At 38.0% G+C, this 57,671-nt stretch carries 54 protein-coding genes (1 of these 54 running past the window's edge); 30 read left to right on the forward strand and 24 right to left on the reverse strand.

From position 1 onward, the window contains the following. The 4 genes from dnaA (at position 1) to FIT79_RS00020 (ending at position 6,078) form a co-directional block, all read left to right on the forward strand. Positions 1-1,392 (forward strand): chromosomal replication initiator protein DnaA, encoded by a 1,392-nt coding sequence (dnaA, locus tag FIT79_RS00005; RefSeq protein WP_139869875.1) that lies wholly within the window; start codon positions 1-3, stop codon positions 1,390-1,392. A gap of 229 nt (positions 1,393-1,621) precedes the next feature. Then, complete coding sequence (gene dnaN / locus FIT79_RS00010) at positions 1,622-2,722, forward strand: DNA polymerase III subunit beta (protein ID WP_139866542.1); 1,101 nt, start codon at positions 1,622-1,624, stop codon at positions 2,720-2,722. 25 nt (positions 2,723-2,747) lie between these two features. Next, complete coding sequence (gene gyrB, locus FIT79_RS00015; RefSeq protein WP_139874089.1) at positions 2,748-5,165, forward strand: DNA topoisomerase (ATP-hydrolyzing) subunit B; 2,418 nt, start codon at positions 2,748-2,750, stop codon at positions 5,163-5,165. Positions 5,166-5,178: 13 nt separating this feature from the next. Further along, a complete protein-coding gene (locus tag FIT79_RS00020) occupies positions 5,179-6,078 on the forward strand; it encodes a LysR substrate-binding domain-containing protein (protein ID WP_139869877.1) in 900 nt (299 codons plus the stop codon). 43 nt (positions 6,079-6,121) lie between these two features. Here FIT79_RS00020 and FIT79_RS00025 read toward each other — a convergent pair whose 3' ends face one another. From FIT79_RS00025 to dsbD, 7 genes are all read right to left on the reverse strand, one after another. Beyond that, positions 6,122-6,439, reverse strand: coding sequence for a YgaP family membrane protein (locus FIT79_RS00025; protein WP_139866549.1), 318 nt, complete (start codon positions 6,437-6,439; stop codon positions 6,122-6,124). Between the two features lie 51 nt (positions 6,440-6,490). After that, positions 6,491-7,390 carry a 50S ribosomal protein L11 methyltransferase gene (prmA, locus tag FIT79_RS00030; protein WP_139866551.1) on the reverse strand — a complete coding sequence of 300 codons (900 nt, stop codon included), beginning with the start codon at positions 7,388-7,390 and terminating at the stop codon, positions 6,491-6,493. Beyond that, positions 7,391-8,740 (reverse strand): acetyl-CoA carboxylase biotin carboxylase subunit, encoded by a 1,350-nt coding sequence (gene accC / locus FIT79_RS00035; protein WP_139866553.1) that lies wholly within the window; start codon positions 8,738-8,740, stop codon positions 7,391-7,393. Between the two features lie 8 nt (positions 8,741-8,748). Further along, on the reverse strand, positions 8,749-9,216 hold the full coding sequence (gene accB / locus FIT79_RS00040; RefSeq protein WP_139875256.1) for an acetyl-CoA carboxylase biotin carboxyl carrier protein: 468 nt from the start codon (positions 9,214-9,216) through the stop codon (positions 8,749-8,751). A 21-nt stretch (positions 9,217-9,237) separates the two neighbouring features. Further along, entirely contained in the window at positions 9,238-9,675 is a 438-nt protein-coding gene (aroQ, locus tag FIT79_RS00045) for a type II 3-dehydroquinate dehydratase (RefSeq protein WP_139866557.1), read from the reverse strand. An 85-nt stretch (positions 9,676-9,760) separates the two neighbouring features. Then, positions 9,761-10,309, reverse strand: coding sequence for a TlpA family protein disulfide reductase (locus tag FIT79_RS00050; protein ID WP_139875257.1), 549 nt, complete (start codon positions 10,307-10,309; stop codon positions 9,761-9,763). After that, positions 10,296-12,089: a protein-disulfide reductase DsbD gene (gene dsbD, locus FIT79_RS00055; RefSeq protein WP_139875258.1), complete on the reverse strand. Its 1,794-nt coding sequence runs from the start codon at positions 12,087-12,089 to the stop codon at positions 10,296-10,298. The genes FIT79_RS00050 and dsbD overlap by 14 nt, the downstream gene beginning before the upstream one ends. Before the next feature lie 144 nt (positions 12,090-12,233). On the opposite strand from dsbD, the gene FIT79_RS00060 reads away from it, so the two are divergent. Beyond that, the gene (locus tag FIT79_RS00060; protein ID WP_139875259.1) at positions 12,234-12,629 is read left to right on the forward strand and encodes an FxsA family protein; all 396 of its coding nucleotides are present in this window, start codon (positions 12,234-12,236) and stop codon (positions 12,627-12,629) included. Continuing rightward, the gene (locus FIT79_RS00065) at positions 12,629-13,651 is read left to right on the forward strand and encodes a CDP-6-deoxy-delta-3,4-glucoseen reductase (RefSeq protein WP_139875260.1); all 1,023 of its coding nucleotides are present in this window, start codon (positions 12,629-12,631) and stop codon (positions 13,649-13,651) included. Before FIT79_RS00060 ends, FIT79_RS00065 begins: the two co-directional genes overlap by 1 nt. Positions 13,652-13,706: 55 nt before the next feature. Here FIT79_RS00065 and FIT79_RS00070 read toward each other — a convergent pair whose 3' ends face one another. The 4 genes from FIT79_RS00070 to hemC form a co-directional block, all read right to left on the reverse strand. Next, on the reverse strand, positions 13,707-13,904 hold the full coding sequence (locus tag FIT79_RS00070; protein WP_139866567.1) for a hypothetical protein: 198 nt from the start codon (positions 13,902-13,904) through the stop codon (positions 13,707-13,709). A 208-nt stretch (positions 13,905-14,112) separates the two neighbouring features. Further along, a complete protein-coding gene (locus FIT79_RS00075) occupies positions 14,113-14,511 on the reverse strand; it encodes a hypothetical protein (protein ID WP_139866569.1) in 399 nt (132 codons plus the stop codon). A 91-nt stretch (positions 14,512-14,602) separates the two neighbouring features. Next, positions 14,603-15,376 carry a uroporphyrinogen-III synthase gene (locus tag FIT79_RS00080; RefSeq protein ID WP_139875261.1) on the reverse strand — a complete coding sequence of 258 codons (774 nt, stop codon included), beginning with the start codon at positions 15,374-15,376 and terminating at the stop codon, positions 14,603-14,605. Further along, positions 15,373-16,302, reverse strand: coding sequence for a hydroxymethylbilane synthase (gene hemC / locus FIT79_RS00085; protein ID WP_139875262.1), 930 nt, complete (start codon positions 16,300-16,302; stop codon positions 15,373-15,375). Before hemC ends, FIT79_RS00080 begins: the two co-directional genes overlap by 4 nt. Before the next feature lie 89 nt (positions 16,303-16,391). Between hemC and argH the strand changes: the two genes are divergently transcribed. Then, complete coding sequence (gene argH / locus FIT79_RS00090; RefSeq protein WP_139875263.1) at positions 16,392-17,786, forward strand: argininosuccinate lyase; 1,395 nt, start codon at positions 16,392-16,394, stop codon at positions 17,784-17,786. 5 nt (positions 17,787-17,791) lie between these two features. Here the strand turns inward: argH and FIT79_RS00095 are convergent, their stop codons facing one another. From FIT79_RS00095 to rph, 11 genes are all read right to left on the reverse strand, one after another. Further along, positions 17,792-19,156, reverse strand: a complete 1,365-nt coding sequence (locus FIT79_RS00095; RefSeq protein ID WP_262982043.1) for an efflux transporter outer membrane subunit — start codon at positions 19,154-19,156, stop codon at positions 17,792-17,794. A gap of 43 nt (positions 19,157-19,199) precedes the next feature. Continuing rightward, positions 19,200-22,310, reverse strand: a complete 3,111-nt coding sequence (locus tag FIT79_RS00100) for an efflux RND transporter permease subunit (RefSeq protein ID WP_139875264.1) — start codon at positions 22,308-22,310, stop codon at positions 19,200-19,202. After that, the gene (locus FIT79_RS00105) at positions 22,310-23,434 is read right to left on the reverse strand and encodes an efflux RND transporter periplasmic adaptor subunit (protein ID WP_223259637.1); all 1,125 of its coding nucleotides are present in this window, start codon (positions 23,432-23,434) and stop codon (positions 22,310-22,312) included. Before FIT79_RS00105 ends, FIT79_RS00100 begins: the two co-directional genes overlap by 1 nt. A gap of 105 nt (positions 23,435-23,539) precedes the next feature. Then, the gene (locus FIT79_RS00110) at positions 23,540-24,244 is read right to left on the reverse strand and encodes a VIT1/CCC1 transporter family protein (protein ID WP_139875265.1); all 705 of its coding nucleotides are present in this window, start codon (positions 24,242-24,244) and stop codon (positions 23,540-23,542) included. Between the two features lie 491 nt (positions 24,245-24,735). Beyond that, on the reverse strand, positions 24,736-25,350 hold the full coding sequence (locus FIT79_RS00115; RefSeq protein ID WP_139875266.1) for a MarC family protein: 615 nt from the start codon (positions 25,348-25,350) through the stop codon (positions 24,736-24,738). A gap of 69 nt (positions 25,351-25,419) precedes the next feature. Next, complete coding sequence (locus FIT79_RS00120; RefSeq protein ID WP_139874103.1) at positions 25,420-26,271, reverse strand: radical SAM protein; 852 nt, start codon at positions 26,269-26,271, stop codon at positions 25,420-25,422. 2 nt (positions 26,272-26,273) lie between these two features. Further along, the gene (locus FIT79_RS00125) at positions 26,274-26,693 is read right to left on the reverse strand and encodes a protein tyrosine phosphatase family protein (protein WP_139874104.1); all 420 of its coding nucleotides are present in this window, start codon (positions 26,691-26,693) and stop codon (positions 26,274-26,276) included. A 9-nt stretch (positions 26,694-26,702) separates the two neighbouring features. Beyond that, complete coding sequence (hemW, locus tag FIT79_RS00130) at positions 26,703-27,872, reverse strand: radical SAM family heme chaperone HemW (RefSeq protein ID WP_139875267.1); 1,170 nt, start codon at positions 27,870-27,872, stop codon at positions 26,703-26,705. 7 nt (positions 27,873-27,879) lie between these two features. Continuing rightward, positions 27,880-28,107 (reverse strand): hypothetical protein, encoded by a 228-nt coding sequence (locus FIT79_RS00135; protein WP_139866589.1) that lies wholly within the window; start codon positions 28,105-28,107, stop codon positions 27,880-27,882. Beyond that, positions 28,100-28,696 carry an RdgB/HAM1 family non-canonical purine NTP pyrophosphatase gene (gene rdgB / locus FIT79_RS00140; protein ID WP_139875268.1) on the reverse strand — a complete coding sequence of 199 codons (597 nt, stop codon included), beginning with the start codon at positions 28,694-28,696 and terminating at the stop codon, positions 28,100-28,102. Before rdgB ends, FIT79_RS00135 begins: the two co-directional genes overlap by 8 nt. 4 nt (positions 28,697-28,700) lie before the next feature. Further along, positions 28,701-29,414, reverse strand: a complete 714-nt coding sequence (rph, locus tag FIT79_RS00145) for a ribonuclease PH (protein WP_139869894.1) — start codon at positions 29,412-29,414, stop codon at positions 28,701-28,703. Between the two features lie 133 nt (positions 29,415-29,547). Between rph and FIT79_RS00150 the strand changes: the two genes are divergently transcribed. The 17 genes from FIT79_RS00150 to erpA all read left to right on the forward strand — a co-directional run bounded on the left by FIT79_RS00150 (position 29,548) and on the right by erpA (position 48,583). Then, positions 29,548-30,414, forward strand: a complete 867-nt coding sequence (locus FIT79_RS00150) for a YicC/YloC family endoribonuclease (protein ID WP_223260788.1) — start codon at positions 29,548-29,550, stop codon at positions 30,412-30,414. 19 nt (positions 30,415-30,433) lie between these two features. Beyond that, positions 30,434-31,045 carry a guanylate kinase gene (gmk, locus tag FIT79_RS00155; protein ID WP_139875270.1) on the forward strand — a complete coding sequence of 204 codons (612 nt, stop codon included), beginning with the start codon at positions 30,434-30,436 and terminating at the stop codon, positions 31,043-31,045. A gap of 16 nt (positions 31,046-31,061) precedes the next feature. Further along, positions 31,062-31,277 (forward strand): DNA-directed RNA polymerase subunit omega, encoded by a 216-nt coding sequence (rpoZ, locus tag FIT79_RS00160; RefSeq protein WP_046486627.1) that lies wholly within the window; start codon positions 31,062-31,064, stop codon positions 31,275-31,277. A gap of 43 nt (positions 31,278-31,320) precedes the next feature. Beyond that, on the forward strand, positions 31,321-33,522 hold the full coding sequence (locus FIT79_RS00165) for a RelA/SpoT family protein (RefSeq protein ID WP_139875271.1): 2,202 nt from the start codon (positions 31,321-31,323) through the stop codon (positions 33,520-33,522). A 30-nt stretch (positions 33,523-33,552) separates the two neighbouring features. Continuing rightward, positions 33,553-33,930, forward strand: coding sequence for a RidA family protein (locus tag FIT79_RS00170; RefSeq protein ID WP_139875272.1), 378 nt, complete (start codon positions 33,553-33,555; stop codon positions 33,928-33,930). A 27-nt stretch (positions 33,931-33,957) separates the two neighbouring features. Then, a complete protein-coding gene (recG, locus tag FIT79_RS00175; RefSeq protein ID WP_139875273.1) occupies positions 33,958-36,021 on the forward strand; it encodes an ATP-dependent DNA helicase RecG in 2,064 nt (687 codons plus the stop codon). 1 nt (position 36,022) lies between these two features. Next, positions 36,023-36,499: a chorismate--pyruvate lyase family protein gene (locus FIT79_RS00180; RefSeq protein ID WP_139875274.1), complete on the forward strand. Its 477-nt coding sequence runs from the start codon at positions 36,023-36,025 to the stop codon at positions 36,497-36,499. A gap of 187 nt (positions 36,500-36,686) precedes the next feature. Beyond that, positions 36,687-37,334 (forward strand): energy transducer TonB, encoded by a 648-nt coding sequence (locus FIT79_RS00185; RefSeq protein ID WP_139875275.1) that lies wholly within the window; start codon positions 36,687-36,689, stop codon positions 37,332-37,334. 138 nt (positions 37,335-37,472) lie between these two features. After that, positions 37,473-42,683, forward strand: coding sequence for a beta strand repeat-containing protein (locus FIT79_RS00190; RefSeq protein ID WP_139875276.1), 5,211 nt, complete (start codon positions 37,473-37,475; stop codon positions 42,681-42,683). Positions 42,684-42,713: 30 nt separating this feature from the next. Next, positions 42,714-44,444, forward strand: coding sequence for a ShlB/FhaC/HecB family hemolysin secretion/activation protein (locus FIT79_RS00195; RefSeq protein WP_139875277.1), 1,731 nt, complete (start codon positions 42,714-42,716; stop codon positions 44,442-44,444). A 46-nt stretch (positions 44,445-44,490) separates the two neighbouring features. Beyond that, complete coding sequence (gene ubiA, locus FIT79_RS00200; RefSeq protein WP_139875278.1) at positions 44,491-45,339, forward strand: 4-hydroxybenzoate octaprenyltransferase; 849 nt, start codon at positions 44,491-44,493, stop codon at positions 45,337-45,339. 86 nt (positions 45,340-45,425) lie between these two features. Beyond that, complete coding sequence (gene rplM, locus FIT79_RS00205; protein ID WP_139866609.1) at positions 45,426-45,854, forward strand: 50S ribosomal protein L13; 429 nt, start codon at positions 45,426-45,428, stop codon at positions 45,852-45,854. A gap of 13 nt (positions 45,855-45,867) precedes the next feature. Continuing rightward, positions 45,868-46,260 (forward strand): 30S ribosomal protein S9, encoded by a 393-nt coding sequence (rpsI, locus tag FIT79_RS00210; protein WP_046486649.1) that lies wholly within the window; start codon positions 45,868-45,870, stop codon positions 46,258-46,260. A 126-nt stretch (positions 46,261-46,386) separates the two neighbouring features. Continuing rightward, entirely contained in the window at positions 46,387-47,430 is a 1,044-nt protein-coding gene (gene argC, locus FIT79_RS00215) for an N-acetyl-gamma-glutamyl-phosphate reductase (RefSeq protein WP_139875279.1), read from the forward strand. A 12-nt stretch (positions 47,431-47,442) separates the two neighbouring features. Continuing rightward, entirely contained in the window at positions 47,443-47,808 is a 366-nt protein-coding gene (locus FIT79_RS00220) for a hypothetical protein (RefSeq protein ID WP_139866612.1), read from the forward strand. Between the two features lie 10 nt (positions 47,809-47,818). Next, a complete protein-coding gene (locus FIT79_RS00225; RefSeq protein ID WP_139866615.1) occupies positions 47,819-48,202 on the forward strand; it encodes a bactofilin family protein in 384 nt (127 codons plus the stop codon). Positions 48,203-48,217: 15 nt separating this feature from the next. Next, positions 48,218-48,583, forward strand: coding sequence for an iron-sulfur cluster insertion protein ErpA (gene erpA, locus FIT79_RS00230; protein ID WP_046486655.1), 366 nt, complete (start codon positions 48,218-48,220; stop codon positions 48,581-48,583). Between the two features lie 2 nt (positions 48,584-48,585). On the opposite strand, the gene gltA is transcribed toward erpA, so the two are convergent. Continuing rightward, positions 48,586-49,872 (reverse strand): citrate synthase, encoded by a 1,287-nt coding sequence (gltA, locus tag FIT79_RS00235; protein WP_139875280.1) that lies wholly within the window; start codon positions 49,870-49,872, stop codon positions 48,586-48,588. A 66-nt stretch (positions 49,873-49,938) separates the two neighbouring features. Then, on the reverse strand, positions 49,939-51,036 hold the full coding sequence (locus FIT79_RS00240; protein ID WP_139875281.1) for an anhydro-N-acetylmuramic acid kinase: 1,098 nt from the start codon (positions 51,034-51,036) through the stop codon (positions 49,939-49,941). A gap of 108 nt (positions 51,037-51,144) precedes the next feature. On the opposite strand from FIT79_RS00240, the gene tyrS reads away from it, so the two are divergent. The 6 genes from tyrS to truB form a co-directional block, all read left to right on the forward strand. Further along, positions 51,145-52,344, forward strand: a complete 1,200-nt coding sequence (gene tyrS / locus FIT79_RS00245; RefSeq protein ID WP_139875282.1) for a tyrosine--tRNA ligase — start codon at positions 51,145-51,147, stop codon at positions 52,342-52,344. Positions 52,345-52,490: 146 nt separating this feature from the next. Next, positions 52,491-52,931, forward strand: coding sequence for a ribosome maturation factor RimP (gene rimP / locus FIT79_RS00250; protein ID WP_139869909.1), 441 nt, complete (start codon positions 52,491-52,493; stop codon positions 52,929-52,931). 22 nt (positions 52,932-52,953) lie between these two features. Then, on the forward strand, positions 52,954-54,420 hold the full coding sequence (gene nusA, locus FIT79_RS00255; RefSeq protein WP_139866625.1) for a transcription termination factor NusA: 1,467 nt from the start codon (positions 52,954-52,956) through the stop codon (positions 54,418-54,420). A gap of 39 nt (positions 54,421-54,459) precedes the next feature. Continuing rightward, a complete protein-coding gene (infB, locus tag FIT79_RS00260; protein ID WP_139866627.1) occupies positions 54,460-56,961 on the forward strand; it encodes a translation initiation factor IF-2 in 2,502 nt (833 codons plus the stop codon). Between the two features lie 2 nt (positions 56,962-56,963). Further along, positions 56,964-57,311 (forward strand): 30S ribosome-binding factor RbfA, encoded by a 348-nt coding sequence (gene rbfA / locus FIT79_RS00265; RefSeq protein ID WP_317615392.1) that lies wholly within the window; start codon positions 56,964-56,966, stop codon positions 57,309-57,311. A gap of 9 nt (positions 57,312-57,320) precedes the next feature. Then, positions 57,321-57,671, forward strand: the 5' end (the start) of a protein-coding gene (gene truB / locus FIT79_RS00270; protein WP_139870920.1) for a tRNA pseudouridine(55) synthase TruB. Its footprint extends 552 nt past the window's final position; the window shows 351 of its 903 coding nt (coding positions 1-351); its start codon is at positions 57,321-57,323; its stop codon lies off the right edge, out of view.

Below are 57,671 nucleotides of genomic sequence, written 5' to 3' on the forward strand. Positions count from 1 at the left end.
ATGGAAAATTTTTGGACTCACTGTCTCGAACGCTTTAAAAAAGAGCTCTCCGCTCAGCAATTTAATACCTGGATTAAGCCACTTAGGTTCGAACACGACCAAGATAAAATTAAAATATTAGCCCCCAATAAGTTTGTGCAACAGTGGGTAAAAGATCGCTTTGCACAAAAAATTGAATTGCTAGCTAAAGAACTGCTACCCCAGGTCACTAAAGTAGAATTCGCTATACGCGCTATTAAAGAATCTATATTGCCTAAAAAAGAGGCAGTTTTATCAAAAGCTTTAGCCATATCTCCCCAAAACAATGTGGCCGATGCACCCCCTCATGAAACAACCAAAAAAAGTGCGGGTGGCACGCTTAAAGAAGTCAAAGCATCTGGCCTGAATACTCAATTTACATTTGAAAGCTTTGTGACAGGCAAAGCCAATCAATTAGCTTGCGCTGCAGCAATGCAAGTAGCTGAAAATCCAGGCAAAGCATATAACCCGCTTTTTATATATGGCGGCGTGGGCTTAGGTAAGACGCACTTAATTCAAGCGATTGGTAATCATCTAAAACATATCCAGCCTGACGCAAAAATTAAATATCTTCACGCCGAGCGCTACGTATCCGATGTAGTTAAAGCTTATGAAAATAAAGCTTTCGATGCTTTCAAAAAAAATTATCATTCATTAGATTTGCTATTGATTGATGATATTCAGTTTTTTTCGAAAAAAAATCGCACACAAGAAGAGTTTTTTTATGCATTCAATGCGCTCATTGAAAATAAAAAACAAATTATTATTACATGCGACAGCTATCCAAAAGAAATTGAAGGTGTCGATGAGCGCTTGAGAACCCGATTTAGTTGGGGACTTACAGTGGCGATTGAACCGCCTGAACTTGAAATGCGCGTTGCCATTCTGCTAAAAAAAGCAGAAGAAAATAAAATGAAAATTTCTGAAGAGGTTGCATTCTTTATTGCAAAACAAATTCGCTCTAACGTGCGTGAATTAGAAGGCGCATTAAATAGAATATTAGCGATGTCTAATTTTACAAAATCAGCGATTGATATTCATTTAGCCAAAGATGCATTGAAGGATCTAATTGCAGTGCGCGGACGTCAAGTGAGTGTTGAGAACATCCAAAAAACAGTGGCTGAGTATTTTAAAATTAAAATATCTGACATGTTAAGTAAAAAACGTTCGCGCAACTATTCAAAACCAAGACAGCTTGCTATGGCATTAACAAGAGAGCTAACTAATTTAAGCTTTCCTGAAATTGGTGAGGCTTATGGCGGTCGACACCACACAACCGTAATGCATGCATGTGAGGAAATTGAGCAATTACGATTAAGCAATCAATCAATTGCACAAGACTTAGGAATACTTAAACAAGTACTCAAGGGCTAATTAAACCCTGTGGAATGGCTGTGGACGAGTTGTGGGTAAGTCGTATTTTTAAAAAATATGCGTTTTTTATCCACAATTCATCCACAAGTAATTACAATAGAAATGCATAGTTATTCACAAGATAACCATATGTTTATATTAAGGTTTATAAGGTTATCCATAGAAAACCTCACTATTATTACTATTATTAGATTTATATATTAAAAAACATTAAATAAAGAAGAACGATATGAATATAAAAATTAATCGAGATGCATTACTTAAACCTCTCGCTAATGTTGCAAGTATTGTGGAACGTAAACACGCACTTCCAATTCTTTCGAATATTTTAATTCAAGGTAAGGATGGTCAGGTGCAACTCACCGCTACTGATTTGGAGATGCAAGTATCTTTAAGTTTTAAAGCGGACCTAAAAGAAGAGATTGCTACTACCATATCTGCAAGAAAATTTTTTGACATCACAAGATCATTACCTGATGACTGTGTAATTGATATTGCAATTAAAGATAGCCGTGTTGCAGTTAAGGCTAATAAGAGTCGTTTTGCTATTCAAACATTACCCGCAAAAGATTATCCAGTAATGACAAAAGCCTCAAGTGAAGCTGTGGTAATTACAATTTCTCAAATTCAACTCAAACGTTTATTAAAGCAAGTTGAGTTTGCAATGGCACAACAAGATATTCGTTATTATTTAAATGGTTTGTTATTTGAAGTGAATGGCAATCAACTTAATATTGTGGGCACTGATGGCCATCGTTTAAGTTTTACATCAATTCATTTAGATCAAAACTACAATAAAACAGAAGTGATTCTTCCTAGAAAAACAGTGATTGAATTAATTAAACTTCTTAACGAAACAGAAGAGTTGGTGTCAGTCGAGCTTTACAAGGGCCAAGTTAGTTTTAATTTTAATGACATACAGCTTATTTCAAAAGTTATTGATGGTAAATTCCCAGATTACACTCGTGTTATTCCTGAGGGGCACAACAACCAATTCACAATTGATCGATCACAGTTTTTAACTTCATTGCAGCGCGCATCAATTTTATCAAACGAAAAATATCGCGGCATTCGCATGATGATTGCAGATAATAATTTGAAGTTAATTAGCACAAATACAGAACAAGAAGAAGCTGAAGAGGAATTAGAAATCCAATACCAACAAGATCCTATTGATATTGGTTTTAATGTGACATACTTAATTGATGTGCTCACAAACATTCAAGAAGACAAAGTAACTCTAGCATTCTTGGATACGAATAGCAGTTGCTTATTTACAATACCGAACAATAATGACTACAAATATGTAGTCATGCCAATGCGCATTTAATTCAATTTAAAATAAAGAGAAACTCATGGCTCAAAAGATAGACAATCAAGAATACAACTCAGACAGCATTAAAATCTTAAAGGGATTGGATGCGGTAAGAAAAAGACCGGGTATGTATATCGGCGACACTTCCGATGGCAGCGGTCTTCATCATATGGTCTTCGAGGTGCTTGATAATGCGATTGATGAGTCTTTAGCGGGTCATTGCGACGATATTAAAATTATTATACATCCAGATAATTCTGTGAGCGTTTCAGATAACGGTCGCGGTATCCCAACAGACATTAAAGAAGACGACGAATTTAAACGATCTGCTGCTGAAATTGTAATGACAGAATTACACGCAGGCGGAAAGTTTGATCAAAACTCTTATAAAGTATCTGGTGGCTTACACGGTGTAGGTGTATCTGTAGTGAACGCGCTATCAGAATGGTTACGCTTAAAAGTTTGCCGTAATGGCAAGGTGTATCAAATGGAATTTAAACGTGGCGAACGGGTAGCTCCTTTGGTTGAAATGGGCACCACAGATCGTCGCGGAACAGAGGTTCATTTTTTCCCGTCAGCTGAAACATTTACCAATATAGATTTCCATTATGAAATTTTAGCTAAACGTATACGCGAATTATCATTTCTTAATAATGGCGTCAAAATGGAATTGATAGACCAAAGAAATAACAAGTCAGAAAACTTCGCATATTCAGGCGGGGTAAAAGGCTTTGTAGAATACATGAATCGATCTAAATCTGTGCTTCATAAAAAACCATTTCACGCGATTGGCGAAAAAGAAGGTATTAGCGTTGAGGTGTCGATGCAATGGAATGATTCCTATGGAGAAAATGTCCAGTGCTTTACAAATAATATTCCTCAAAGAGACGGGGGCACACACTTAACAGGCCTGCGCACAGCCATGACAAGAACGCTCAATAATTTTATTGAGCAAAATGAGCTCGCTAAAAAAGCAAAAGTAGAAACAACAGGCGATGATATGCGAGAAGGCCTCACATGTATTCTTTCGGTAAAAGTGCCAGAACCTAAATTTTCTTCACAAACAAAAGATAAATTGGTTTCAAGTGAAGTCCAACCTGTAGTATCTGACGTAGTTGCTTCAAAGCTCGCTGATTTCTTAGCCGAAAGCCCAGCAGATGCAAAAATTATTTGTAATAAAATTATTGATGCAGCTCGCGCTAGAGAGGCTGCACGTAAAGCACGTGATATGACAAGACGTAAAGGCGTTATGGATTCGATGGGCCTTCCGGGCAAATTGGCAGACTGCCAAGAAAAAGACCCGTCATTGTGCGAAATTTACTTGGTCGAGGGTGACTCTGCAGGAGGCTCAGCAAAGCAAGGCCGTGATCGAAAAAATCAAGCGATCTTGCCGTTAAAGGGAAAAATTCTAAATGTGGAGAAAGCGCGTTTTGATAAATTATTATCCTCACAAGAAATTGCAACCTTAATTACTGCGCTAGGCACTGGAATTGGTAAGGACGATTTTAATGTTGAGAAACTTCGCTATCATCGCATTATTATTATGACCGACGCTGACGTTGATGGCGCTCATATTCGTACCCTGTTATTAACATTCTTCTATCGCCAAATGCCAGAGCTTGTAGAGCGAGGACATATTTATATTGCACAGCCGCCTCTTTTTAAAGTGAAACAAGGTAAGCATGAGCAATATCTCAAAGACGAACAAGAGCTTGATCAATACTTACTTGAGTCTGCCATTAAAGATGCAACCTTGCTTACTAAAAAAGGCGGCAGCAATTTAACAGGCGATGCATTAGGGGAAATTGCAAGACAAATGGTGTTAACTGAAGCGGTCATTCGTCGCATTGCGCCGCATTATGATGAAGCGGTGTTACGTGCAATTCTTCATGTAGGCGCTATAGATTTAACAAGCGAGCCTAAGGTTGAAAAAGTCGCGCAAGCAATAAGAGAGCGCCTCATCAATAAGAGCACAGAAAAATCAGAAGTGATTGTATCGCTCGATGAAGAAACTAAAACTTATAAGCTAGCTGTTCATAAATTTGTTCATGGCAATTTAGAGAGCTGTGTGATTGATGCATTATTCTTGTCGAGTGGTGATTACCAGCAACTATTAAAAACATCACAAATGTTAGATGGTCTTGTGGGTGCGGGCGCTGTAATTCAACGCGGAGAAAAATCAGAATCAATTTCTAATTTTAAAGAAGCGCTTGATTGGTTGTTAGGCGAAGCAAAACATAATTTAAATATTCAGCGCTATAAAGGTCTGGGTGAAATGAATCCAGAACAACTTTGGGAAACAACGATGGATCCTAATGTGCGTCGCTTACTTAAAGTACAAATTGATGATGCTATTTCGGCTGATGAAATATTTTCAACGCTCATGGGAGACCAGGTTGAGCCGAGACGTGCATTTATTGAAAATAATGCATTAGGAGCAAGTAACCTCGATATTTAGTTTTGGTTAATTTATGACGCTAAGTGAATTAAGATTTGTGGTGGCTTTGGCTAAAGAGAAAAATTTTAGACGTGCCGCAAACAAATGTTTTGTGAGTCAACCAGCATTAAGCTTAGCAATTAAAAAATTAGAAGAAGAGCTTAATGTTTCTTTGTTTGAGAGAAGTCGCACCGAAGTTACTATAACTGAAATTGGCGAAAAGATTGTTGAGCAAGCCAATATTATTTTAGAGCAAGTTGAAAAGATAAAATCATTCGCCAAATCTGGCGGTGACCCTCTAGATGGATTAATTAAAGTTGGAATGATTCATTCGGTCGGCCCTTACTTGTTGCCGCAAATTATTCCTATCTTAAGAAAAATCGCGCCAAAAATGCCCCTTGAGGTTGAAGAAAATATTACCGCGAGTCTGGAGCTACAATTAAAAAATGGACAAATTGACGCAGCGATTGTAGCTTTGCCGTTTAACATTCCAGGTATACATGTTTTGCCGCTTTATAAAGAAGAGTTTGTCGTCGCTGTTCCGAACAATCATCCTTGGGCATCACGTAAAAATATTCACCCAAAAGAATTAAGCGACGAAAAAGTATTGCTTTTAAATAGTGGGCATTGCTTTAGTTTACAAGTGGTTGAGTCATGCCCAGATTTATCGAAAAAAGGAGAGGTGCTACAAGGTAATTCACTTGAAACGATTCGTAATATGGTGGCATCGAATTTGGGGATTACAGTGTTGCCGAAAAGTGCAACATCAGATCGCTACCAAAATCATTTAATAAAAGTCATTCCTTTTATTAAGCCTGTTCCTTCACGAACAATTGCAATTGCCTATCGAAAAAGTTTTGTGCGAATGAACGCTGTAGAAAAAATCTCAGAAGCAATACGATTGATTAAAACAGATACGATTGAAATGATATAAGAAGCGTTATTTATAGGTAACGCTTCTTAATATGGATAAGCGATTAACGAGCCGCGCGTCTTCTTTTTGGAGCCGCTTTACGTTTAGCTGGTTTTTTTGCAGCAACTTTACGAGCTGGTTTACGTCTAGCAGCTGGTTTTTTTGCAGCAGGTGATCTTGCAGGAGCTTTCTTAGAACCAAGACCTAAAACAGATTTGAGTGGACATGAAGCTAAAACACCAGTGCCTAATAAGAAAACACCAACGACTTCATCAACAATACCATATTCAAAAACAGAGTAACCACCAATTGCTTGACCTAATACAGCAGCGCCAACAGCAATACGAACTACTCTTTCTAAACCTTTAACATTCGTCTTCATTTACTATCCTTTTTATTAAGAGGAGTTTGCATCATAAACGAATTAAAAAATTTAGGAAATACTTTTTTTAGTGCCTGACAGCAAAATCCAGCCTTCGCGCTCAATAGGTTTGTTTAAATTAAACCATGCGCTATATATTTGAGTCAGCATCTCGACTTGTTCTTTCAATATACCAGATAACGCAATTTTTCCTTCTGGCCTGCAAGCCTTTGCTATGATGGGTGCCAGGACGGATAGCGCGCTTGATAAAATATTTGCAACCACTATATCAGCTTCAAAAGTTAGTGATGACTCTGAATTGTAAAATTGAATATCGACATGATTTTCTTGTGCATTATGTTTGCTTGCAATAATGGCTTGAGGATCAATATCAACACCTATTACTTCTTTTGCACCACATTTTTTTGCTGCAATAGACAAAATACCTGAACCACATCCGTAATCTAAAACACGATCATTAATATTCACTTCTTTAATAAGCCACTCTAAGCATAAGTGTGTTGTAGGGTGACTTCCTGTACCAAATGCTAACCCAGGATCTAAGATAATATTGATGGCATCAGGATTGGGTGAAGTATGCCAACTTGGTACGATCCAAAGCTTATCAAAAACACTGATGGGTTCAAATTGTGATTGAGTCAAAGCAACCCAATTTTGTTCTTCGACAGATTCAACTGTGAAATCAATATTAGATAAACCGGTAATAGTTTTCAGTTCATTGATGATAGTGTCGATAGATACATCGGCATTAAAAAGAGATTCAACCGTATTGTGTTGCCAAATTGTGTTGCTTGGAATGTTAGGCTCACCAAAAAGTGCTTCTTCATTTTCACTATTAAGATAAGAGTCTTCGATAGAACATGAAAGAGCGCCGAGTTCAATTAAAGCATCACTCATGCTATGTGCATATGCTGCACTTGCTCGGATTTTAAGATTAATCCAAGCGGCCATTTATTTTTTTTGTATGCCGAGTTTTTTTTCTAAGTAATGAATGCTGACGCCGCCATTATTAAATGCAAGATCAGCCATGAGGTCTTTGTGTAAAGGAATATTTGTTTTAATGCCTTCGACGACCATTTCAGATAAAGCAACACGCATTCTCGCAATTGCTTGATCGCGCGTATCACCATAGGTAATTAATTTACCGATCATAGAGTCATAATTGGAAGGGACTGTGTAGCCCCCGTAGGTATGAGTATCTACTCGCACGCCAGGGCCTCCAGGCATATGAAATGTAGTAACTTTTCCTGGAGAAGGGACAAAGCTATAAGGATCTTCGGCATTAATTCGACATTCAATTGCATGGCCTTTAAAGACAATGTCTTTTTGTTTAAACGGTAATTTTTCACCGGCAGCAATCTTGATTTGTTGTTGAACAATATCAATGCCTGTTATGAATTCAGTGACAGGGTGTTCAACTTGTAATCGTGTATTCATTTCAATGAAATAAAATTCATTATTTTCATATAAGAACTCAAAAGTACCAGCACCACGATAGTTAATTTTTCGGCATGCTTCCGCACAGCGCTCACCAATTTTTTCACGAATTTTTTGTGATAAACCAGGCGCAGGGGCTTCTTCAATAATTTTTTGGTGGCGACGCTGAAGTGAGCAATCACGCTCACCAAGATATACAGCATTACCGTGCTCATCAGAAAGAACTTGAAATTCAATATGACGCGGCTTTTCTAAAAATTTTTCCATATACACAACAGGGTTGCCAAAAGCAGCTTGTGCTTCCTGTTTCGTCATATTCACTGAAGCAATTAAAGCAGCCTCCGTATGAACTACGCGCATGCCCCTGCCACCACCACCACCAGCAGCTTTAATAATGATGGGGTAACCAATTTTTTTAGCAATGGCGATTATTTCTTTGGGTTCATCAGGAAGTGCACCTTCAGATCCAGGAACACAAGGCACGCCTGCTTCTTTCATGGCATTTTTTGCGCTGACTTTGTCGCCCATGAGACGAATCGTTTCTGGACGAGGACCAATAAATACAAAACCACTTTGTTGAACGCGCTCTGCAAAATCTGCATTCTCAGACAAAAAGCCATAGCCAGGATGGATGGCTTCTGCATCTGTCACTTCTGCAGCGCTAATGACAGCCGGGATATTTAAATAACTTTGCGCAGAGGGTGCTGGACCAATACATACTGATTCATCAGACAATTTGACGTATTTTGCATCTCGGTCTGCTTCGGAATGGACGGTCACTGTTTTAATGCCAAGCTCGCGACATGCGCGCAATACTCTCAGTGCTATTTCGCCGCGATTAGCGATCAGTATTTTTTCAAACATAAAATAAGTTAGCCGATAATAAAGAGAGTTTCGCCGTATTCGACGGGCTGGCCATTTTCAACCAAAATCTTTTTAATCGTGCCAGTAGCATCAGCCTCAATTTCATTAAGTAATTTCATAGCCTCAATGATACAAAGAGTGTCACCTTTAGTAACTTTAGATCCTACATCGACAAAAACTTTCGCATCAGGCGAAGGCGAGCGATAGAATGTTCCCACCATAGGTGAATTCACTGCATGACCATCTATTTTTTCTGCAACAGGTTTAGTTTCTGAAGTGGCTCCTTCTGATGGAGCAGCCATTTGAGGCTGATGGCTCATTTGTTGAGGCGCTTGTATATAGTGTGTCATAGGTGTCGCTTGGTTCATAAGTTGCCGGCTGATTTTTACCTTTTCCTCACCCTCGGTGAGTTCAAGTTCGGCGATACCAGACTCTTCTACTAAATCGATTAATTTTTTAAGTTTGCGTAAATCCATAATGACCTCTTTTTTAAAACTTTAAGCGTTAATTGCAAAATTAAGGGCTGCTATATAACCATCTGCACCTAGGCCGCTAATAACTGCGACTGCGATATCAGAAAAATAGGAGTGATGCCTAAAAGGCTCCCTTGCATATACATTAGATAAATGAACTTCAATAAATGGTACTTTGACAGCAGAGAGTGCGTCACGCATTGCAACGGATGTGTGGGTATAAGCTGCCGGATTAATAATTAGAAAATCAACTTTGTCATTGTGAAGCGACTGTATTTTGTTTACCAAGTCTCCTTCGCTATTGCTTTGCATCGTTTCAAGCTTAATAGACTTCGCAGATGCTATGGTTTTTAACGCTTGATCGATGTCTTCTAAGGTCTGTTTGCCGTAGTGTTGTGGCTCACGCTCACCTAGGAGATTTAGGTTGGGCCCATGCAAAACTAAGATTGATTTTGTTGCCATGTGTCGCGTTTTTCTTGAATCTATGGAAGTTAATTTTGCCGAAAATAACGTTTTTTGTCTACAAATTAGACGAAATTAAGGAAAATTAAAGGTTTTTTGAGGGTTGCAATAAAGGCTTGGTTATGGCATCCAATTGGTCTTTATTTACGCGACCGAGAATTGTTTTTTGGATGTTACCTTCTGAATTGATGATTACAGTATAAGGCAAAATACCCTCCTTGTTCCCTAAATTTTTACTCAAAATCACCCCTTTATCTTCATCTACAAATATAGGATAAGTTACTTTGGTCTTTTTAAGATAGGATTGCACGGCTTTTTCCTCATCAATCGCAATGCCAACCACCACAAGGTTTTTAGACTTATTTTCAGTATAGAAATTAGATAATTCAGGCATTTCTTCGCGACAAGGCTCACACCAGGTTGCCCAAAAATTGAGCACAATGGTTTTATCTTGAAATTGTTTGAGGTTTTGAGGCTTGCCATCAGGATCATTTATGACCGATGCAAATAATGGGGCAGATGAGGAGCTGTTTTTTTCTGCAGGTTTTAAAAAAATGCGAGAAAAGGAAAATCCTAAAAAAATAATAGCAACCACATAGATGGTTATATGCAGTTTAGTTTTATTGATTTTCATGTTGGAGCGTTTTAAGGTGATCTAGCATTTGGGATGCATTCTTAAAGCCTACAATTCTAAAAGTTCGTAATTCGTTATGCTGCTTATCAAAAAATAATATGGCTGGCGGGCCGTAAAGATTGAAATGTTTTAATAAGGCTTTATGTTGAGTAGTATTTTGAGTGACGTCAACTTGAAGCAAGCTATATTCATTAAGGTATTCTTTGACCTTTGAGTTATTGAAAGTAAGTTTTTCATATTCTTTACAAGATACGCACCAATCCGCATAAAAATCTAGCATGATCATTTTGTTATCGCGCTGATTTAGTTCGCGAGATAAATCATCAAGACTTTGAATTTGCTTAAAGGGTAAAACAGAAACGTGATTAGGTTTCGTGGTAATAGAAATATTTTCATCATCAGATATATTCATTTTTTGAAGTGTTAGTCCAAAAAGTAAAATCGAAGCAATAAGTGTTACAAAGGCCAGTAGATGAACCCAAGACATCGATTTATATTTGAAGCGACGAACTGCAAAAAATAAATAAATAGAGAGTGCGAGCAATAAAGCGCTGTAAGCAATTTGATCCGTATTTTCAGGGAAAAGTGGGCTCATGATAAATAGGCCCATGGCAATTAATATAAAGCCAATCAGCTCTTTAATAATAATCATCCAATGACCACGCTTAGGCAGCCATTGATCAGAAAAAATACCAATGAGAAGAAGCGGTATGCTCATGCCAATAGAAAGTGTAAATAAAGCTAAGCCGCCTAAGACAAAATCTCTTGATTGATTGATATAGATAATTGCTCCTGCTAGAGGAGGTGCAATGCAGGGGCTTAATACAAGCGATGAAATCATTCCGATAATAAATACATTAAGATACCTACCCCCTTCTACGCGAAGGATAGATGTCGCAATAAAATTTTCAATGAAGTGAGGTAATTTGAGAGCATATAAATCAAACATAGAAAGTGCTAAAAGAATAAAAACAACACCGAGAACAATCATGAGCAAAGGACTTTGAATGCTTGACGTAATTAAATTGCCTGACAATCCCGCAAAAATACCTATCAAGGTATAAGTAAAAGAAACGCCACCCACATAACTGAAAGATAGAAAAAAATCTTTTAAACGCGTTTGATGAGAGGGGCGCTTATGTGAAGCAAAAATAATACTTGATAAAATAGGAATCATGGGAAGAACACAAGGCGTTAAAGAAAGCAAAAGCCCCGCAATAAAAAACCCTAACAAGATAAGACCAATATGTTGTGACTGCAATAAAAATTGCATCGTATCAACTTCAGAATTAGAGCTAGTCGCGTTTAAGGTTTTAGTTTGAATACTATCGAACTTAAATTCTTTTGAAATAGGAGCGTAACAAAGACCTTTTTGGCTGCATCCTTGATAAGTGAGGCTTATTTTTTTTGGTGGATGAGTTGGATCGAATGGAATAGAAGCATTTAAGGTGCTATGGTAAATTTCTGTTTTTCCGAAATGCGGGTCTGTTTTAATTTCTGCGGTTGGCAAAAGGATTTGATTTTGAGGAATATGATCAAATTCAACTTTTAATTTGTTGCGATAAAGATAATAGTCTTTCGCAATAAAGAAAGCTGCTTCGATAGATTGAGGATTTTTTTTGATTGTTAATTGAAAAGCTTCATCAGGCTGTAGGAAAGCATTTTTATCTTTTAAGAATAAAGATTCGTCAGCATTTGCGATGTTGATGAGTAAGCCGATAAAAAATAAACTGAACAAAATTGTTATTTTTTTTGATAAAGAAAAAATACGGCTAAACATGAATAATGACCTTTAATTAATAAGAAGTTATTAGGTTGGAGTTAAATCATCACAAAATCGTTCCTTAAGTATGATTCAATCAAGCTCTTAAGCACAACGATCATTTATTACATATAATTCTAACTAAATTAATAGAATAACCTAATGCGATTACTTTTTACTATTCTTTTATTATCCTTCCCAGTCATTGAGATATGGGGCATTTTTAAACTAAGCGCTCTTTATGGGTGGTGGTTTTTTCTTTATATGATTTTAGTTACTTATCTTGGTTGGCGGTTAATCAAAGAGGAAAAACAGTTAGTTTTTGCAAAGCTAATGGGCGCTATGACTCAAGGTGGTAATCCAATTAAAGCCATGATTTGTAGTGCACGTAATTTATTTGCAGGCATCTTATTTATTATCCCTGGCGTAATTACAGATTCCTTAGCAGTCATATTGTTGCTTATTCCTATTAAAAATAACTCTTCTCAAAATGTTCATCCATCAGAAGATGATGTGATCGAAGGTGAGTATCGTCGTGATGATGAGCTTTTAAAATAATGAGTTACTCCATCAAGCTCTTACCAAGTGGCCACGTTTTTCAGGCTAAAGGAAGTCAAACCATCGTAGAGGCTGCTATAGATGCAGGTGTTCATCTACCTTATGGTTGTCGTAATGGCGCTTGTGGCGCATGCAAAGGTAAAATAGTTGAAGGAAAGGTACATTTAGAAGATTATCAGTCATCCGTGATTTCAGAAGAAGAAATTAAAAATGGTATGACATTGTTTTGCAGGGCTGTGGCCATAGAAGATTTAACCATTGAAATTAAAGAGCTGGCCATTGTTAATAATATAAGACCTAAAATCTTTCCAGTACGTGTTGAAGCTTTAGAAAAGCTGACGCATGACGTAATGCTAATGAAACTAAAGCTTCCAAGTACAGACAAACTGCAATTTGTAGCAGGACAATATCTAGAGTTTTTACTTAAAGATGGAAAGAGGAGAGCATTTTCAATTGCCAGCCCTTCTCACGAGTCTTCCCTGCTTGAGATACATCTCAGACTCATCCCAGGGGGAGAGTTTACAGAATATGTATTTCAAGAAATGAAAGAAAAATCTATTTTGCGCGTGGAAGGACCCTTCGGTAATTTTTTCTTGCGTGAAGACTCTATGAAAACTATTATTTTTGTAGCTGGTGGAACGGGCTTTGCACCGATTAAGGGCATGATCGAAGAGTCCATTCAAAAAGGTATGAAGCGGCCCATCAAGCTTTATCGTGGTGCGAGAGCATTGGAAGATTTATATATGGATACGTTATGCAAAAAGTGGGCAAACGAATTTTCGCATATTGAATATATCCCTGTGCTTTCCGAGCCTCTTCAGGAAGATGCCTGGCATGGGCGAAATGGATTAGTGCATGAAGCTGTATTAAAAGATTTTGTAAATTTAAATGACTATCAATTGTACTGCTGTGGTGCTCCGCAGATGGTAGAAGTAGCACATAAGGCATTTATTAAAGCAGGGCTGCCGGAGCATGAGTTTTATTCAGACGCGTTTACGTTTGCAGCACCCGTAAAAAAATAAACAGGTATAAAAAAAGGCGCTAAAAGCGCCTTTTTTATTGATACAGAAAAGCAAATTACTTAGCAGCTTTAGCATCAGCAGCTGGTTTAGCAGCTGGAGCAGCTTTAGCATCAGCAGCTGGTTTAGCAGCTGGAGCAGCTTTAGCAGCTGGAGCAGCTTTAGCATCAGCAGCTGGTTTAGCAGCGTCGTTAGCAAATGCGTTTAATGAAAGTGCGAATAAACCTGCAACTAATGAAGCGAATAACTTAGACATGTAATTTCCTTAAATATAAAATAAAATAAAATAAAATATGTATCAAACTGTAACAATAGTGATACACATCAACCGTGTATAAATCACGATTTGCGCGAATTATACATGAGCCATAATTTTTATCTACAAAAAAACGACTGAATGATAAGGACTTAATTTTTCGGGAAAAGTTCCTTGAAGCCTAAAGAGCTTGCGAATAAAGCACTGTTTAATTAAAACGACTTTTCAAAACAGCATTATAAAACTCAATCATAGATTGCTTCACAGACTCCCTAGCTAAATTAATAGTATCAAAAAATTGTGCAAGGTGTCCTAAAAGCGAAGCATAAACTTCATGATCAAAGTAAGAGTTTACGAAAAATCCAATTCCAAAAAAAATTAAAGTAATAAAAGATTGGATTATTAAATGACGGGGTAATTCTTTAATGAAAGGATTATTTCTTTTACCTATTTTCTTAAATTTAAAATTTTTAAAATGAAAAAGGTAATAACTTAAAATTTGAAATGTAGTGATTGGTAAAAGCCAAGTGTAATTAAGGTCACTTAAGCCCATTGCAAAGGACAAAATGATACTTACCAGCCATCCAAGCTTTCCAATAAGTTTCATATGAGGCATATTGAATTAAAGACTTGCCAATTTAACATCTAAGTTATCTCGCACAATCCATAATGCGCAGATGTAATCGGAGGATTTGAAACTAGTGATCGATTGTCTCTAAAAGCTTTTTCATCATAGACTGATCAGAAGGCTCATCCGACGAAAAAGTCATAAAAGATTCTCTCTCAAGAACATTCACCATTCTCGGATGATTTACGATAAAAAGTACGTCCTTTAAAAAACTCATATCTTTTAAACGATTTAAACGAACAAACTCTTTACATGCCTCAGAGCTTGTAATAAGAATTGCTGAAATATGAATTTTTTCAGAGAAAGCTTTAAGTAAATCTAAATTGGTTTGCGGAAACGTGCGGGTATAACATTCTGCGTATGTAACTTCAGCACCTCGCGCTCTTAATATTTCAGCTAAAGTTTCGCGGCCGCCTTCACCCCTAAAGATTACAATTTTTTTATTCTTAATATCATTCATTTCTTTGGTGGCAAGCAAACCTTCGCTATCGAAGTTCTCATCTGGTATAAGAACATGATTTACATCAAATAATTTCAGTGCTTTTTGAGTGGAAGGACCAATTGCTGCAAACTTTGTTGATTCGGGTAACGCATGAAAGGCATGTTTGACAGCTGGCATTCCAAATTGCACTGCGTTAGAGCTAATAAAAATAGCCCAATCATAATGATTTAATTTTAAAACGATATTTTGAAAATTTTCGTTTTGACTTTTTGATTTGATTTCAAGCAAAGGAAACTCGATAGGATGTCCTTGATGTTCATTCACTAAGGCTTTGATCTCACCTGTTTGATGAGAAGGCCGTGTAATCACAATACCAGTTTGATGGAGTTCTTTTTTACTCATATAACAAGATTCGCTAAGATTTTATCTGCGCCTTGATCAAGCAGTTGCTTAGCAAGTTTTTCACCAAGCTTTTCAGCATCTGCAATAGAGCCTTCAATTTTATCTTTAATCATTTCTTTCCCATCTATAGAAGCTACAAAACCTTGAAGCTTAAGAATTTTATTTTCAATAATTGCATGTGCACCTAGAGGCACATTGCAACTGCCACCCAAAGTTCTGCTCATAGCCCTTTCGGCTAAAACGCAATAAGCCGACTCTTGATGATGAAGTGGTTTTAATAGCTCAATAAGGTCGGAACGCACTTTTAATATTTCAATAGCAAGTGCGCCTTGCCCAACAGCAGGAATTGAATTTTCAGGAGACATATACTGCCGAATACGGTTTTTTAATTTCAGACGAATAAGCCCTGCTGCTGCCAATATAATGCCTTGATATTGTTTTTTATCGAGCTTTTTTAAACGTGTTTGGAGATTGCCTCTTAATGGCTCAATCACAAGCTCAGGGAATCGACGTTGTAATTGACTTTGTCGGCGAAGACTTGACGTGCCCACAATACTTCCCGGCGGCAACATTTCGAGCGCACCAAAATCATTAGAAATAAATGCATCTCTTGCATCTTCTCTTTTACCAATAGCCGCAATCATAAATTCATCACTTAAATGCATAGGCAAGTCTTTAAGTGAATGCACTGCAATATCAGCTTCTTTATTTTGAAGAGCCACTTCTAATTCTTTAATAAAGAGGCCCTTGCCACCAATTTTGGAGAGAGATTTATTAAGTGTTTTATCGCCTTGAGTTGTCATGCCAAGAATAGTGACTTCTAATCTTGGATATAAAGATACAAGTTCCGATTTGATATATTCGGCTTGCCACATTGCAAGCTCACTTTCGCGTGTCGCGATGGTTATTTGTGTAGGCTGGGTCATAGTTGAATTTAAAACGAATGTGCTATTTTATCATAAGCTAGGCCATTGAAAATTTAGAAAATCATAAGCTTTAGCATATACTTTCAACTATGGCTAAAAAAGATATAAAAAAAGCGAATTGGTCAGGCAGATTTAATGAGCCTGTGACTGAACTCGTCAAAAGATTTACGGCTTCTATAGGCTTTGATCAAAAACTAGGTCTTTATGATATTGAAGGTTCAGTGGCACATGCTGAAATGTTAGCTGCACAGAAAATCATCACACAAAAAGATTTAAAAGCGATTCAAAGCGGATTACAAAGTATTCAAAAAGAAATTTTAGCTGGTACCTTTAAATGGTCTTTAGATTTAGAAGACGTACATTTGAATATTGAGAAAAGGTTGACTGATAAAATTGGCGAAGCAGGTAAGAAATTACATACAGGCAGATCGAGAAATGACCAGGTCGCAACTGATTTGAGATTATGGTTAAGAGCAACTATAGATCAAACGATTCAAAAAATTAAAACACTTCAGTTATCCATCGTTCAGCTAGCAGATAAGCACCAAAAAACAATTATGCCCGGATTTACTCATCTGCAAGTCGCACAGCCTGTGACTTTTGGTCATCACTTAATGGCTTATTATGAGATGCTGCAAAGAGATCTGACAAGATTTGAAGACGCTAGAAAAAGAATGAATCAATTACCTTTGGGTGCAGCAGCACTTGCCGGGACAAGTTATCCCATCGATAGAAATAGGGTTGCTAAAAAACTGAAATTTGACGGCGTCTGTGAGAATTCACTAGATGCAGTTTCAGATAGAGATTTTGCAATTGAATTTACTTTTGCAGCATCTTTACTTATGACCCATTTATCAAGATTTTCAGAAGAGCTCATCATGTGGTCGAGCCCCATGTTTGGATTTGTTGAAATCGCTGATGGATTTTGTACCGGATCATCCATCATGCCGCAGAAAAAAAATCCAGATGTACCTGAATTGGTGAGAGGAAAAACAGGCAGAGTCACCGGCCATTTAATGAGCCTTCTCATGCTGATGAAAGGGCAACCACTTGCTTACAATAAAGACAATCAAGAAGACAAAGAGCCTCTTTTTGATACTGCAAATACTATTTTAGATGTGCTGACTATCTATGCAGACATGTTGAAAAGTATTTCAGTCAATGAAAAAAATATGAAGGAAGCTGCTTTAAAAGGTTACGCGACTGCAACAGACTTAGCAGACTACCTTGTGATTAAAGGTATGGCATTTAGAGACGCGCACGAGATTGTTGCAAAAGCCGTAAACGCAGCTATTAAAAAGAAATGTGATTTATCCGAACTTAAGATAGATGAATTGAAAAAATTTAGTAAAATGATTTCAAGCGACGTATATGGCCATCTAACGCTTGAAGGTTCAATTAAATCCAGAAATCATATTGGTGGCACATCTTTTGAGCAAGTCAAAAAATCGATTGAAAAAGCTAAAAAAAGATTAAAACAATAATTGTTTTAATTATTTTCTAACTTTATAGGCCAGCCCCCACCTAAAGATTTAAATAATTCAACGCTCGCAATTAATCTTAATTGTCTTTTTTGAATGTATGAAATCGACGCATCATTGTAAACACGCTGTGCATCTAAGTATTCTAAGTAACTTGAATAGCCAGCTTTGTAACGATTCGAAGCAATATCCATAGCTTTCTTCGCCGCATCTTGTGTGAGTTTTAAATCATTTTCTTGTTCGGTATATTCTTTTAAAGATACAAGTGCATTATTTACTTCTTTAAAAGCATTTTGTATAGAAGATTCATAATAGCTAAGCGCTTGTTTTTGTTTGGCTGTTGCTTGACTGACTCTTGCTTGAGCTCTTCCTGAGTCAAAAATCGGAAGTGTTAAGCCTAAGCCTATTCCCCATATATCTGAACCAGTTTTATTAATATTTTTTAATTCAGCACTCTCTCTTCCAAAATTTGCCGTAAGGATAATATTTGGAAAAAGTGCTGCTTTAGCCACACCAATATTTGCATTAGCTGCAATCATTATTTGTTCAGCTTCTTTTATATCTGGCCTTGATTCCAATAGCGATGAGGGCATATTAGCTGGCGGTATTGGAGGCGTGACCAAAGCATCTATTCTATTTTCAGGAATATTTAAATTCATATCGCCTGATAAAAGAATAAGCTGATTAGAAACGACTTCACGTTGACGAATAAGATCGCTCAGTTGAGCAGATAAATTATTAAAAGCCGCCTCAGCTTGATGAAGATCGAGCGCAGATATAAGTCCGCTCTCTAAGCGCTTTTTAGTGAGCTCTAAATTTTCCTTACGGTATCCAACGTTATCTTTTAGAGCCAATATTTGTGAATCAATACTCCTTAATAATAAATAATTACTTGCAAGCGTGCTTTGTAAGCTTAATACAACAGTGTCTTTTGAATATTGAGATGCAATATATTCTGCCCGAGCCGATTCTTTTGCTCGACGTAATCTTCCCCAAAAATCTAGCTCAAATGATGTGCCAAGTTGAATATTGAAATTTTTACGAAAAGGTTTTACAAAATTTGAGGGCACAATACCATTTTCAGTGGCTTTAGTCCGATTGCCCTGCGACGTTAAATCTATCGATGGTATTAAAGCTGCACCTATTTGTTGTAGGTATGCATCAGCTTCTTCCAATCGCGCAATCGCAGCATTAATATCAACATTTTTCTTTAATGCTTTGTCCATCAACTCATCAAGCGCTGGGTCTTGATAAAATTTCCACCACATACTTAAATCTGTCACTTCATTGTCTTTATTTATTTCTTGGTGATAAGTGTTGGGCAAATTAATTTCTGGGCGCTTGTAATCCGGGCCGACTAAAGTACAGCTCATCAGACTAAAAGATAAACAAAGGAAAATAAATCGCATTTTCATTTTATTTTTTATCCTCATCTATATGACCGTGATGACGAATATGATTTCCAGTTAACCAGACAAAAAACAGTGGAATAAAAATCGTTGCAACAAATGTTGCTAAAATCATACCGCCAAAGACTCCGGTTCCCATCGATTGACGAGCCGCTGCACCTGCTCCTGTTGCGACAACAAGAGGGACAATACCAAAAACGAATGCCATCGATGTCATTACAATAGGCCTAAATCGGAGACGTGCAGCTTCAACTGCAGCTTCCATAATGGGCATACCCTCTTCCATTTTTTGACTTGCAAATTCCACAATTAAAATTGCATTTTTAGCTGCAAGGCCAATTAAGGTGATTAGACCAATCTGAAAATAAATATCATTTGGCATGCCGCGAATCATGATGGCAATGAGCGCGCCAGTAAGGGCAAATGGCACAGCCATAATTACTGCAAGGGGCAATGCCCATGTTTCAAACTGTGCCGCTAAAATTAGGAATACCATAATTATGGCAAAACCAAATGCAAAGAGCGCCGCAGAACCTGTGCGCTTTTCTTGATAGGCTTGTCCTGTCCAAGCCATTTGATACCCTTCAGGTAAACTTTCTTTTGCAATTTTTTCAACAAGCTTAATGGTGTCGCCCGAACTAACTCCAGGAGCTCCCCCTGCTAACACTTTTGCAGAAAGAAGCCCGTTAAAACGTTCTAGTTGTTCAGCACCTAAAATACTATTAACCGAACTTACCGCCGAAAGTGGAACCATAGCTCCTGTATTTGATCGCACATAAACTTTACCTAGATCGTCAGGCTTCATTCGATAAGGGGCTTCTGCTTGAAGTTGCACACGATAAGTTCTACCCGACTTATTAAAGTCATTGACATAAAGTGATCCCATAGTGCTTTGTAGGGTTTCATAAATGCTTGAAATAGGAATGCCTAAGCTCATGGCTTTAGCTTCATCAACTTCAACAAAAAGTTGAGGTACGGTAGGCCTAAAAAAAGTATTTATTCCTGTAAGGCGAGGTTCTTTATTAAGTGCTTCAATAAATAAATTAACAGCTGCAAATAAACGTAATGGATTTGTATCGCTGCGACTTTGAATATAGATTTCCATGCTGCCAGAATTACCTAATCCACGAATGGACGGAGGGTTAAACGCAATGGCAAGACCATCGGGTTGCATCATACCAATGCCGAAAAGTTTTTTGACGATATCACTCGCAGAGCTGTTTCGTTCTCCCCAATCTTTTAATCTAACAAACATCGTAGCTGAGTTTGATTTATTCCCTCCGCCAATGAGGTCATAACCATTGACTGCAAATTGGAAAGTGCTTGCAGGGTCAGAAGCAATTGCGGAACGAACTGCTTCCGTTGTTTTGGAAGTACGACTAATTGTAGCGCCATCTGGCAACATTACTGCTGTAATGACATACCCTTGATCTTCGGAAGGTATAAAGCTTGTGGGTGTAAATTTAAAAAGAGAAACAGAACTAATCACGATACCAATAAAAACAATAGCGCCAATAAGACGGTGACGCAGGGTGCTATTAACGACCTTAATATAAAAATGAGTTAAGCGATTAAAGCCGTTGTTAAAACGATCAAAAAATTTAGAATGAATATTGTTTGGATTTAAAATAATGGCACATAATGCTGGCGTGAGTGTAAGTGCCACAATGCCGGATATCACTACAGCAATTGCTACCGTCACTGCAAATTGACGATAAAGCTCTCCTGCGATACCACCCATAAATGCAACTGGCACAAATACAGCACATAAGACTAATACAATTGCAACGACTGCAGCAGCGACTTGTTCCATTGATTTAATAGCAGCTTTAATTGGAGAAAGTTTTTCTTCCGACATCAGGCGCTCAATATTTTCTAAAACGACAATGGCATCATCAACTACGATACCAATAGATAAGACCATAGCAAAAAGTGTCAGTGTGTTGATTGAAAAACCAAAAAGATATAAACCTGCAAATGTACCTATGAGAGATATTGGTACCGCAATAATAGGAATTAAAGTGGCACGCCAATTTTGTAAGAATAAAAATACGACAAGCACTACAAGAAGCATTGCCTCACCCAACGTTTTGAATACTTCTTTCATAGATGCTTTTACAAAGTTACTTGTGTCGTAAGGAATTTCAAAATCCATACCCTTAGGAAAGCGCTCTTTGAGTTCCGCCATTTTTTCCTTTATACCCTTGGCTGTATCAAGCGCATTAGCACCTGTTTGAAGGAAAATAGGAATACCTACGCCGGGTTTGCCATTCAATGTTGTATTAATGTCATAGGTTTGCGCACCCAGTTCAATACGTGCAATGTCCTTGAGATAAAGAATGCCATTAGGCCCGCCAGCTCTTACGATAATATTTCCAAATTGATTGGGATCTAACAACCGACCTTTTGCATTCACTGTATATATAAGCTGTTGATCAGTGACCGAGGGTTCTTGACCAATTTTACCTGCCGCATATTGCGCATTTTGGCTTTGAATGGCAGCTGCGATATCACTCGTTGTAATACCAAGTTGTGCCATGCGATCTGGTTTTAGCCAAATTCGCATAGAGTAATCGCGTGCACCAAATATATTAGCGTCACCTACACCTTTAACGCGTTTGATTTCATCTAATACATTTAGCGTTGCATAGTTACTTAAATAAAGCGGATCAAATTGTTTATCTTTTGACGTGAGCATGACCACTAAAAGAATGTCATTTGATTTTTTTTGCACAATAACACCTGTGCGTCTTACCATTTCTGGTAAGCGAGGTGAGGCAATGTTGACACGATTACTTACATTGAAAGTAGCTTGATCAATATTGGTACCAATTTCAAAAGTCGCAGTTATATTAAGGGTGCCGCTGGAATCTGTGCTCGAATTAAAATAAAGAAGACCTTCAACGCCACTTAATTGTTCTTCAATAGGCCCCGCTACCGTCTTAGAAAGTGTTTCTGCGCTTGCACCAGGATAGCTTGCTGTAATAACGACTGTAGGAGGCGCAATTTGTGGATATTGTGCAATTGATAATTTAAAGGCAGCCGCAATACCAGCGAGAACGATAATGATTGAGATTACCGCAGCAAAAATTGGCCGCGTGATAAAAAATTTACTCATTATTTTTTGAAGCTAGGCATGTTAGTGACAGGCATGCCAGGACGTACTTTAATCAGATTGTCGATAATGACCTTATCGCCTGCTTGCAGTCCGCTTAGAATAACCCAATCCTTACCTTTCCATTCACCTGTGACAACAGGGCGAGGTGTGGCTTGATTTTTTTCATTGACGACAAATACAAATTTACCTTGATCTGAATTAAGCACTGCTAATTGTGGCAATAAAAATACACCATCTTTTTTACCTGTAGTTACGCGCACACGAACAAACTGGCCAGGTAAAATTTGGCGCTCATTATTTTCAAATGTTGCCCGGAGCTCTTGAGTGCCAAGTGATGGATTAATCTCGCTTGCGGCAAAATTTATTTTGCCCTTTTTTGGGTATTCACTACCATCGGAAAGAGTGATTGAAACTTCTTGAACATTTTTTTCATTTAATGCCCCACCCAATTGCTTAAGTTCATTATCCGAAAAACTAAAACGCACCCAAATTGGATTGACTTGAGCTAATGTCGTAAGCAGGCTTGTATTCGCAGAAATAAGTGCGCCTTCAGAAAATTGAAAACGACCGGAAATACCATCGACAGGTGCGGTGACATTGGTATAAGAAAGATTAAGTTCCGCCTGTCTTAAATTGGCTTGACTTTGACTTAGTGCCGCGACAGTAATCGACTCATCTGAAGTTGCATTATCAAATTCACGCTGACTAATCGACTGAGATTCAATCAAACTTTCTAAACGTTTTTTTTCACGCTTTGCTTGCTCAGCTCGCGCAAGGCTTTGATTGTATTGAGCACGCGCTTGATTTAAGGCTATTTTGTATGGCTCGGGATCAACGACGAATAAGGTTTGACCCGCTTTAACTGCTGAGCCTTCATTGTATTTTCGTTTTAATAAAATACCGCCAACACGAGGCCTAATTTCCACCTCTTTTGCACCTTCGGTTTGGCCTACTGCTTCAGCTGTAATAGGAACACTCGAAGGTGTTGCTTCAACCATGGTTACTGGCAATACAAAATTAGGCGGCATGCCACTTTGCTCAGGAGGTTTTTGACAGCCAGTTAAAGAAAACAATAAAAAGCCGAGGAATAAAATAAATCTAGATGACAAAAAATGCTGTTGCAACTAAAGCCCCTATTCTAAAAATAAGACATGGAAACGAACGTTTCTTGTAAGGCCCTATTTTACAATTAAATCAATGAATAAGAAGGATTTAAATATATGAAACTTTTATGATAATAGATGAGCTAAGCCAAAAGCCGCCGAAGAAGCAATGCCACCAATCAAAAGGGTTTGCATCGCTGAGCGCCCTTGATTCACCCCTGTAAACCGACCTTTAATCCAACCAAAAAGTACGAGTGCAATACTTGTTGCGATCACCGACATTTTTAGTGCAGACATGATGTCAGATATAAAGAAATAAGGCATCAAGGGAATGAGCCCACCTACAATATAAGAGGTTGCAATAGTGGAGGCACTGATCATGGCTCTTTTTGGGTCAGGCTTTTCTAAATTTAATTCAAATTTCATCATGAATTTTAGCCAGCGTTCACGATTAGAAGTGATGGACGTAACGACTGTTTTAAGCGCACTCCCTTTAAGTCCATATTCTGAAAGTATTTCTTTAACTTCTAAAATCTCACGCTCACGTAAATGTTTAATTTCATAGGCTTCACGTTTTAATTCAGAATCATAATGTTCAATATCTGTTTTTCCAGCAAGATAGCCACCCAAGCCCATCGCAATAGAGCCCGCCGCAACTTCAGCTAATCCTGCTGTGACAATAATTGCTGAAGAATCAACAGCTGCAGATAAGCCAGCAGCTAGTGCAAATGGCACTGTGAGCCCGTCCGCCATGCCAATCACAATATCGCGAACCACTGCAGTTGAGGTAAAGTGTGTTTCAGAATGATGCGAATGATGGTCGTTTGACATAAAGATCTCTTGAAATTTTTATATTAATTTAAGTTAAAAATACTATATATTAGATTTTGTAATTAAAACATTTTTAAATATTTAAGGACTCAAAAATGAAACAATGTACCTACAATATATTAGCTTTATTAGTGTTTGCTTTGTCTTTTTCTTACGTCCCTACAGCCGCGTTTCAATATCATTGCGTCTATGACGGCGTGACAACTTTTAATGTGCCCATCTTTATATTTCAACAGGTTTTTTTAGCAGTTATCTTATTCATCATTGGCCGTTACAGTTTTCGCGATGGCAAAATGGTCTGCTGGATGTCATGTAGCCAAAAAAATAAGAAAAAGAAAAAATAGTTAATCAAGCTTAGCTTTGTGTTTAGATTGCCTTTTAAACTTTGTTTTATCTTTTTCAATTTTAGGTTTAAAAGGCAAATCAGCTCGAAAAAGAGCGTAATGAGTCTGAGAGCGTAGTTTAAGTTTACGAATTTGTTTCATATAACGTCACGCAATGATATCTAATATACCCCGAGTAATAAATTCAATCGCCATAGAGCCTAAAAGCAATCCCATGACGCGCGTAATAATTTTTGTACCAATCGCACCAATTACCCTAGAAATATTTTCTGCAAAACTTAATGTGAGCCAGATTAAAAGAGATACAGCTAAACAAGGCAAGATAAGAAAACTCTGATTAATCAAATTTGGTGCCTGATGTGCCGCAATAATCATATTACTCATAGCGCCAGGACCCGCAAGAAGGGGAATGCTTAACGGTACAAAAGCAATCAGATCCTTGTCTGATTTTCCATTTTGACCCGACTCAATAACTTGATGTTTACCTAACATCATAGAGATCGCCATAATTAATAAAAGAATGCCACCACAAATTTGAAAGCTTGGCATGCTGATACCAAACATATTTAAAATCTTATCGCCTAGGAAAAGTGAGGTAACAAGAATAATAAAAACAGTAATGGCTGTCATTTTGACAACATTTTTTTTATTAATTTTTTTATGCTGACCCGTGAGGCTTAAAAAAAGTGGCAAGCAACCTATAGGATCTACAATCGCGATAAGTGCAATCGTTGTTTTTATAATAAAGGTCCATTCAATCATGATTTATTCCTTATTTAAAAATGTCATAACGTCTAAGTATGGTTGCAGCAATAAGCACGCAAATAACTGTTAAAAGCTAACCGTGGTTTCAATCTGTAAATAACGTAATTTTTTTGCAATACCTTCAAGAACTTCTTTGCTGATGCGTCCCAAGCGCTTTGCTTGAGGTTGCAACGAAGGTCTAGCAAGCCCATAAATATGTACACCTTGGATATCACTTTTGATTTCGCTCATTAATTGCACATAAGCATCAATATCTTTTTCGCTTGGATTCTTTCCATCAATGCTGAAAATACAGGTTTGAACAAAAGTTGGACAGGCAGTTGCACAGTTTTTAAGTCGTTCCAAGATTTGATGGCGCTTTAGATTGACTTGATTAATTATTTGAATACTTTCTTCTGTGACAGCATCAACTTTAAACCAAACTTCACCATTTATTTCTTTTAACATCTCCACGCTTTTAATCACAGGAGATTGATGCATTAAACTTCCGTTAGTTATAAGACGTAATTTAATTTTATGGAGTAAGTTAAATTCTTCGAGTACCTTTTTAACAATTAAAATAATTTGTGGAAATTCTTCGGCACTTGTAGGTTCTCCATTACCTGAAAAAGCAATGTCTTTTAGATGACGATCTTCAATGGCTACATTTTTTTCCATATAATCGCCATGAATGATTTCATGGAGAAAAAAACGTAGTTCATCTTCAAGCACATCGAGCTCAATGGGGGGAGGTGAGCCACGGGTAAGATTTGGAATTTCACAATAAATGCATTGCCAATTACAAGCATTATTTACATTTAAGTTGACACCAATTGATAAGCCGCCGGCACGTCTTGAAATAACAGAATAAATATATTTAAGACCACTTAATTCCCGGCTGTGATCATGAATACTAAGATACTGTTTAGATACGCTCATAACTATTTAAGGGAGTTGAGGCGGTCTATTAACGGAGACAAGTCATAGCCAGCAATCTGAGCTTTGCTTAAAATTTCATCAATAGGTAATATTTTTGCATGTGACAAAGCCCAAAGCGTTGAGCACCGAGTACCTGTTCGGCAATAAGCAAAGACAGGTTTTTGAGCTACTTCAAAGTTGCAACTAAATTGCGCAATATCGCCATCGGAAATTTGCCCGCCAATTACAGGCTGATGGATGGCTTTGATGCCTAAATTTTGAGCCTCTTTTTCAATAGTTGAAAAAGCTAGTTGTCCTTCGGATTCTTGATCAGGACGATTACAAAAAATAGTTTTGTAGCCTTGTGCTTGAATTTCTTTTAAGTCTTCAATCGTGATTTGATCAGAGACGGTAAGTTCGTTATTTATTTTTGCAAATTTCATAATTTCATTCTACTTTAAAAAAATACTCAATAGGTCATTTAAGAATCGCTGACCTAGAAGTGTTGGCTTAATCATTTCATGATCCTTGGTAATCAGTTTTTTATCTATCGCAGTTTTGAGTTCTTTATTAATAGATAAAATATTTAAACCTGTTTTTTCTTCGAAACTTTGAATGCTAAATCCATCAATAAGACGTAAATGATTCATCATAAATTCAAAAGCTAAATCATTTTCATGAATAATTGTTTCTGATTCAATCATATTCTGCGTTTTTATATGCTCCATATATTGTTTCGGATTTTTATATCGACTCTCGCGAATCATATTGTCATGAAAAGTTAGCTTGCTATGAGCACCCGCTCCTATACCTAGATAATCACCAAACTGCCAATAATTAAGATTATGTTGGCATTGTGATTTAGGTTTTGCAAAAGCAGATGTTTCATAATGCTCATAACTATGCTGGCTTAAAATATCTTCAATAGTTTCCTGCATTATTGCACTCTCATCATCGAGTGGTAATTTGGGGGGATGTTTAAAAAAGAATGTATTAGGCTCAATTGTTAAATGATAAAAAGATAAGTGCTGTGTATTAAAAGAAGTTGCAGTTTTGGCATCGTCTATCGCTTCATCTAATGTTTGCTGAGGTAATGCATACATTAAATCTAAATTCACTTCATCAAAATGACGCATTGCAATTTCAATACCTTTTTTGGCTTCACTGCTATCGTGGATACGACCTAATGCTTTGAGATGGGTATTATTAAATGATTGAATGCCTAAAGATACTCTTGTGACGCCAGCATCTTTATATCCTTCAAAATGATTGGTATCTATAGTTCCTGGATTGGCTTCAAGTGTAATTTCGGCATCATACAAAATAGGCGTCAGCGCACGAACCTGACTTAAAATTTTCTGAATAGCTTTCCCACTAAACAAACTTGGGGTGCCACCTCCAAAAAAAATGGAGTGAATTTTTCTTCCCCAAATCTTAGGTAATGAAATCTCAAGATCCTTAATAAGTGCATCCACATACATGGATTCTAAATCAGTAAAATTTTGAGCTTCTTTATGTTCGTGCGAATTAAAATCACAATAGGGACACTTTTTGACACACCAAGGAATGTGAATGTAAAGGGAGAGTGGGGGTGGCATGGCGAGTCTTGATGTTTGACTCATAGAAGACTTATTTATTTTTTAAGTATGGATTAATAAGATCATCAACCATTTGATGAAGTGCTTCTTTCATTTGCTTTTCAGAGACTTCCATTAAAAGACCATCTTCAATAGCGTCTTGAGAAAGCTGCTTTAATTCATCAAAGTTTTCTTTCATGACTTTAATTTTTTCTGTACATGACACGACGGATTTATCGTCACGAATCCAAGTAGGCCATTTATTTTTTAATTTATCCATAAATCTGATTCAGTTTTAATTTAAGTTTATGTAACGCTTGTCCGCGATGACTAATTCGATTTTTGACGTCTGACGGTAATTCTGCCACAGCTTTTTCAGTCATATGATCTAAAAATAACGGGTCATAACCAAACCCACCGGAGCCTCTGGGGGATTTTAAAATCTCCCCATGCCATGTTCCTTCAACAACAATAGGTTCAGGATCAAATTCATGTTTTACAAATACAATGACACAAGTGTAATGTGCTTTTCGATTCGACTCGTTTTCTAAACTTTTTAAAAGTTTTTCATTATTTTTTTGATCTGATGAAGGCTCACCTGCGAATCGGGCCGATAAGACACCAGGTTTGCCGTCCAAGACATCCACGCAAATACCTGAATCATCTGCAATGGCAGGTAATTTAGACAAGCGACTTGCATGTCTTGCTTTAATAAGTGCGTTCTCAAGGAATGTATAAAAAGGCTCTTCAGCGGCATCAATTTTAAAATGCGATTGAGGAAGTATCTCAACGTTCATATCTTCTAAGATCGATTGAATTTCGATGAGTTTTTTGGCATTGCTTGTTGCAATGACGATTTGATTCTTCATGAAATTACTTTAAAACATTTTTTTGTAATTGAATGAGTTCTTTAATGCCTTGTGCTGCAAGGTCAGACATCTGGTCCATCATTTCACGTGAAAAAGGCGTTCCTTCTGCGGTACCTTGAATTTCCACAAAACCCCCTGAGCCCGTCATGACAATATTCATGTCTGTGTCACAACTTGAATCTTCACTGTAATCCAAATCTAATAGTGGGTTTCCTTCGTGGAGCCCTACAGAGATAGCTGCCACAGAATCAATGAGCGGCGATTCTGAAATGAGTTTTTTATCCATCAGATGTTTAATAGCATCATGCACCGCGACATAAGCACCTGTAATGCTAGCTGTGCGTGTGCCACCATCGGCTTGAATGACGTCGCAATCAATTTGAATGGTGCGTTCGCCTAGTTTTTTTAAATCAATAATCGCGCGCAAGCTACGCCCAATAAGACGTTGTATTTCTTGCGTCCGACCAGATTGTTTTCCGCGCGCCGCCTCTCTATCCATTCTCGATCCTGTCGATCTTGGGAGCATGCCATATTCAGCCGTAATCCAACCTTGACTTTGACCCTTTAAAAAAGAAGGTACTTTTTCATCAATACTTGCAGTGCAAAGTACATGTGTGTCACCGAATTTAATCAAGACGGAGCCTTCTGCATGTTTTGTGTAATGCCTAATAATTTCAACCGGTCTTAATTGGTTGTGAGCGCGTTGATTTAATCTCATAGTCTTCTTCCTCGATAGAAGTCGTCATTATAAGCTAGCTTTAATTGATTGATATCTTGTCATTTAAAGGTTTTAGTCGCAAATGCAACTATAGATTGATAAAATGACATTTAAACATCGAATTGGATACCCTATGGCTTTAAGTATGACCGGTTTTTCCTTTAAAGAAGCAGATACTGAGCAAGGTATCTTGCTCCTTGAATTTCGGTCTTTAAATAATCGATATCTAGAACTTCAGGTTAAATTGGATGAATCTTTAAGATCTTTCGAGCCTATGATTCGAGATCTGATATCAGCCGAAATTAAAAGAGGCAAAGTAGATTGCAGAATCTATTTCAAATCTAAAACACATGCACTTGATGTTAAAAATGTAGATCCAGCGAAGTTAAAACAACTCGCTAGCTCAGTCGATGAAATTGCAAAACATTTCTCCCATGTACAACCGATTAATGCCCTCGACATCTTAAAAACGAGTGAAATCATGCATGACCAATCCGTGGACATGAATATGCTCGAACAAGATCTTAAAAAAAATCTCAAAGAAGCCTTATTAGAAATTCAATTATCTAAAGCGCGTGAAGGTGAAAAATTACAAAAGATTTTATTGGATAAATTGAAAGATATTGAGGTACTCGTAGGCGAAGCTAAAAAAATTCTACCCATTTTAATCAAAGATTATCAAACTAAGATTGAAGATAAATTTAAGCAAGCTTTGATCGCGATCGATGATGATCGATTGAAGCAAGAGTTTCTTATCTTTATTCAAAAGATGGATATTGATGAAGAGCTTAATAGAATTACATCCCATATTGATGAAGTTAGACGTTTACTTAAAGCTGATGGGGCCATTGGTAAAAAACTAGACTTTATGATGCAAGAACTAAATCGTGAGGCCAATACTTTAGGTTCGAAATCCATTTCACCTAAAACGTCACAAATATCAGTGGATTTAAAAGTTTTGATTGAGCAAATGCGCGAACAAATTCAAAATATTGAATAATAACGACTAAAGAATATCTATGAGCCAAGCCCATTTATTTATTATTGCAGCAGCTTCCGGTGCCGGTAAGACGACACTTGTAAAAGCCCTATTAAATAAAGACAGAGATCTTCAAGCTTCTGTGTCTCACACAACTCGCAAACCTCGGCCAGGTGAAGTAGATGGTGTGGATTATCATTTTGTTGATGAAGCAACCTTTATAGATTTGAAGAAGAAAGGTGAATTTTTAGAATCTGCCGAATGCCATGGTGGTATGTATGGCACAAGTAAAAAATCAGTGCAGTCCATTCTCGATCAAAAAAAAGATGTGATTCTAGAAATCGATTGGCAAGGCGCCCAGGCTCTCAAAGCCCAATTTAAGGAGGCTGTATCAATCTTTGTATTGCCACCTTCTGTTGAAACGCTTGCAGAAAGATTAAATAACCGCGGACATGATAGTGAAGAAACGATTGCAATGAGACTTGCGGCTGCGCGAGAAGAGATGAGCCATGTAGATGAGTTCGATTATGTTACAATCAATGATGACTTTGAAGTAGCGCTCCACGATCTTATGGCTATTATTCGATCCACTCGATTAATGTGTCATATTCAGCTTACACGACATAGCCACTTAATTAAAAACTTGACTTGAAATTTGGAGAAATAACATGGCACGAATTACAGTAGATGATTGTTTAGAGATGATTCCTAATCGCTTTAAACTTACTTTAGCTGCCGCTTACCGCGCAAGACAATTAGCTAATGGTGCTGAAGCTTTAGTAAGCACGCATGGCTTAAGAGACAAGCCTACGGTATTAGCATTAAGAGAAATCGCAGCAGGTAAAGTTGGTCTTGATATCTTAAATAGAAAAACAACATACTAAATTTCTTAAATAGGGCTTAAAGCCCCCTCAAGAGAAAAAGACCATGGCTAGTACCGCTCATTTTAATAAAGCGGATGCTCAAAAAACACCGCCACTTCCGTTACTGCCTGTCGATAACGAAGCGTCGGAACTCACAATCCTCCTTAAGACTTATTTAAAAACGAAAGATATCCAGAAGATATGGGATGCCTATCGATTTAGTGAAGAAGCACATCACGGCCAATCCAGAAGAAGTGGTGAGCCGTACATTGTGCACCCTGTTGCTGTAGCATGTACTTTAGCTAAGCTTCATCTTGATGCCCCTACAATTCTTGCAGCCCTTCTTCATGATGTTGTTGAAGATACAACCATTACCAATAAAGAAATTGAAAAAAAATTTGGCAAACAAGTCTCTGTATTAGTCGACGGTTTATCTAAGCTCGACAAAATTGAATTTCAAGATGCGACAGAAGCGCAAGCCGAAAATTTTAGAAAAATGTTACTGGCAATGTCAAATGACGTTCGTGTTATTTTAGTAAAGTTAGCTGATCGTCTTCATAATATGCAAACGTTAGATGTTTTAAGACCTGAAAAACAAAAACGTATCGCGCAAGAAACTCACGATATTTATGCACCTATTGCAAATCGATTAGGTTTAAATGCCATTTATCAAGAGCTTGAAGATTTAAGTTTTAAACACCTCTACCCCATGCGCTATCGTGCGATTCAAAAAGCTATGAAAGCTTCTCGAGGCAATCGTCGCGAAGTCGTTAAGAAAATTACGGCAGCTATTCAACAAAAATTAACTGAGATGAAAATGGATGCAGAAGTCTCAGGGCGAGAAAAAAATACTTATAGTATTTATAAAAAGATGAGCGAAAAAAGCATGTCTTTTGCACAAATCAACGACATCTATGCCTTTAGGATTATTGTGAAAGAAGCGAATGATGCTTATTCTGCATTAGGCGCATTACATAGCTTATATAAACCTCTTCCAGGGAAATTTAAAGATTACATTGCCATTCCAAAAGCTAATGGTTATCAATCTCTGCATACAAGTTTATTTGGACCTTTCGGCACCCCTATTGAAGTGCAAATTCGTAGTGAAAAAATGCACAAACTTGCAGAAGCAGGCGTCGCAGCGCATTGGCTTTATAAAACGAAAGACGCACACCTTACTGAACTTCAACAACAAACGCATCAATGGTTAAAACGTCTTTTAGAAATTCAATCAGATAGCGCTGATTCACTCGAATTCTTAGAGCATTTAAAAGTTGATCTTTTCCCTGACGAAGTTTATGTATTCACTCCCAAAGGAAAAATTCTGGCATTACCAAAAGGTTCAACAGCAGTTGACTTTGCATATGCGGTGCATAGTGATGTAGGTAATTGTTGTGTGGCTGCAAAATACAATCAAGAACTTGTCCCTCTTCGTGCTGAAGTCCATAACGGCGATCACATAGAAATTATTACCGCCCCTTTAGCTAAACCCAATCCAGCATGGCTTAATTTTGTGATTACAGGAAAAGCAAGATCACACATTAGACAATATTTAAAATCGATTGAATCAGAAGAGTCTTCGAGACTTGGCGAAGGTATGCTTAATCAAGCACTCAAAGCACTTCATATCAGCCCGTCATCGATCAAAGAATCTCATTGGAAAAAATTAATCAGTGATTATGGCGTTAAAACCAAAGAAGAGATTTTGGCTGAAATTGGTTTAGGAAAGCGTATGAACGTGATGGTGGCTCATCAATTGATTAGTTTTATGGATGGGGTGAGCCATGTTAAAGGCAAACATAAGCAATTGGATGTCATCACCATTAAAGGTTCTGAGAGTATGGCGATTCAATTGGCAATATGTTGTCATCCAATTCCAGGCGATCCTATTTTAGGATTTATTAACAAAGACAAAGGGCTTGTTGTTCACACGCATGATTGCTTAGCGATTCGTAAATTCAAACTTGATCCTGATAAATGGCTTGATGTTGAATGGGATCCAAATCCAGATCGATTATTTAAAGTCAATTTACAAATTATGGTATTAAATGAGCGCGGCATGCTCGCTAAAATTTCATCCGTGATTGCAGAATCAGATTCAAATATCGATAATGTGAATGTTGAAGAATCCGATGGTGGACACTTTGTAAATGTTAACTTTATTGTGCAGGTTCATAACCGTATTCATTTGGCAGATCTCATGCGAAACTTAAGAAAGATTAGTGATATTTCTAGAATTAGCCGCGTCAAGATGAAAACCTTTTAAGCAACTTATTAAAAAAGAAAGACTTAAGAAATGACAAAAGAAATTATTCAAACTACAAATGCCCCAGAGGCGATTGGTACATATTCTCAAGCTGTCAAAACTGGCAATACTATCTACTTGTCAGGGCAAATTGCACTCGATCCCGAATCTATGAAGTTAGTTGAGGGCATTGAGGCACAAATTCATCAGGTATTTAAGAATTTAAAATCAGTCGTTGAAGCTTCTGGCGCTCAATTAAGTGACATCGTTAAAATAAATATATATTTAACAGATTTGTCGCATTTTGCTTTGGTTAATACCATCATGGGCGAATATTTTACGAAACCCTACCCAGCAAGAGCTGCAGTAGGTGTTGCATCGCTTCCTAGAAATGCACTTATTGAAGCTGATGGTGTTGTTGTTATTTAAATTATTTCTATTTAAGAGTATTTCAATCTGACTTCTCTAGCCGAGCTTAAGCTTTTTACCCCTTCAGTATTAAATAAGCTCAAAAAATTGGGCGTTGAAGATGTATTTAGTTTAGCTATGCATCTTCCAATTCGTTATATCGATGAAACTATCGTGACACCTATTCGTGATATTCAAATGGGTGAGCTATCTCAAATAGAAGCAGAAGTTATCAGAGCTGAAATTGTTTATAAGCCCAAAAAAATGCTTATAGTACAAGTTAAAGATGCATCTGGTAGTTTGCAGCTTAGATTTTTACATTTTTATCCAAGTCAAATGAAAATATTTGAACCAGGGTCTCGCATTCGTATTTTAGGAGAGGCTCGTCATAATTTATTTGCATTCGAGATGATTCATCCACAATGTAAATTAATCAGAGACAGCGATGTCTTGCCTCAGTCATTAACGCCTATTTATTCATTAGTTGCAGGTGTGGGACAAAAAATAGTCAAAGATGCGATTGATAAGTTGTTTCATCACTTTGATTTAAAAACTTATTTAAAAGATTTATTTTTACCATCCATTTATGAGAAATTATACTTACCAAATCTTTATGAAAGTTTAGAAAGTATTCATCATCCAAAAGATTTTAAAGAAGTTGTAAGTCATGAGGCTTTTACAAGCAAGCCTTATCAAAGAATTATCTTTGATGAATTTTTAGCACAACAATTATCATTAAGATCTAATTATTTGATAAGACGAGCACTTTCAGCTATGCCATTAAAAGCTAAAAATAAACTCACAACCATTTTTATGGATAAGCTCGAATTTGATTTAACTGATGCGCAGAAAAAAGTCATTCAAGAAATTAAAAATGATCTTGAAAGAAATTATCCGATGCAAAGGCTATTACAGGGTGACGTAGGTAGTGGTAAAACAGTAGTAGCAACAATCGCAGCTCTGCAAGTTGTTGAGAATGGAAGTCAGGTTGCTTTTATGGCGCCTACTGAAATTTTAGCGGAACAACACTATCGTAAACTTTGCGAGTGGCTAACTCCTTTAGACATAGAGGTCGCATGGCTAACAGGCAGTCAGTCCAAAAAAGATCGTGAGATTTCATTAAAAATGACGCAATCCGGTGAAGCACATATTGTAGTGGGCACGCATGCACTTTTTCAAGAGCACGTCATCTTTAATAAATTAGGTTTAAGTATTATTGATGAACAGCATCGATTTGGTGTTGAGCAAAGATTGGCGTTACGAAAAAAAGGTCAATTAGATAAAGCAAATGAACCTCATCAATTGATGATGAGTGCTACACCAATTCCTAGAACACTTTCTATGAGTTATTTTGCAGATCTTGATGTGTCTATTATTGATGAATTGCCTAAAGGCCGTGAAGCGATTGTGACAAAACTTTTTTCAGAAGATCGACGCGATGAAATTTTAAAAAGAGTGCATGAGGTATGTCATACAGGCGCTCAAGTTTACTGGGTATGCCCTTTGATTGAAGAAAGTGAAGTATTACAACTTCAAACCGCAGAAGAAACATATTTAAATATGCAGTCTCATTTTCAAGATTTGAAAGTGGGCCTGGCCCACGGGCGAATGAAGTCATCAGAAAAACAAAAAGTCATGTCTGATTTTGTGAAGGGCGATATTCAATTATTGGTAGCGACTACAGTGATTGAAGTAGGTGTTGATGTGCCCAATGCCACATTAATGGTGATTGAAAATGCAGAGCGCATGGGTCTTTCGCAATTACATCAGCTTAGAGGTCGTGTGGGACGTGGCTCACTAAAAAGTACATGTATATTATTATTTCAAAAAAAATTATCAGAGCTTGCACGACAAAGACTCAAAGTGATTTTTGAAAATACGGATGGATTCATCATTGCCCAAGAAGATTTAAATATAAGAGGGCCTGGAGAGTTTTTAGGGGTGCGTCAAAGTGGCGTGCCTATGTTACGTATTGCAAATCTTAATCGTGATTATAAATTATTAGAAGAAGCCAAAACGATCGCTGATCAATTATTAGAAGATTATCCAGAAGCATCTTATCTTCATTTAAAGCGCTGGCTAAATCATGCGAATGAAAGGGTGAAGGTATAAAATGGTTTGGTTAAAATCACCCACAGTTGAAGGTAACGAATTTTCATGGTTGACAGAAGAAGGTTCTTTAACAGAACGATTACAAAAAGAATTTAATGATGTCAAAGTTGATGTGATCTATGAAGGTAATGCTCCCGAAGAAAAATCTAACTATACCCGCGAAGTCATTATTAAGAGTCATAATAAGCCAATGATTTTTGCAAGAACTTCATTAAAAGATAATGATCTTAATGGCGTCTGGAGTTGTTTAAAAACACTTGGCCAACACTCACTCGCAAATATTTTATTTAAAGATGATCTAATTTTAAGACGCTCCCTGCTTTATAAGTTATGTGAGCCTCCTGATGATTTGTATTCATATTTAAAATCACTTGATTTGCTAGATCATGAAACTATATGGCTAAGAAAATCAGAATGGGAAAAAAACGGTAAAGTACTTTTGCTCATCGAGGTATTTTTGCCAAATCTTTTCAATTAAAGATGAAATTACTGAGAGCTTAATGTTTTAGGCTATAATTTTTTAATTACTAAACTCTTCGACTAATTTTTAAAGCTATAAGCCATTGAAATCTCCCGCCTTTTTTTATCGTGAATTTGACTTGCCGCGTGCAATTGCTCTATCGATTCTTGTTCATCTTTTGGTCCTTTTTCTTCTGTTACCAAAAATGAATAATCATGATTTGAAGATGCCACCACCTATGCAGGTAAGCTTGGCTGAGCCTAAATCAACAGAAAATAAACCAAGCCCAGAAAAAGAGAAATCTCCAGAATCGCCAAAGCCTGAAGTAAAAAAGCCAGAGCCACCTAAGCCGGAAATTAAAAAGGAACCACTTCCCATCCCTGACAAAACGCCAACGACAGTCCCTTTAAGTAAACCGCAAGTTTCAGTTAAACCAAAAGAGGAGCAGGTAACTGAAACAAACCCAAAGCCCGAAGCTAACCCAACGCGGGTAATTACAAAAGCTGCTGATGCTCCACAAGAGACAAAAACAGTAAATGCCCCTTCGCCGGATAAAGTAACTGAAGCAACCAATGATTACAGTAGTTTATTGGCAGCAGCCATTGCGAAATATAAACAGTATCCAAAAATTGCTCAAATGCGCGGCTGGCAAGGATTGATTATTATTGAACTGCAATTAAATCCTCAAGGCACAGTGATTTATTCCCAAATTAAAAAAAGTAGTGGTTATGACGTGCTAGATCAAGAAGCGCTTGAAATGATAAAAAGAGCATCCCCTTTCCCACAGCCTCCCGAGGCGCTTAGAAGTAAAAACTTTACTGTTTTAGTTCCAATTTCATTCAAACTCGAATAATTTTTGCACGTTTTTTGTGTATTTTCCCCGATAGCTTACATATTTTTGTAAGCCATAATTGATATATGAAGTGACCATGTAAATTTAGATTAAATCCATGTAAAATCAACGTAATATCAACTTTTTGCTTATCTAAATATGAATAAAATATTTAGAATTAAATTGAATTTAAATTCGAATACTTTCGTTGTTTGCCACGAAAAAAATAAATCACGTCTGTCGAATTCATCCTCAGCTTCTCCAAAAGGGACTGAAAGCTTAATTATTTTTATTACGCAGCATTTCAAATTTAAAAAATTTATTTTCTTATCAAGCGTCATTTCGCTTTTTACACCGCTTCATCTTTTTGCAAATCCGCTAAGCACCGAATTGCCAAAAGGCGCTGATGTTGTTATTGGTAATGTCACGATTGATACAAATCAGAATCTTCAATCGTCAGTAATGAATGTGAATCAGGCATCGCAGCGTGCTGTAGTTAATTGGAATTCTTTTAATGTTGGATCTGATGCAACGGTTAATTTTAATCAGCCTAATGCAAATGCATCTATATTGAATCGAGTTAATAATCAAAGTCCGAGCCAAATCTTCGGAAAAATTAATGCTAATGGCGAGGTCATTCTCATGAATCCTGCAGGGATTTATTTCGGAAAAGGATCGTCACTGAATGTAGGTGCAATAACAGCTACGACTCATAGCATCTCTAATGATGATTTTATGAAGGGCCTCATGACCTTTGATCGAAAGGGATCCACTGGAAGTATTATTAACGATGGGTCAATCACGGCTAATTTTGATAGTTATATTGCGCTGCTTGCCCCTGAAGTTAGAAACTCAGGATTACTCATTGCCAAAATGGGCACGGTGGTAATGGCATCAGGAGAAAAGATTACTTTAAATTTTGATAGTGACCATCACTTAGGAAGCATCACTAGCGATCCGTCAACCATAAAAAGTTTAATTGAAAATAATTATGCCGTTGAAGTGGAAGGTGGTCGCATTATTCTCTCAGCTAATGCAATCAATACTATTGCTGGAAGTCTAATCAATCAGAATGGTTTATTAAATGCGGGTAGTAATGCAACACAATTAGTAAAGCAAGGTGGGCAGATTTTATTATTAGCTGACACTATTAATTTAAATAACGGTTCACAAACATTAGCCAATGGATTGTTTGGTGGTGGTGAAATTCTCATTGGCGGCTCTTGGCAAAATTCAAATCCAACATTCATGCAGGCCCTAAAAACCTCTGTAGCAGATTTAGCTTTAATCCAAGCAAACGCGACTGGTAAAGGTGATGGCGGAACAATTGTCATTTGGTCTGACATTACAAATAAAAATAGTTTAACGAATGTTCAAGGAACTCTTGAAGCTAAGGGTGGATTGTATGGTGGTGATGGAGGAAAAATTGAAACATCTGGGCATCAAGTTTATTTAGACGGGATTAAAATAAGCGCTTCAGCTACTCAAGGATCGTCAGGTACTTGGCTAATTGACCCTTATGATGTTGTTATTGGAACTTCTTCGAGTGGCACTGCATACAGTAATGATTTTGTACCGGGTACTTCATCTTATATTTTGGCGTCTAATATAAATACTTCGCTTAATGCTGGAACGAATGTATCTATTTCAACCGGCAGTAACGCAGCAGGCACACTTACCTTAAGTTCGGCAATCAGCAAAACAACCGGAGGTGATGCGACACTTTCATTAACTGGCGGAACAATTAACATTAATGCAGCAATTTCTGGATCTGGTGCTGGCAAACTCGGAATCACCCTTGATGGAATATCTACGAATTTTTCAGGTCAAACACTTACGCTTAATGGAGGCGATTTAAGTATTACCAATACCGGAACAAGCAGTGGCAACATTATTACAGGCTCAGGTAACTTCACTAAAGATGGTGCAGGCACTTTAACGATTAGTAATTCAAGTTCATTTACAGGCACTACAACGATTAATCAAGGCCGATTAACAATCGACGGTTTAGTAGGTGGAAACATTGTTAATAATGCAGCATTAACGTTGAATTCGGGCGGCACTTATGCTTCTGCTATAAGCGGCACAGGAGGTATGACAGTAGGGGGAGGAAATCTTTACTTAACTGGTACAAATACTTATACCGGAGATACAAATATTAATAGTGGTGCGAATCTTTATATTGGTAACGCCTCAACTACAGGAAGTCTTAATAGCTCAAGTCGTATTGTGAATGCAGGAACACTTTACTTTAATCGCTCCGATGCAGTGACTATTGCAAATAGAATTAGCGGTGCAGGTGTGGTACAACTTGAAGGTGGTACAGATGTAACATTCACTGGAGATAACGATTATACCGGCTACACAAACTTGTATATTGGCTCAACTTTATCTCTCGGGAATGGCGGTACAACAGGAAGCATTAACAACACGGCATATATTAATGCGTTTAAGTCCACATTAAAGATTAATCGTTCAGATGACGTAGCATTTGATCGACAACTAGCGCAATGGGGAAATTGGGATACAAATTATTTTATACAACAGGGTAGTGGTACTACCACTCTTTCTAATACTGATACAAATTGGTTTGCACGAAGCACCATTAATAATGGTGCGTTAGCAATTACTGGCCAAGGAAATAGTGGCAATAGTTTTATTATTAACAATAATTCAATTCTCTCATTGGGATATTCTGGAAATCAATCATTCGCAAGCGTATCAGGCAACGGTTATTTAAATAAAAATGGTATAGGCAGTACAACGATTAGTAATTCAAGTTCATTTACAGGCACTACAACGATTAATCAAGGCCGATTAACAATCGACGGTTTAGTAGGTGGAAACATTGTTAATAATGCAGCATTAACGTTGAATTCGGGCGGCACTTATGCTTCTGCTATAAGCGGCACAGGAGGTATGACAGTAGGGGGAGGAAATCTTTACTTAACTGGTACAAATACTTATACCGGAGATACAAATATTAATAGTGGTGCGAATCTTTATATTGGTAACGCCTCAACTACAGGAAGTCTTAATAGCTCAAGTCGTATTGTGAATGCAGGAACACTTTACTTTAATCGCTCCGATGCAGTGACTATTGCAAATAGAATTAGCGGTGCAGGTGTGGTACAACTTGAAGGTGGTACAGATGTAACATTCACTGGAGATAACGATTATACCGGCTACACAAACTTGTATATTGGCTCAACTTTATCTCTCGGGAATGGCGGTACAACAGGAAGCATTAACAACACGGCATATATTAATGCGTTTAAGTCCACATTAAAGATTAATCGTTCAGATGACGTAGCATTTGATCGACAACTAGCGCAATGGGGAAATTGGGATACAAATTATTTTATACAACAGGGTAGTGGTACTACCACTCTTTCTAATACTGATACAAATTGGTTTGCACGAAGCACCATTAATAATGGTGCGTTAACTTATGCAAATTCATCTTCATTTGGAAATAGCGGCGGAACTATTGTTTTTAATGGTGGATCTTTAAAATACATCGCAGCGAATAAAACAGATTATTCAAGTAAATTTAGTACAACAGCTAACCAACAATATTCGGTTGATGTGAATGGTCAAGCGATCACTTGGGCAACAGCCTTAAATAGTTCTGGTGGAAGCTTAACAGTTAGTGATTCTGCAGGATCTGGCTCATTAAATTTAACAGCAAATAATACTTATAGCGGTGCAACCAATATCAACGGAGGCAATTTAACTTTTAGCGGAAGTGGAGCTGCTGCAAGTTCAACTGCTTTAAATATTGGAGGCAGTGCATCGTATACGTTATCGGATACAACAGCACTTTCAAATACAGGCTCTATGGCACTGAGTGTTGCATCAGGTGGTAATTTAACGTTATCTGCAAATCGAACTTTTGGTTCAATTTCGGGTGCCGGCAATATTGCTTTAGGAGTTAATACAATTACCACAGGCTCTAATAACAACAGCACAACTTATTCAGGTGTAATGAGTGGCACAGGAGCTTTAAGTAAAACGGGCACAGGCATATTGACTCTCTCAGGTTCAAATACTTATTCTGGTGGAACTACGATTAGTAACGGTACGATTAAACTTGGCTCAGTTGCCGGATTGGGCACAAGCAATGCAACTGTATCTTCTGGTGCTTCGCTTGACTTAAACGGACAAACAGCAGTTGCTAATAATTTAAGTTTAAATGGAACTGGGGTAAGCAGTTTAGGCGCTCTCTATAATTCAAGCACAAGTGTAGCAAGCACGTCTGGAAATATTACCCTAGCTGGAAATACTACAATTAAGAGTTTAGGTGACATAACATTAAACAGCACTGTTCAAAGTTCAAACAATGGTTCGCTCACGATTGATGCAACAGGCAAAACGGTAACTCTTAATGGTCTCATTGGGGCAGACCCAACAACTCTTACAGGAACGAGCTCTCTCAATCCATCATCTGTCACAATTACTGGCGATACAATCAATTTGAATAATGACATTACAGGCGGTTCACAAACATTTAATGGTGCTATTAATATAGGTGACAATGGTACGAACGGCACAACTAGAACTGTGTTGGCAGTTGGCACTTCCCCTTCGACAACTTTTAATGGCACGATCAACGATACGGTAGCAAACACTCATACATTAAATACAAGAGCAGTAACAACGAGCATTAACAACACGCCAATGATTACCTTTAATGGAAATGTGGGCCAAGTAAAAGCATTGGCTGGTATGGAAACAACCGCTATGTATCAACCTTCAGCCTCCGGCTCAGTTTATGGCACACTTCCCACAACTATAGATACATCATCTAATTATTCGGGTACAGTCAATGTGAATGGAGCTTTTAAAACAACAGGCGACCAAACATTCACAGGCAAAACACTTGATTTTGCGACCAATCAGCCTGCCACTGTTTCTGGAAATATTAATATTTATGGATATAGCGCAACCTCAGGAGGAGCAAACACTTCTACAATCAATATTCCAGGATTTAAAGTGACATCAGACACGCAAACAATCAAGGGCTTATCGGCTGACCAGTTACTGACAGTGACGAAAACAATCGACAAGACCATTGACCCTAATTTTGTGGCAACCGTCTCGGGATCGGGGGGTTCAGCAGGCACCAATAATGCTGGACGCGTAAAGTTTGATGCAGGAATCGGATCGAAAATTATTAAAGACATCGCTATGCCTAAATCTACTTTCTCTTTACCTATTCAATCAGGTGGCTCACTCAAACCTTCCATTAACATTGGTGAAGTTTATGTAGATGGATTATCGAATAATATTGGTGCGCCAGTGATCACAAATAATTTTTCACAACCAGGTGCTGGCAATGCATTTATTCGCCAACCTAAAGATGAATAAGACTGCTACTTCAAGGACTAAAATCCAATTTTGATTAAATTGTATTCTTATTTTTTATTACTCATTTATGTTGTTTTAAATGCATTATTTTCTATTGCTTATGCAGTAACGCCAAATACTGGAACAGACGCAGGAGATACTCTGCGTCAAATTGAACGCATACAAGAAATAGAACGGCCTAAAGTTCCTAAACTGATTGAGAAAAAAGAAGAAAAGCCCCCTCTAAAAGAGGGCGAAAAAGTCAAAGTTACAAGTTTTGTATTTAATGGTAATAAGATTATTGCCACGGAAGACTTAGAAAGTTTTGTAAAAAAATATATAGGCACTGAATTAACTTTCGATGAAATTAATCAAGCTGTCGTCTCAATTAGTCTCTTATATGAACGAAAAGGTTATTTAGCACAAGCTACATTGCCTGAACAAAATATTACTGACGGTATTATTCAAGTTAATATTTTAGAGGCCCATTTTGGTGGTACTACTTATTTGCCTATGGGTAACGATGAGAAGCCTTATGTGAGAGAGAGTCGCGTGATGGATATTGTTTATCCATCTTCAAAAGTAAATGGCCCATTAGACTTAAAGCGTCTCGAGCGAGGCGTGCTATTGGCAAATGATTTGCCTGGCATAGGTGTGGGGGCCAACTTAAAACCAGGACAAGAAGTGGGGCATACAGATGTAGAAGTGCAAATTGAAAATAGAGCAAGATTTAATACCTCAATATTGGCAGATAATTATGGTTCAAGAGCAACAGGCTATGAACGAGTTTTAGTCTCAGCTAATTTATTAAACCCATTAAGATTAGGCGATGATTTAAACGCGACTATTTTAAAAACAGCAGGCACAGAATACATGAGACTCAATTATTCAATGCCTGTTGGTAATAATGGTTTAAGAATTGGATCGAACGCTACGTACCTAGAATATAAAGTTATTACAAATGAATTTAAATCTCTAGAGCCCAATGGCCATTTAGCTGGGTTTGGTCTTGAGGCAAGTTACCCTATTTATCGATCAAGAGATAAAAATTTAAATCTTGATTTTGATTATGATACTAAAGCTTTTAAAAATAATACCAATACTGAAGTGGTAAGCGATTATTTCACACGTATTTTTTCAGCGAGTTTATCAGGAGACTTTGTAGATCAATGGCTTCTGGATGGCGCAACAAATAACGCGAAATTCATATTTGATCACGGCAAGAATGATCTTAAAACTTCACCAAATTATGTAACAGATATTTCTAATAGCCACACACATGGCATTTTTAATCGCGCGCAATTGAGTTTTAGACGAGATCAATTTTTAAAAAATGATTACACGTTCGTCATTAAAGGATCAGGGCAATTGACTGATCACAATCTTGACTCATCACAAAAATTTTATTTAGGAGGTCCCACTGGCGTTCGCGCTTACCCTTCGAGTGAAGGATCTGGGAGTGAGGGCTACTTATTAAATCTCGAGCTTAAAAAAGATTTACCTTTTAATTTCTCAGGCTCTATTTTTTATGACGAAGGTTATGTGCGTCAAAATATAGACAACTTTGATGCATCGGGTGTAGTCATTAATGCCTTGAATACCTATAAACTAAAAGGATATGGATTAGAGTTCACATGGCGAGGACCTCTTAAGACGAATGTAATTTTTACTTATGCTAAACGAGATGGAACGAACCCTAATCGTGTTCAGGATACTGGCAAAGATCAAGATGGCACGCTTTATAAGGATATTTTTTGGTTAAGGGCGGTTGCTAGCTTCTAAATTTCGATACACTTAGCTTTATCTCAAAAATAAATCGGTAGTAAATATGTTTCATTATTTGCGTTTAATGCGCCTTGATAAGCCTATAGGTATTTTCTTATTGTTATGGCCAACTTTATGGGCACTCTTCATAGCAAGCCATGGCAATCCAAGTATTCAACACCTTACTATTTTTATTTTAGGTACTGTGCTGATGCGTTCAGCAGGATGTGTTGCGAATGATATTCTCGATCGCAAATTTGATTTTCATGTTGCGCGCACAAAATTAAGACCCTTAGCTAATCAATCCATCCCAGTTAAAAACGCATTTTTTTTATTGATTACTTTGTTATTAGGTGCGCTGATATGCGTTTTATTTTTAAATAAAAATGCATTTTACTTTTCATTAGTTGCTTTATTTTTAGCGCTCACTTATCCACTCACAAAAAGATTTTTTGTCATGCCACAAGCCTATTTGGGATTAAGTTTTGGTATGGGTATTCCTATCGCCTTTGTCGCAAATGATATTTCCTTATCTATAACAACATGGCCTCTATTTTTAGCTAATGTATTTTGGGCGATTGCTTACGATACGCTTTATGCGGTGACAGATAAAAACGACGATTTAAAAATTGGCATTCGTTCTTCTGCTATTTGGTTTGGGGCATATGTGAAAGAAGCCATCATGTTCTGTTATACCTGTATGATGGGGTGCTTGATTTGGGTGGGGCAGTTAGAAAATTTTGGCTGGCCTTTTTATGGATTTATAGGGTTAAGCCTCATTTTTATTGGGCTTCTTTATCGTCAAATCCTGACACTTAATCCAAAAGCCTGTTTTGATGCATTTTTAAGCAATAACTATCTAGGTGCGTTTGTCTTTTTAGGGATATTTTTTCACTATCTTCATGTGAACTAAATCATTAATAAAATTGACAAAATAGGCAGTTTTGGCATAGAATTCACCTCTTTTTTTAAATTTATAGCGCAAAAGTTGGTATTGAAATGAAGACATTTTCAGCAAAATCCCATGAAGTAAAACACGATTGGTTCGTTGTAGACGGAACTGACGCAGTATTGGGTAGATTAGCAAGTGCGATTGCACATCGATTACGTGGCAAACATAAAGCCATTTATACGCCGCACGTAGATACGGGTGATTACATTGTTGTGATCAACGCGGAAAAGATTAAAGTAACGGGTAACAAAGGTGACGGAAAACTTTACCATCGCCATTCAGGTTATCCAGGCGGCATTTCAACAACGAACTTCTCTAAGATGCAAGACCGTTTTCCAGGCCGCGCTTTAGAAAAGGCAGTGAAGGGAATGTTACCAAAAGGACCTTTGGGTTATGCCATGATTAAAAAGATGAAAGTCTATACAGGCCCAACCCATGATCATGTGGCACAACAACCACAACCATTAAGCATATAGTTAAGGAAACACTATGATAGGTAAATACAATTACGGAACAGGTCGCAGAAAGAGCTCAGTAGCTCGCGTGTTCATGAAGCCAGGTAAAGGCGTAATCACTGTGAACGACAAACCTGCGGATGAATATTTTTCACGTTATACCTCCCGTATGATTTTTCGCCAACCACTCGACTTAACCAACACGTTAAGCACATTTGATATCAATGTGAACGTTATTGGTGGCGGTGAATCTGGTCAAGCAGGCGCCGTGCGTCATGGCATTACACGTGCATTGATTGACTATGATACAAATTTAAAAAGCACGCTTTCACAAGCTGGTTTTGTAACACGTGATGCACGCGAAGTTGAGCGTAAAAAAGTGGGTCTTCGAAAAGCTCGTAGACGTAAACAATTCTCGAAACGTTAATTGTTTCAAGTTCCAAAGAGCAAAAAGGCCGCTTTCAAGCGGCTTTTTTGTTATATAGAGTTAAATAAATTTTGTTAGTATGGTTTTTAAGGATTAAAACTTCTTTTAAATTAAAGGTGCCAAGTGATGAGTAATAAGTCCAAGATTAAAGTAGGTGTGGTCGGTGCGACTGGTTATACCGGCGTTGAGCTATTAAGAATTCTAGTTAAACATCCTCATGTGACGATTCAGGCTGTGACATCTAGAGCAGAGGCTGGTTTATCGATTGCGACCTTATTTCCAAGCTTGAGAGGTCTCATTGATCTTAAATTTGAAGATCCGAAGGCAGCTAATTTAACGAATTGTGATCTCGTTTTTTTTGCAACGCCTAATGGTATTGCCATGCAAGAAGTACCAGCACTTCTTAAAGCTGGGGTAAAAGTGATCGATTTGGCAGCTGATTTTAGGCTAAAAGACGCTAACGTCTGGGAAAAGTGGTATAACATGCCGCATTCATGTAGCGATCTACTTAAAGAAGCTGTTTACGGCCTGCCGGAGATGAATAGAGAAAAGATTAAAAAGGCATCACTTGTGGCTAATCCGGGCTGTTATCCCACAGCCATTCAATTGGGATTTATCCCATTAATTGAATCAGGAGTGATTGATCTTGATGATTTAATTGCAGATGCGAAATCAGGCGTATCTGGAGCTGGCAGAAAAGCTGAAGTCCATGCATTGATGGCGGAAGCTTCTGATAACTTTAAAGCATACGGAGTTGAGGGGCATAGACATTTACCCGAAATCACGCAAGGACTCAGCAGTGTTGCGAATCAAGCAGTGCATTTAACTTTTGTACCTCATTTAACGCCTATGATTAGAGGTATTCACGCGACACTTTATGCAACGCTTACTAAAAAAACAGATATACAAGCACTTTTTGAATCAAGATATAAAAACGAGTCTTTTGTAGACGTTATGCCAAAAGGGTCTCATCCAGAAACAAGATCTGTAAGAGGCTCAAATCAATGTCGCATTAGTATCCATCAGCCGCAAGGAAGCCATAAGGTTGTGATTTTATCTGTCATTGATAATCTCGTGAAAGGCGCGGCAGGACAGGCTGTTCAGAACATGAATCTAATGTTTGATTTTCCAGAGATTTCTGGACTTGATCTTGTGCCCTTGATGCCATAAAGTGTTGTTTCTATGAGAAAAGTTAAGCGAACCTATACCAAATATTTTGGTATCACCCGTCGAAGAATGCGTATTAAAACAGGCGCTTCTTGGCACACCTATTTGATGATTGCAGCATTCTCATTTATAGGCGGCGCAGGATTTACTTATTGGGAGTTAAATGGCGGTTCAGTGATTGGCTTTATTTCAAAAATTGAAGCATTAGAAGCAGAAAATCAATCTATACAAGGCCAGTTGTTGCAACAAAAAATTGAGATCCAGCTCAAATCGATTTCAGGCGATAAAGTTTCAGGCGATATTTCTAAGCTTCAAGAAGAAAACAATAAGCTAAAAGAAGACATTCTTTTTTACGAAAAAATTGTAGGCAAGAAACGATAAAGGATATTTCATGTTTTTTAATAAAAAAAATAAAGCGCGTACGATTGATACACTTATTGATAAAGACATTTCGGTACGCGGCAATGTGACGTATTCAGGTGGTATTCGTGTGGATGGTTCAATTCAAGGCAACCTCACTGAACTTCCAGGCACAGCAGGTACTCTTATTATGGGTAATAAAAGCCGCATTAAGGGAAATATTTCTGCACATACGGCAATTATTGGCGGAGACGTGAACGGTAATATTATATGTGCTGAATATTTAGAGCTTCATGCAAATGCTAGAATCATGGGTGATATCGAATATAAGGTGATAGAAATTCACGCAGGTGCTAAAGTGTATGGACGGCTTAAAGAAGTAGCTAAAGATTATCAGTCACAAAAAAAGAAATAATGAGGAGTCAATAATATGAATCAAATCGTTGAATCAAAAGAAATGGAAATGCCGACCCCACTTATTTTTACAGATAATGCTGTAAAAAAGGTGAAGGCATTGATTGAAGAAGAGGGCCAGCCAGAGCTGAAGCTTCGTGTATTCGTAAGCGGTGGCGGATGTTCAGGATTTCAATATGGATTTACATTTGAAGAAACTACAAATGAAGATGATACGCAAGTCACAAAAGATTCAGTGACTTTGCTCATTGATCCTATGAGTTTGCAATATTTAATGGGTGCTGAAATCGACTATCAAGACAGTGTTCAAGGCTCACAATTCGTTATTAAGAATCCAAACGCACAAACAACATGCGGTTGCGGTTCTTCCTTCTCAGCTTAAAACTACTTACTCTTAGGAACGTCGCGCCGAGCTTTACCTGTGTAAACTTGGCGTGGTCTGCCAATTTTATTGCCAGGCTGCCCTAACATTTCATTCCATTGAGCGACCCAGCCTGCTGTTCTTGCAAGGGCAAATACGGCAGTAAACATCGAATTAGGAATACCCATAGCTCGCATCACAATGCCAGAATAAAAATCCACATTCGGATAAAGTTTTTTCTCAATGAAGTATTCATCCTCAAGTGCAATTTGTTCTAACTTCATTGCAAGCTTGAAAATAGGATCATCTTTTAAACCAAGTTCATTTAGCACTTCATGGCAGGTTTTGCGCATGATTTCTGCACGAGGATCTTTGTTGCGATAAATGCGATGGCCAAACCCCATCATACGGAATGAGTCATCTTTATCTTTTGCACGTTTGATGAATGCACCAATACGACTTTCATCCTCAATTTCTTCGAGCATTTTCAAAGTAGCTTCATTTGCGCCACCGTGCGCTGGACCCCAAAGAGATGCAATACCTGCAGCGATACATGCGAAAGGATTAGCCCCTGAAGAGCCCGCGAGTCTCACTGTGGAAGTTGATGCATTTTGTTCATGGTCTGCATGAAGAATTAAAATGCGCTCAAACGCTTTAGCAAGTACTGGGTTAATTTTGTATTCTTCACATGGCGTTGCAAACATCATGTGCATAAAATTCTCTGCATAACTTAAATGATTTTGCGGGTAGGTAAATGGTTGTCCTGAACGATATTTGAAACTCCATGCTGCTATCGTAGGAACCTTTGCTAATAATTGGTGCGCTGCAATTAAACGATGCTTGGCGTCTGAGACATCCATACTATCATTATAGAATGCAGACATAGAACCTACGACGCCGACCATGACTGCCATAGGATGCGCATCACGTCTAAACCCACGAAAAATATTATTGAGTTGATCGTGGAGCATTGTATGGCGTGTAATGGTGGTCGAAAATGTTTCTTTTTCTTGAGGCTTTGGCAATTCACCGTGCAACAAGAGATAAGCCACATCTAAAAAATCATAATGTTCTGCAAGTTGTTCAATAGGATAACCACGATAAAGAAGAAGGCCTTTTTCGCCATCAATAAAAGTGATTTCAGAGCTACACGAAGCCGTCGACATAAAACCAGGGTCATAACTAAATACTTGATGAGTCCCTAATTGACGAATATCAATCGCATCGTTACCCATAGTACTTTTTACCAAAGGCAATTCTATGGATGTTGATTCTTGATCGAAGTTTAATATGACTTTAGTTGATTTCATTTTTGAAAAATAAAATTAATTATTAATGAATTATAACTTCTCAGAACACTTTTGCTAGCGCTATCTTTATGTGGGATAAAGTGCACCTAAAATGCGCAAGCCTTTAGCGCCAGTAACTTGAGGTAAGTTACCTGGTTTTGAAAACAGTGTTTGTTTCGCAAGCCATGCAAATGCCGCGGCCTCTACATGTTGAGTCGATAGGCCAAGAGTATCCGTGAGTTGAATTTTTACTTGAGGCATTAATGACTTTAATCGCTCAACTAAGAAACTATTTAAAGCACCACCGCCACAGAGATAAATTTCTGAGATATTTGCGTTATGTGTTTTTATGGCGTTTGAAATACTCAATGCGGTTAGTTCTAATAGCGTTCTTTGGATATCTTGAATGGAATAAGATTTTTGTAAGTGTTTATTGAGCCAAGCTTCATTAAAGTGATCACGACCTGTGCTTTTAGGCGCATTTTTTTCAAAGTAAGTATCATTAAAAAATGCATCAAGGAGCGTTTGAATAAGCTGACCTTCCCTTGCCCAAGAACCATCTTCATCAAATGCTTTATGCAGATGCGTTTGACTCCAGTGATCTAATAAAATATTGCCAGGCCCACTATCAAAGCCTGATGTGGAAGTTTCGGGATTTAATATGGTGATATTCGCAATCCCACCGATATTTACAATCGCGCGATGAATCGTTGGGTGCGAAAAAATTTCTTTATGAAATGCGGGTACTAAGGGAGCGCCTTGTCCCCCTGCTGCAATATCTCGGCTTCGAAAATCCGCAATCACATTGATATGGCAAAGCTCAGCTAAGAGCGCAGGATTTCCAATTTGCAAGGTGAAGCCTTTTTGTGGCTGATGGCGAATGGTTTGTCCATGAAACCCAATCGCTTTGATATCTTTGGATGAAGTACCTGTTTTTTTAAGCAAAGCTTCAATAGCTTGATAGGCTTTTTGGCTCACTATATTGCCTGCAATGAGGCTATCTTCGAGCTCATTGGTATATGGCAAATGAAGCCCTAGAAGGCTTTTTTTCAATGTATCTTCGTAGGCGACATAACTATGACCCATCATTTTGATGTCTTGAGGTGAGTCACCAAAACTAACAAGCACAGCATCCATCCCATCAAGGCTGGTGCCAGACATAAGACCTATAAATAATTCATTCATGTGTAGGATTGTAAATGGTTTATTTCCGCTATTTTCCATATTGGTAAAATAATTTAGGCTAAAATGATGGCAATCATTAAACTTCAATAAAACCATTCGGAAATATTTGTGGCTACTGAAATCAATCAAGCGTTAGCACTCATTAAACGAGGCGCCGAAGAAATTCTTCTAGAAGAAGAGCTTCTCGAAAAACTTAAAAAAGGTCAGCCTTTAAGAGTGAAGGCGGGCTTTGATCCTACAGCCCCTGATCTTCATTTAGGCCATACCGTTTTATTAAATAAACTCAGACAATTTCAGGACTTAGGCCATCACATTTTATTTTTAATTGGCGACTTCACGGGCATGATTGGTGACCCGACAGGCAAAAGTGCAACACGCCCTCCTTTGTCTCAAGATGAAGTGAAAAAAAATGCTGAGAGCTATGCTGAGCAAGTTTTTAAAATATTAAAGCGCGATCAAACCGAGGTCGTTTTTAATTCAGAGTGGCTGACTGATTTAGGCGCAGCCGGCATGCTCAAATTAGCTGCAAGTCATACCGTTGCTCGTATGTTAGAGCGCGATGATTTTAGTAAGCGATATAAAAACAATCAACCTATTGCTATCCATGAGTTTCTTTACCCTCTTCTTCAGGGCTATGACTCTGTCGCATTGAAAGCAGACGTGGAGTTAGGCGGTACTGATCAAAAATTTAATTTATTAATGGGGCGGGAGTTACAAAAGCAATCAGGTCAATCCCCTCAGTGTGTGATTACCATGCCCCTTCTCGAAGGCTTGGATGGCGTTCAAAAAATGTCTAAATCGCTGGGTAACTACATCGGGATTAATGAAGCGCCTGAAATAATTTTCGCAAAAATTATGTCCATTTCAGATGAATTAATGTGGCGATATATAGAGCTACTTTCTTTTGCATCAATGGATGAGATTGCTGGATGGAAAGCGAATGTCAAGGCGGGCCAAAATCCTCGCGATATTAAAGTCACTTTTGCTCAAGAAATTGTAGCGCGCTTTCATTCAAAAGAGGCGGCTATTGAGGCCTTAGAAAATTTCCAGACACGCTCTAAAGGAGGCATTCCAGACAATGTCCCTGAGGTAAATATTACGATTCAAGCAGATACGATTGGCATTTTGCAGCTTCTTAAAGAGGCCTTGCTTGTGGCGAGTACATCAGAAGCTATGCGCCTCATCGAGGGCGGCGGTATCAAAATTGACGGAGAGCGTCTTGAAGATGGTAAAAAAATGATTTCTAAAAATAGTGAATTTGTGGCCCAGGTGGGCAAGCGAAAATTCGCGAAGATTAAAGTTCTTTAATGTGATGGATCATATTGATTTTGAATGAAGTTTTGATTTCAATTATCTGAATTTATTGATATAATTCGGCATGAAAATATTGATGGGCTTTAAGCCCATTTTTTGTTTCTGCAACTTGGGGAATTTTAGGAAATCAGCCTTGTAAGATGGAAAAGCTTGAAACATTAATTGAAAAAACCGTTCAGCAGCTCGGCTATGAATTGGTAGATTTGGAGATTTCAAATCGAGGAAAGCTTTTGCGTGTTTATATTGATAAGCCTGATTCAGTGACGATTGATGATTGCACTTTAGTGAGCAACCATTTAGGTCACGTTCTTACCGTAGAGCAGGATTTAGATTACGACCGACTAGAGGTGTCATCCCCTGGTATGGATCGCGTGTTAAAGAAATTAGCTGATTTTGAACGCTTTAAAGGTGAGCGAGCTTCTGTGAAACTTAGAATGCCTTTGGATGCGCGTAAAAATTTTTTAGGCACGATTGATGGAACAGAAAAAGATACTGTTCTTTTATTGTGCGAGGGTGAGCTCTATCGCTTCGCTTTATCCAATATTGATAAAGCTCGATTGAGCCCAGAATTTAAACGTTAGAAAATGAGTTGCGGAGATTGAAATGAGTCGCGAGATTTTATTGTTAGTAGATGCTTTAGCCCATGAAAAAAATGTGAACAAAGATGTGGTCTTTGAGGCGCTTGAATCAGCCTTGGCTTCAGCTACAAAGAAAAAAAATACAGAAGATATTGATGTGCGCGTAGAAATCGATCGTGACACAGGCGAATATAAATCTTTTAGACGTTGGACGTTTTTAAATGATGAGCTCATTGAAAATGAAGATGCTCAAATTTCTCTTTTAGATCCTCGCGCTGAAGGCAAAGCTGAAAACGATACGATTGAAGTTCCTCTCGAATCGATTGAGTTTGGACGAATCGGTGCACAAGCTGCAAAACAAGTCATCTTGCAAAAAGTACGCGAAGCGGAAAGAGAACAAATTTTAGAAGATTTCTTAGGTCGCAATGAAAAATTAGTGACTGGTGTGATCAAACGTATGGATCGAGGTAATGGCATCATTGAAGTGGGTCGTATTGAAGCGGTACTTCCTCGCGATCAAATGATTCCTAAAGAAAATTTACGTATCGGCGACCGTGTGAGAGCTTATCTGACAAGCGTTGAAAGAAGTCATCGCGGACCACAGCTTATTTTATCTAGAACAGCACCTGAATTTCTTGTGCGTTTATTTGAACTTGAAGTGCCAGAAATTGAAGAGGGATTATTAGAAATCAAATCTGCATCTCGTGATCCAGGATTGCGTTCAAAAATTGCTGTGAAAGCAAACGATCAAAGAATTGATCCAGTAGGCACTTGTGTGGGCATGCGAGGATCAAGAGTTCAAGCAGTGACAGGCGAGCTTGCAGGAGAGCGAGTGGATATTGTTTTATGGTCCATGGAGCCAGCACAGTTTGTCATCAATGCGATGGCGCCGGCTGAAGTCTCAAGTATTGTGGTTGATGAAGAAAAACACAGTATGGATGTTGTGGTGAATGAAGAAAATTTAGCGCAAGCGATTGGGCGAAATGGACAAAACGTTCGTCTTGCGTCTGAGCTCACAGGTTGGAATATCAATATTCTGACAGAAGAAGAATCTTCTAAGAAAAATGAAGAAGAATATGCAAGTACGAGCCAATTATTTATGGCGAAACTTGATGTGGATGAAGATGTGGCTGACATTCTTGTGCAAGAAGGATTTAGCACGCTAGAAGAAATTGCTTATGTGCCATTACAAGAGATGGTGGAGATTGAAGCATTCGACGAAGACACAGTGAATGAACTTCGTTCGCGCGCGAGAGCGGCGCTTCTCACTGAAGCGATTGCTAAAGAAGAAAAAGTTGAAGAGGCGGCAGAAGACCTTCTCACGATGGAAGGCATGGATGACGCGACGGCTAACCTTCTGGCTTCAAAAGGTATTTCGAAAATGGAAGATCTTGCAGATCTTGCTGTAGATGAATTGGTTGAAATGACTTCAATGGATGAAGAGCGTGCGAAACAGTTAATCATGACTGCTAGAGCGCCTTGGTTTGTTTAAAGGCACATTCACCCTACGATGAATATTATGAGGTACTAAATGGGACAATCAACTGTCACTAAATTTGCTGAAGAATTAGGTTTGCCTGTTGATTTATTAATCGAACAGCTTAAAAGTGCTGGCGTCAATAAATCAGTAGCAGAAGATTCATTAAGTGAAATAGATAAATCAGCGCTTCTCGAATATCTTCGTAAAGAGCATGGCCAAACTCAAGTGCCAAAAAATAAAATCACTTTAACGCACAAACAAAATAAAGAGATTAAAAAAACGGATAGCACAGGACGTGCTCGCACCATTCAAGTTGAAGTTCGCAAAAAACGTGTTCTCGTCAGACGAGAAGATGGGCAACCTGTCGATACACCAACTATTGTGGAATCTGCACCCGTTGAGACAGTCGCTAAAGCTCCAACAAGAACACACGTGCTTGGTGAGGAACAGTTATCAATTAGAGAAGATGAAGCTAAGCGACATGCAGCACTTGCAGCAGCTCAAGCCGATGATATTAGAAAAAAACAAGAAGCAGTTGCGAAAGCGAATGAGGCCCCGGCAGCTAAATTAAGTGAAGGCACACTTCATCGCCCCGCTTCTAAAGCAGGGGTTAAAGTTGAGACCAAAGAAAAGCAAGTAGATAAGAGTGAAAAAGATTGGTCCGATCGTGAATTTAAAAAACGTACGCTTAAAGGCCGTGGTGACTCCAGCGCTTCCTCAGGATGGCGCTCACCTAAATCAAAATCAAAATCTCGCGAAGAGAATGAAGAATCAACTTTTGTAGCGCCTACTGAACCGATTATTCGAGACATTCATGTGCCGGAAACGATTTCGGTTGCTGACTTAGCACATAAGATGTCAGTGAAAGCCACTGAAGTCATTAAAGTACTTATGAATATGGGCATGATGGTGACCATTAATCAAATTTTAGATCAAGACACTGGAATGATTGTAGTAGGTGAAATGGGACACACTCCCGTTGCAGCCTTAGATAACGATCCTGACGCGCTGATCGAGCAAGATTCAAACATAGAAGCTATATTCGAAACACGTCCGCCAGTGGTCACTGTCATGGGTCACGTGGATCACGGTAAAACATCATTGCTTGATTATATTAGAACGACACGTGTGGCTTCTGGTGAAGCAGGCGGCATTACACAACATATAGGTGCGTACCATGTAGAAACACCCCGCGGTATGGTGACCTTTTTAGATACACCAGGCCATGAGGCTTTCACTGCAATGCGGGCTCGCGGCGCTAAGGCTACCGACATTGTGATTCTAGTGGTAGCAGCAGATGACGGCGTGATGCCACAAACCATTGAAGCAATTCATCATGCAAAAGCAGGCAATGTGCCTCTAGTGGTTGCAATCAATAAAATTGATAAACCTGAAGCCGCGCCTGAGCGCGTAAAAATGGAACTTGTAGCGCAAGAAGTGGTGCCCGAAGATTTTGGTGGTGACACTATGTTTGTGGAAGTTTCAGCAAAATCAGGACAAGGTATCGATAAACTTCTTGAATCAGTGCTTCTTCAAGCTGAAGTGCTTGAATTAAAAGCACCTAAAAATACGCCTGCCAAAGGTATTGTCATTGAAGGCCGTTTAGATAAAGGTCGAGGCCCTGTAGCAACGATTCTTATTCAGTCAGGTACATTAAAACGTGGCGATACATTGTTAGCGGGATCAGCTTTTGGCCGTATTCGTGCGATGCTTGATGAGACGGGTAAAGAAATTAAAGAAGCAGGACCTTCTATCCCTGTTGAAGTATTAGGTTTAGCAGATGTGCCGAATGCAGGGGAAGAAGTCGTTGTGCTAAATGATGAGCGCAAAGCCCGTGAAATTGCTCTATTCCGTCAAGGTAAATTTAGAGATGTGAAGTTAGCAAAACAACAAGCTGCAAAACTTGCAAATATATTTGATCAAATGGCTGAGGGTAACGTAAAAGTTTTACCGCTCATTATTAAATCTGATGTTCAAGGTTCTTACGAAGCGTTATCTACATCATTACAAAAATTATCTACTGACGAAGTTAAAGTAAATGTCATTCACATGGGTGTGGGTGCAGTGACTGAATCTGACGTGAACTTAGCGAGTGCATCGAAAGCCATTCTCATTGCATTTAATGTAAGAGCGGAAGCAGGTGCCCGTAAATTAATAGATTCACTTGAAGTCGATGTGCACTATTACAGTATTATTTACGAAGCTGTCGATCAAGTGAAAGCGGCCCTTGGCGGATTGTTATCGCCGGAGCAAAAAGAAAGCGTCATCGGCATGGTTGAAATTCGTGAAGTATTTAAAATTTCTAAACTGGGCTCTATTGCCGGTTGTTATGTTCAAGATGGTGTGATTCGAAGAAGCTCAATGGTGCGTGTCTTAAGAGATAATGTCGTGATTCATTCGGGCGAACTTGATTCATTAAAACGCTTCAAAGACGATGTCAAAGAAGTTAAAAATAATTTTGAGTGCGGACTCTCTATTAAAAACTTTAATGAAATTGAAGTGGGCGATATGCTCGAAGTATTTGAAGTTGTTGAGATCGCGCGTAAACTTTAACCATGGTGAATCGCTCTTATGCGAGAAGTGATCGCATTTCAGAACAAATCAAGCGCGAACTCGCAGAGCTTATTCAGTCAGAATTAAAAGATCCTGCAGTGGGAATGTTGACTATTACTGAAGTGCAAGTTACCCCTGATTTACTCCACGCTAAAATATATTTTACTTCCCCTACTAATGATCCTTTAATCATGCAAGGCCTCGATCGCTCGACAGGTTATTTACGTGCGCAATTATCAAAACGGATGGCAACACGCGGCATTCCACAACTTCATTTTGTGTATGATACGTCGATTGATGAGGGGATGAAGATTTCACAGCTCATCAAAGACGCACTGCCTCCTCAGTAATTTATTTCCATGCAAAAGAAGTCCACGAAGCGCGAGATTGATGGCGTTTTTTTACTTAATAAGCCACTTGGATTTTCATCCAATCAAGCCTTAAAAAAAATTCAATGGTTATTGAACGCAAAAAAAGCAGGACACACAGGCACGCTTGATCCTATGGCCTCAGGGCTGCTCCCTATTTGCTTAGGTGAGGCTACAAAATTTTCACATCGCCTTCTTAATGCTAATAAAACTTATATCGCTACAGTTCAATTAGGTGTGACAACTACGACAGGCGATCAAGAAGGAGAAGTGATTTCAAAAAAAGAAGCTGTCTTCAATGAAGCTCAATTAAAAGAAACACTGCAAAAATTTATAGGTGAT

Source organism: Candidatus Methylopumilus universalis, assembly GCF_006365315.1.
In the GTDB taxonomy this organism is placed as follows: domain Bacteria; phylum Pseudomonadota; class Gammaproteobacteria; order Burkholderiales; family Methylophilaceae; genus Methylopumilus; species Methylopumilus universalis.

Coding starts and splice junctions, on each gene's coding strand:
- dnaA (WP_139869875.1), top strand. CDS start 1: ATGGAAAATTTTTGGACTCACTGTCTCGAACGCTTTAAAAAAGAGCTC.
- dnaN (WP_139866542.1), top strand. CDS start 1,622: ATGAATATAAAAATTAATCGAGATGCATTACTTAAACCTCTCGCTAAT.
- gyrB (WP_139874089.1), top strand. CDS start 2,748: ATGGCTCAAAAGATAGACAATCAAGAATACAACTCAGACAGCATTAAA.
- FIT79_RS00020 (WP_139869877.1), top strand. CDS start 5,179: ATGACGCTAAGTGAATTAAGATTTGTGGTGGCTTTGGCTAAAGAGAAA.
- FIT79_RS00025 (WP_139866549.1), bottom strand. CDS start 6,439: ATGAAGACGAATGTTAAAGGTTTAGAAAGAGTAGTTCGTATTGCTGTT.
- prmA (WP_139866551.1), bottom strand. CDS start 7,390: ATGGCCGCTTGGATTAATCTTAAAATCCGAGCAAGTGCAGCATATGCA.
- accC (WP_139866553.1), bottom strand. CDS start 8,740: ATGTTTGAAAAAATACTGATCGCTAATCGCGGCGAAATAGCACTGAGA.
- accB (WP_139875256.1), bottom strand. CDS start 9,216: ATGGATTTACGCAAACTTAAAAAATTAATCGATTTAGTAGAAGAGTCT.
- aroQ (WP_139866557.1), bottom strand. CDS start 9,675: ATGGCAACAAAATCAATCTTAGTTTTGCATGGGCCCAACCTAAATCTC.
- FIT79_RS00050 (WP_139875257.1), bottom strand. CDS start 10,309: ATGAAAATCAATAAAACTAAACTGCATATAACCATCTATGTGGTTGCT.
- dsbD (WP_139875258.1), bottom strand. CDS start 12,089: ATGTTTAGCCGTATTTTTTCTTTATCAAAAAAAATAACAATTTTGTTC.
- FIT79_RS00060 (WP_139875259.1), top strand. CDS start 12,234: ATGCGATTACTTTTTACTATTCTTTTATTATCCTTCCCAGTCATTGAG.
- FIT79_RS00065 (WP_139875260.1), top strand. CDS start 12,629: ATGAGTTACTCCATCAAGCTCTTACCAAGTGGCCACGTTTTTCAGGCT.
- FIT79_RS00070 (WP_139866567.1), bottom strand. CDS start 13,904: ATGTCTAAGTTATTCGCTTCATTAGTTGCAGGTTTATTCGCACTTTCA.
- FIT79_RS00075 (WP_139866569.1), bottom strand. CDS start 14,511: ATGAAACTTATTGGAAAGCTTGGATGGCTGGTAAGTATCATTTTGTCC.
- FIT79_RS00080 (WP_139875261.1), bottom strand. CDS start 15,376: ATGAGTAAAAAAGAACTCCATCAAACTGGTATTGTGATTACACGGCCT.
- hemC (WP_139875262.1), bottom strand. CDS start 16,302: ATGACCCAGCCTACACAAATAACCATCGCGACACGCGAAAGTGAGCTT.
- argH (WP_139875263.1), top strand. CDS start 16,392: ATGGCTAAAAAAGATATAAAAAAAGCGAATTGGTCAGGCAGATTTAAT.
- FIT79_RS00095 (WP_262982043.1), bottom strand. CDS start 19,156: ATGAGCTGTACTTTAGTCGGCCCGGATTACAAGCGCCCAGAAATTAAT.
- FIT79_RS00100 (WP_139875264.1), bottom strand. CDS start 22,310: ATGAGTAAATTTTTTATCACGCGGCCAATTTTTGCTGCGGTAATCTCA.
- FIT79_RS00110 (WP_139875265.1), bottom strand. CDS start 24,244: ATGTCAAACGACCATCATTCGCATCATTCTGAAACACACTTTACCTCA.
- FIT79_RS00115 (WP_139875266.1), bottom strand. CDS start 25,350: ATGATTGAATGGACCTTTATTATAAAAACAACGATTGCACTTATCGCG.
- FIT79_RS00120 (WP_139874103.1), bottom strand. CDS start 26,271: ATGAGCGTATCTAAACAGTATCTTAGTATTCATGATCACAGCCGGGAA.
- FIT79_RS00125 (WP_139874104.1), bottom strand. CDS start 26,693: ATGAAATTTGCAAAAATAAATAACGAACTTACCGTCTCTGATCAAATC.
- hemW (WP_139875267.1), bottom strand. CDS start 27,872: ATGAGTCAAACATCAAGACTCGCCATGCCACCCCCACTCTCCCTTTAC.
- FIT79_RS00135 (WP_139866589.1), bottom strand. CDS start 28,107: ATGGATAAATTAAAAAATAAATGGCCTACTTGGATTCGTGACGATAAA.
- rdgB (WP_139875268.1), bottom strand. CDS start 28,696: ATGAAGAATCAAATCGTCATTGCAACAAGCAATGCCAAAAAACTCATC.
- rph (WP_139869894.1), bottom strand. CDS start 29,414: ATGAGATTAAATCAACGCGCTCACAACCAATTAAGACCGGTTGAAATT.
- FIT79_RS00150 (WP_223260788.1), top strand. CDS start 29,548: ATGGCTTTAAGTATGACCGGTTTTTCCTTTAAAGAAGCAGATACTGAG.
- gmk (WP_139875270.1), top strand. CDS start 30,434: ATGAGCCAAGCCCATTTATTTATTATTGCAGCAGCTTCCGGTGCCGGT.
- rpoZ (WP_046486627.1), top strand. CDS start 31,062: ATGGCACGAATTACAGTAGATGATTGTTTAGAGATGATTCCTAATCGC.
- FIT79_RS00165 (WP_139875271.1), top strand. CDS start 31,321: ATGGCTAGTACCGCTCATTTTAATAAAGCGGATGCTCAAAAAACACCG.
- FIT79_RS00170 (WP_139875272.1), top strand. CDS start 33,553: ATGACAAAAGAAATTATTCAAACTACAAATGCCCCAGAGGCGATTGGT.
- FIT79_RS00180 (WP_139875274.1), top strand. CDS start 36,023: ATGGTTTGGTTAAAATCACCCACAGTTGAAGGTAACGAATTTTCATGG.
- FIT79_RS00185 (WP_139875275.1), top strand. CDS start 36,687: ATGAATAATCATGATTTGAAGATGCCACCACCTATGCAGGTAAGCTTG.
- FIT79_RS00190 (WP_139875276.1), top strand. CDS start 37,473: ATGAATAAAATATTTAGAATTAAATTGAATTTAAATTCGAATACTTTC.
- ubiA (WP_139875278.1), top strand. CDS start 44,491: ATGTTTCATTATTTGCGTTTAATGCGCCTTGATAAGCCTATAGGTATT.
- rplM (WP_139866609.1), top strand. CDS start 45,426: ATGAAGACATTTTCAGCAAAATCCCATGAAGTAAAACACGATTGGTTC.
- rpsI (WP_046486649.1), top strand. CDS start 45,868: ATGATAGGTAAATACAATTACGGAACAGGTCGCAGAAAGAGCTCAGTA.
- argC (WP_139875279.1), top strand. CDS start 46,387: ATGAGTAATAAGTCCAAGATTAAAGTAGGTGTGGTCGGTGCGACTGGT.
- FIT79_RS00220 (WP_139866612.1), top strand. CDS start 47,443: ATGAGAAAAGTTAAGCGAACCTATACCAAATATTTTGGTATCACCCGT.
- FIT79_RS00225 (WP_139866615.1), top strand. CDS start 47,819: ATGTTTTTTAATAAAAAAAATAAAGCGCGTACGATTGATACACTTATT.
- erpA (WP_046486655.1), top strand. CDS start 48,218: ATGAATCAAATCGTTGAATCAAAAGAAATGGAAATGCCGACCCCACTT.
- gltA (WP_139875280.1), bottom strand. CDS start 49,872: ATGAAATCAACTAAAGTCATATTAAACTTCGATCAAGAATCAACATCC.
- FIT79_RS00240 (WP_139875281.1), bottom strand. CDS start 51,036: ATGAATGAATTATTTATAGGTCTTATGTCTGGCACCAGCCTTGATGGG.
- rimP (WP_139869909.1), top strand. CDS start 52,491: ATGGAAAAGCTTGAAACATTAATTGAAAAAACCGTTCAGCAGCTCGGC.
- nusA (WP_139866625.1), top strand. CDS start 52,954: ATGAGTCGCGAGATTTTATTGTTAGTAGATGCTTTAGCCCATGAAAAA.
- infB (WP_139866627.1), top strand. CDS start 54,460: ATGGGACAATCAACTGTCACTAAATTTGCTGAAGAATTAGGTTTGCCT.
- rbfA (WP_317615392.1), top strand. CDS start 56,964: ATGGTGAATCGCTCTTATGCGAGAAGTGATCGCATTTCAGAACAAATC.